The sequence below is a fragment of the Corynebacterium sp. J010B-136 genome (genome assembly GCF_002967075.1).
GTDB lineage: Bacteria > Actinomycetota > Actinomycetes > Mycobacteriales > Mycobacteriaceae > Corynebacterium.
Map to the genome: position 1 here is coordinate 344,445 of NZ_PUGE01000002.1, position 57,671 is coordinate 402,115.

General features: G+C 55.9%; 50 protein-coding genes (1 of these 50 only partly in view). 34 read left to right on the top strand and 16 right to left on the bottom strand.

Annotation, left to right across the window (positions count from 1 at the left end; translation table 11 throughout):
• Positions 1 to 93 precede the first annotated feature (93 nt).
• The 6 genes from C5Y44_RS04935 (at position 94) to C5Y44_RS04960 (ending at position 3,634) form a co-directional block, all read left to right on the top strand.
• The gene (locus C5Y44_RS04935) at positions 94 to 609 is read left to right on the top strand and encodes a DUF2550 domain-containing protein (protein ID WP_066794679.1); all 516 of its coding nucleotides are present in this window, start codon (positions 94 to 96) and stop codon (positions 607 to 609) included.
• 82 nt (positions 610 to 691) lie between these two features.
• The gene (gene nucS / locus C5Y44_RS04940; RefSeq protein ID WP_066794676.1) at positions 692 to 1,384 is read left to right on the top strand and encodes an endonuclease NucS; all 693 of its coding nucleotides are present in this window, start codon (positions 692 to 694) and stop codon (positions 1,382 to 1,384) included.
• A gap of 29 nt (positions 1,385 to 1,413) precedes the next feature.
• Positions 1,414 to 1,725, top strand: coding sequence for a hypothetical protein (locus C5Y44_RS04945; protein ID WP_105323922.1), 312 nt, complete (start codon positions 1,414 to 1,416; stop codon positions 1,723 to 1,725).
• A 63-nt stretch (positions 1,726 to 1,788) separates the two neighbouring features.
• Positions 1,789 to 2,286, top strand: a complete 498-nt coding sequence (locus C5Y44_RS04950) for a hypothetical protein (RefSeq protein ID WP_105323923.1) — start codon at positions 1,789 to 1,791, stop codon at positions 2,284 to 2,286.
• 65 nt (positions 2,287 to 2,351) lie between these two features.
• Complete coding sequence (locus tag C5Y44_RS04955) at positions 2,352 to 2,666, top strand: thiamine-binding protein (protein ID WP_066794667.1); 315 nt, start codon at positions 2,352 to 2,354, stop codon at positions 2,664 to 2,666.
• 32 nt (positions 2,667 to 2,698) lie between these two features.
• Entirely contained in the window at positions 2,699 to 3,634 is a 936-nt protein-coding gene (locus C5Y44_RS04960; RefSeq protein ID WP_105323924.1) for a tetratricopeptide repeat protein, read from the top strand.
• A 58-nt stretch (positions 3,635 to 3,692) separates the two neighbouring features.
• Here the strand turns inward: C5Y44_RS04960 and glgB are convergent, their stop codons facing one another.
• Together glgB and C5Y44_RS04970 are read right to left on the bottom strand one after the other, a co-directional pair.
• On the bottom strand, positions 3,693 to 5,813 hold the full coding sequence (glgB, locus tag C5Y44_RS04965) for a 1,4-alpha-glucan branching protein GlgB (protein ID WP_105323925.1): 2,121 nt from the start codon (positions 5,811 to 5,813) through the stop codon (positions 3,693 to 3,695).
• 40 nt (positions 5,814 to 5,853) lie between these two features.
• Positions 5,854 to 7,881: a maltotransferase domain-containing protein gene (locus tag C5Y44_RS04970; RefSeq protein WP_105323926.1), complete on the bottom strand. Its 2,028-nt coding sequence runs from the start codon at positions 7,879 to 7,881 to the stop codon at positions 5,854 to 5,856.
• A 79-nt stretch (positions 7,882 to 7,960) separates the two neighbouring features.
• On the opposite strand from C5Y44_RS04970, the gene C5Y44_RS04975 reads away from it, so the two are divergent.
• From C5Y44_RS04975 to C5Y44_RS05005, 7 genes are all read left to right on the top strand, one after another.
• Positions 7,961 to 8,830, top strand: a complete 870-nt coding sequence (locus C5Y44_RS04975; protein ID WP_066837106.1) for an ABC transporter ATP-binding protein — start codon at positions 7,961 to 7,963, stop codon at positions 8,828 to 8,830.
• A gap of 119 nt (positions 8,831 to 8,949) precedes the next feature.
• Positions 8,950 to 9,834: an NUDIX domain-containing protein gene (locus C5Y44_RS04980; RefSeq protein ID WP_105323927.1), complete on the top strand. Its 885-nt coding sequence runs from the start codon at positions 8,950 to 8,952 to the stop codon at positions 9,832 to 9,834.
• Entirely contained in the window at positions 9,810 to 11,048 is a 1,239-nt protein-coding gene (locus C5Y44_RS04985) for an SAM-dependent methyltransferase (protein WP_105323928.1), read from the top strand. The genes C5Y44_RS04980 and C5Y44_RS04985 overlap by 25 nt, the downstream gene beginning before the upstream one ends.
• Positions 11,049 to 11,156: 108 nt before the next feature.
• Positions 11,157 to 11,960: an electron transfer flavoprotein subunit beta/FixA family protein gene (locus C5Y44_RS04990; protein WP_105323929.1), complete on the top strand. Its 804-nt coding sequence runs from the start codon at positions 11,157 to 11,159 to the stop codon at positions 11,958 to 11,960.
• 13 nt (positions 11,961 to 11,973) lie between these two features.
• Complete coding sequence (locus C5Y44_RS04995; protein WP_105323930.1) at positions 11,974 to 12,915, top strand: electron transfer flavoprotein subunit alpha/FixB family protein; 942 nt, start codon at positions 11,974 to 11,976, stop codon at positions 12,913 to 12,915.
• A complete protein-coding gene (locus tag C5Y44_RS05000; protein WP_105323931.1) occupies positions 12,915 to 14,042 on the top strand; it encodes a cysteine desulfurase family protein in 1,128 nt (375 codons plus the stop codon). Before C5Y44_RS04995 ends, C5Y44_RS05000 begins: the two co-directional genes overlap by 1 nt.
• A 263-nt stretch (positions 14,043 to 14,305) precedes the next feature.
• Positions 14,306 to 15,478 (top strand): glycoside hydrolase family 25 protein, encoded by a 1,173-nt coding sequence (locus C5Y44_RS05005; RefSeq protein ID WP_233189834.1) that lies wholly within the window; start codon positions 14,306 to 14,308, stop codon positions 15,476 to 15,478.
• On the opposite strand, the gene C5Y44_RS05010 is transcribed toward C5Y44_RS05005, so the two are convergent.
• The gene (locus C5Y44_RS05010; protein ID WP_199185990.1) at positions 15,475 to 16,329 is read right to left on the bottom strand and encodes a spermidine synthase; all 855 of its coding nucleotides are present in this window, start codon (positions 16,327 to 16,329) and stop codon (positions 15,475 to 15,477) included. The genes C5Y44_RS05005 and C5Y44_RS05010 overlap by 4 nt on opposite strands.
• Positions 16,330 to 16,356: 27 nt before the next feature.
• Here C5Y44_RS05010 and mnmA point away from each other — a divergent pair, with 27 nt between their 5' ends.
• Both mnmA and C5Y44_RS05020 read left to right on the top strand, forming a co-directional pair.
• Complete coding sequence (gene mnmA, locus C5Y44_RS05015) at positions 16,357 to 17,442, top strand: tRNA 2-thiouridine(34) synthase MnmA (protein WP_105323933.1); 1,086 nt, start codon at positions 16,357 to 16,359, stop codon at positions 17,440 to 17,442.
• A gap of 10 nt (positions 17,443 to 17,452) precedes the next feature.
• Complete coding sequence (locus tag C5Y44_RS05020; RefSeq protein WP_105323934.1) at positions 17,453 to 18,403, top strand: methionine synthase; 951 nt, start codon at positions 17,453 to 17,455, stop codon at positions 18,401 to 18,403.
• On the opposite strand, the gene C5Y44_RS05025 is transcribed toward C5Y44_RS05020, so the two are convergent.
• From C5Y44_RS05025 to C5Y44_RS05040, 4 genes are all read right to left on the bottom strand, one after another.
• Positions 18,400 to 18,684 carry a hypothetical protein gene (locus tag C5Y44_RS05025; protein ID WP_105323935.1) on the bottom strand — a complete coding sequence of 95 codons (285 nt, stop codon included), beginning with the start codon at positions 18,682 to 18,684 and terminating at the stop codon, positions 18,400 to 18,402. The two genes, C5Y44_RS05020 and C5Y44_RS05025, sit on opposite strands and share 4 nt — an antisense overlap.
• Positions 18,684 to 19,673, bottom strand: a complete 990-nt coding sequence (locus tag C5Y44_RS05030; protein ID WP_105323936.1) for a serine hydrolase — start codon at positions 19,671 to 19,673, stop codon at positions 18,684 to 18,686. The genes C5Y44_RS05025 and C5Y44_RS05030 overlap by 1 nt, the downstream gene beginning before the upstream one ends.
• 22 nt (positions 19,674 to 19,695) lie before the next feature.
• Positions 19,696 to 20,238, bottom strand: coding sequence for a helix-turn-helix transcriptional regulator (locus C5Y44_RS05035; protein WP_105323937.1), 543 nt, complete (start codon positions 20,236 to 20,238; stop codon positions 19,696 to 19,698).
• Positions 20,239 to 20,353: 115 nt separating this feature from the next.
• Entirely contained in the window at positions 20,354 to 21,025 is a 672-nt protein-coding gene (locus tag C5Y44_RS05040) for a 3'-5' exonuclease (RefSeq protein WP_105323938.1), read from the bottom strand.
• An 88-nt stretch (positions 21,026 to 21,113) separates the two neighbouring features.
• Here C5Y44_RS05040 and ligA point away from each other — a divergent pair, with 88 nt between their 5' ends.
• The gene (gene ligA, locus C5Y44_RS05045) at positions 21,114 to 23,183 is read left to right on the top strand and encodes an NAD-dependent DNA ligase LigA (RefSeq protein WP_105323939.1); all 2,070 of its coding nucleotides are present in this window, start codon (positions 21,114 to 21,116) and stop codon (positions 23,181 to 23,183) included.
• Between the two features lie 82 nt (positions 23,184 to 23,265).
• On the opposite strand, the gene C5Y44_RS05050 is transcribed toward ligA, so the two are convergent.
• Both C5Y44_RS05050 and C5Y44_RS05055 read right to left on the bottom strand, forming a co-directional pair.
• Positions 23,266 to 24,702: a DHA2 family efflux MFS transporter permease subunit gene (locus C5Y44_RS05050; RefSeq protein ID WP_105323940.1), complete on the bottom strand. Its 1,437-nt coding sequence runs from the start codon at positions 24,700 to 24,702 to the stop codon at positions 23,266 to 23,268.
• A 197-nt stretch (positions 24,703 to 24,899) separates the two neighbouring features.
• Positions 24,900 to 25,565 (bottom strand): amino acid-binding ACT domain protein, encoded by a 666-nt coding sequence (locus C5Y44_RS05055; protein ID WP_066797677.1) that lies wholly within the window; start codon positions 25,563 to 25,565, stop codon positions 24,900 to 24,902.
• A gap of 199 nt (positions 25,566 to 25,764) precedes the next feature.
• Between C5Y44_RS05055 and gatC the strand changes: the two genes are divergently transcribed.
• The 3 genes from gatC (at position 25,765) to C5Y44_RS05070 (ending at position 28,598) form a co-directional block, all read left to right on the top strand.
• Complete coding sequence (gatC, locus tag C5Y44_RS05060) at positions 25,765 to 26,061, top strand: Asp-tRNA(Asn)/Glu-tRNA(Gln) amidotransferase subunit GatC (protein ID WP_105323941.1); 297 nt, start codon at positions 25,765 to 25,767, stop codon at positions 26,059 to 26,061.
• Positions 26,062 to 27,546 (top strand): Asp-tRNA(Asn)/Glu-tRNA(Gln) amidotransferase subunit GatA, encoded by a 1,485-nt coding sequence (gene gatA / locus C5Y44_RS05065; RefSeq protein ID WP_105323942.1) that lies wholly within the window; start codon positions 26,062 to 26,064, stop codon positions 27,544 to 27,546. It begins immediately after the preceding gene.
• Positions 27,547 to 27,737: 191 nt separating this feature from the next.
• Positions 27,738 to 28,598 carry a siderophore-interacting protein gene (locus tag C5Y44_RS05070; protein WP_105323943.1) on the top strand — a complete coding sequence of 287 codons (861 nt, stop codon included), beginning with the start codon at positions 27,738 to 27,740 and terminating at the stop codon, positions 28,596 to 28,598.
• 65 nt (positions 28,599 to 28,663) lie between these two features.
• On the opposite strand, the gene C5Y44_RS05075 is transcribed toward C5Y44_RS05070, so the two are convergent.
• Positions 28,664 to 28,987 carry a hypothetical protein gene (locus C5Y44_RS05075; RefSeq protein ID WP_105323944.1) on the bottom strand — a complete coding sequence of 108 codons (324 nt, stop codon included), beginning with the start codon at positions 28,985 to 28,987 and terminating at the stop codon, positions 28,664 to 28,666.
• Positions 28,988 to 29,024: 37 nt separating this feature from the next.
• On the opposite strand from C5Y44_RS05075, the gene C5Y44_RS05080 reads away from it, so the two are divergent.
• The 7 genes from C5Y44_RS05080 to C5Y44_RS05110 all read left to right on the top strand — a co-directional run bounded on the left by C5Y44_RS05080 (position 29,025) and on the right by C5Y44_RS05110 (position 38,725).
• A complete protein-coding gene (locus C5Y44_RS05080; protein WP_105323945.1) occupies positions 29,025 to 30,299 on the top strand; it encodes an MFS transporter in 1,275 nt (424 codons plus the stop codon).
• 10 nt (positions 30,300 to 30,309) lie between these two features.
• Complete coding sequence (locus tag C5Y44_RS05085) at positions 30,310 to 31,719, top strand: DHA2 family efflux MFS transporter permease subunit (RefSeq protein ID WP_369831070.1); 1,410 nt, start codon at positions 30,310 to 30,312, stop codon at positions 31,717 to 31,719.
• A 24-nt stretch (positions 31,720 to 31,743) separates the two neighbouring features.
• Positions 31,744 to 32,775: a 6-phosphofructokinase gene (locus tag C5Y44_RS05090; protein WP_105323947.1), complete on the top strand. Its 1,032-nt coding sequence runs from the start codon at positions 31,744 to 31,746 to the stop codon at positions 32,773 to 32,775.
• Positions 32,776 to 32,842: 67 nt separating this feature from the next.
• A complete protein-coding gene (locus C5Y44_RS05095; protein ID WP_105324080.1) occupies positions 32,843 to 33,892 on the top strand; it encodes a bile acid:sodium symporter family protein in 1,050 nt (349 codons plus the stop codon).
• A gap of 69 nt (positions 33,893 to 33,961) precedes the next feature.
• Entirely contained in the window at positions 33,962 to 35,467 is a 1,506-nt protein-coding gene (gene gatB / locus C5Y44_RS05100; RefSeq protein WP_105324081.1) for an Asp-tRNA(Asn)/Glu-tRNA(Gln) amidotransferase subunit GatB, read from the top strand.
• 271 nt (positions 35,468 to 35,738) lie between these two features.
• Complete coding sequence (locus tag C5Y44_RS05105; protein ID WP_233189835.1) at positions 35,739 to 37,118, top strand: hypothetical protein; 1,380 nt, start codon at positions 35,739 to 35,741, stop codon at positions 37,116 to 37,118.
• Positions 37,119 to 37,432: 314 nt separating this feature from the next.
• Positions 37,433 to 38,725 carry a benzoate/H(+) symporter BenE family transporter gene (locus C5Y44_RS05110; protein WP_105323948.1) on the top strand — a complete coding sequence of 431 codons (1,293 nt, stop codon included), beginning with the start codon at positions 37,433 to 37,435 and terminating at the stop codon, positions 38,723 to 38,725.
• On the opposite strand, the gene C5Y44_RS05115 is transcribed toward C5Y44_RS05110, so the two are convergent.
• Entirely contained in the window at positions 38,722 to 39,432 is a 711-nt protein-coding gene (locus C5Y44_RS05115; RefSeq protein WP_105324082.1) for a LysE/ArgO family amino acid transporter, read from the bottom strand. The two genes, C5Y44_RS05110 and C5Y44_RS05115, sit on opposite strands and share 4 nt — an antisense overlap.
• 78 nt (positions 39,433 to 39,510) lie before the next feature.
• Between C5Y44_RS05115 and C5Y44_RS05120 the strand changes: the two genes are divergently transcribed.
• Positions 39,511 to 40,392, top strand: coding sequence for an ArgP/LysG family DNA-binding transcriptional regulator (locus C5Y44_RS05120; protein WP_066837073.1), 882 nt, complete (start codon positions 39,511 to 39,513; stop codon positions 40,390 to 40,392).
• A gap of 12 nt (positions 40,393 to 40,404) precedes the next feature.
• Here C5Y44_RS05120 and C5Y44_RS05125 read toward each other — a convergent pair whose 3' ends face one another.
• The gene (locus C5Y44_RS05125) at positions 40,405 to 41,493 is read right to left on the bottom strand and encodes a glutathione S-transferase family protein (RefSeq protein ID WP_105323949.1); all 1,089 of its coding nucleotides are present in this window, start codon (positions 41,491 to 41,493) and stop codon (positions 40,405 to 40,407) included.
• A gap of 174 nt (positions 41,494 to 41,667) precedes the next feature.
• Here C5Y44_RS05125 and C5Y44_RS05130 point away from each other — a divergent pair, with 174 nt between their 5' ends.
• Entirely contained in the window at positions 41,668 to 43,224 is a 1,557-nt protein-coding gene (locus tag C5Y44_RS05130; protein WP_105323950.1) for a DoxX family protein, read from the top strand.
• 178 nt (positions 43,225 to 43,402) lie between these two features.
• Here C5Y44_RS05130 and C5Y44_RS05135 read toward each other — a convergent pair whose 3' ends face one another.
• The 4 genes from C5Y44_RS05135 to C5Y44_RS05150 form a co-directional block, all read right to left on the bottom strand.
• Positions 43,403 to 44,524, bottom strand: coding sequence for an HNH endonuclease (locus C5Y44_RS05135; RefSeq protein WP_105323951.1), 1,122 nt, complete (start codon positions 44,522 to 44,524; stop codon positions 43,403 to 43,405).
• Between the two features lie 200 nt (positions 44,525 to 44,724).
• Positions 44,725 to 46,077, bottom strand: coding sequence for a glycosyltransferase family 87 protein (locus tag C5Y44_RS05140; protein ID WP_233189836.1), 1,353 nt, complete (start codon positions 46,075 to 46,077; stop codon positions 44,725 to 44,727).
• Between the two features lie 82 nt (positions 46,078 to 46,159).
• Positions 46,160 to 48,013 carry a dihydroxy-acid dehydratase gene (gene ilvD, locus C5Y44_RS05145; protein WP_105323952.1) on the bottom strand — a complete coding sequence of 618 codons (1,854 nt, stop codon included), beginning with the start codon at positions 48,011 to 48,013 and terminating at the stop codon, positions 46,160 to 46,162.
• A gap of 150 nt (positions 48,014 to 48,163) precedes the next feature.
• Entirely contained in the window at positions 48,164 to 48,835 is a 672-nt protein-coding gene (locus tag C5Y44_RS05150) for a PH domain-containing protein (RefSeq protein ID WP_105323953.1), read from the bottom strand.
• A 420-nt stretch (positions 48,836 to 49,255) separates the two neighbouring features.
• On the opposite strand from C5Y44_RS05150, the gene C5Y44_RS05155 reads away from it, so the two are divergent.
• The 6 genes from C5Y44_RS05155 to serA form a co-directional block, all read left to right on the top strand.
• Positions 49,256 to 51,124, top strand: a complete 1,869-nt coding sequence (locus tag C5Y44_RS05155) for an acetolactate synthase large subunit (RefSeq protein WP_105323954.1) — start codon at positions 49,256 to 49,258, stop codon at positions 51,122 to 51,124.
• Entirely contained in the window at positions 51,124 to 51,645 is a 522-nt protein-coding gene (ilvN, locus tag C5Y44_RS05160; RefSeq protein ID WP_105323955.1) for an acetolactate synthase small subunit, read from the top strand. Before C5Y44_RS05155 ends, ilvN begins: the two co-directional genes overlap by 1 nt.
• Before the next feature lie 277 nt (positions 51,646 to 51,922).
• Positions 51,923 to 52,939 (top strand): ketol-acid reductoisomerase, encoded by a 1,017-nt coding sequence (gene ilvC / locus C5Y44_RS05165; protein ID WP_066838191.1) that lies wholly within the window; start codon positions 51,923 to 51,925, stop codon positions 52,937 to 52,939.
• Between the two features lie 189 nt (positions 52,940 to 53,128).
• The gene (locus tag C5Y44_RS05170; RefSeq protein WP_105323956.1) at positions 53,129 to 54,952 is read left to right on the top strand and encodes a DUF262 domain-containing protein; all 1,824 of its coding nucleotides are present in this window, start codon (positions 53,129 to 53,131) and stop codon (positions 54,950 to 54,952) included.
• A 109-nt stretch (positions 54,953 to 55,061) separates the two neighbouring features.
• Entirely contained in the window at positions 55,062 to 55,979 is a 918-nt protein-coding gene (locus C5Y44_RS05175) for a hypothetical protein (RefSeq protein WP_233189837.1), read from the top strand.
• Positions 55,980 to 56,128: 149 nt separating this feature from the next.
• On the top strand, positions 56,129 to 57,671 hold the 5' portion of the coding sequence (gene serA, locus C5Y44_RS05180) for a phosphoglycerate dehydrogenase (protein WP_105323957.1). The gene runs 44 nt beyond the window's last position; the window shows 1,543 of its 1,587 coding nt (coding positions 1–1,543); its start codon is at positions 56,129 to 56,131; the stop codon falls past the right edge of the window.

Here is a 57,671-nt window from a genome sequence, read left to right on the forward strand (position 1 = left end):
CTTCTAGGCAGTTTGGTTGAGGCAGTTCAGATAAGGTGTTCTGCCTCGCCCGTGCCATGAGTGGTTGTGACGGAGAAGGGAAGAGCGGGACTGATGAGCGTGGTTTCGGTAATCCTTTGGTTGCTCGCCATTATTGCCATACTATGTATTTTCTTCGCAGCGATGCGCTTTTTCACCTTGCGGTCACGCGGTGCTTCAGTGTTGATGCGCAAGCTCCCGGCCAAGGGCTACCACGGCTGGCGCCATGGTGTGCTGCGCTACAAGGGAGACACTGTAGATTTCTACAAGCTTCGCTCCGTGTGGCCAATGGCCGATCACTCATTTAGTCGCCTCGACATCGAGTTGCTGGATTCTCGTCCTGCAACTGATGGCGAGGCTGCTTTCATTTCCAAGGACTATTTGATCTTTTGCTTCAGCGCAGCTGGCAAGGGCTATGAGCTCGCGTGTACGCAGCACGCCATGATGGCCTTTGGCGCGTGGGTGGAAGCCTCGCCATCGCAGCGTAAGGAACAGATTGATTTTCGTCGTTTGCGCGAGCGTGCAACGCGTCCGCGGGGCAGCAATATGCCCTACGATCCATCGACATGGTCAAGCTATAACGGTAAGTAATTAAGGTACTAATCCTCCCACGAATTCTTTTCTGCGCGCGGCTAGTTTTTGTTCGCGCGCTTAAACGCTTAATGTAGTGGGCATGCGTTTAGTCATCGCCCGTTGTTCCGTCGACTATGTCGGCCGTTTGGATGCCCACCTTCCCATGGCAGATCGTCTGCTGTTGCTCAAGGCCGATGGTTCGGTTTCGGTGCACGCGGACGATAGGGCCTATAAGCCCTTGAACTGGATGACGCCACCGTGCACCTTAGAAGAATCAGAGATTAAAGATATCGATGGTGAGCCCACGGGGGAGTATCTGTGGCTGGTGGAAAATAAAAAGGGTGACCAGCTGCGCATCACCATTGAAGAGATCCACCAAGATATCCAAGCTGAGCTCGGTGAAGACCCAGGCTTGGTCAAAGATGGCGTGGAAGCCCATTTGCAGGAGCTCTTAGCTGAGCACATCACCACTTTGGGCAAGGGCTACACCTTGGTGCGCAGGGAGTATCCAACAGCCATTGGTCCCGTGGATTTGATGGCGCAGGATGCCTCGAAGGGATATGTAGCCGTTGAGATTAAGCGTCGCGGTGAAATTGATGGTGTAGAGCAGCTGACTCGCTATCTCGAATTGCTCAACCGCGATGACCTTCTAGCACCTGTGCAAGGTGTCTTCGCTGCCCAGGAGATTAAGCCACAGGCACGTACCTTGGCCGAAGATCGAGGCATTCGCTGCGTAATTTTGGACTATCAAGAACTGCGCGGTATTGAATCCAACGAACTTCGTCTATTCTAATCCGGCGAATGCTAAGGGACTAAAAGCTTATGGGTCGCAAAAGTCGTCGGGGGAAAGGTTCCTCCCGTCATGCACGTGCGCAGCAGACACCGCGTGCATTGCCGCGTGATGCAGCTGCCTTCTTTGGCGCTGAGACCGTTGAGGGACCTTCGTGGGACTTTGGCCGCCCTTATACTTTGCGTCGTGTGGGAGCAGCCGGCGCGCAGAAAAACTATGTTTGTCCAGGCTGCAATGGCACTATTTTCGCCGGCATGGCGCACATCGTGGCATGGCCCCAGGAAGGTGGCGGGCGTGTAGAAGAACGCCGACACTGGCATACTCGGTGTTGGGAACGGCGCTAGGCTTTCCCCTAAAGCGTGGGGAGGGACTGCAGTGTCTACAGTGTCCACTGTTACATGGGGCTCATGGTGGCTACACACCGCGACCTACGGCGGAATTGCCGTGTTATTAAGCGGGGTAGTGCTTCTAGCGGTGATATTTTTCTCGCCATATGCGCTATCGATGACTACCCAGCCGACATCCGCAACGCTGCGCCCGCCCCGACCACGGCGCAGAAACGCTCCGGCTTAATAAGCGGAATCATCTTCATTGTGGTCATATTCTTATCGCTCACCAGCGTGGTCTGGTTGTGGGCGGCGGACAACCCAGATGCGAGCTTTGTTGAGCTGGCGTTAATGGCAGGGGCACTGAGCGTCATGTTTGCGCTTTTTGACCTTGTCATCATCGATTGGCTAGTGATTTGTACCTGGTCACCTCAACAACTCATGCTGCCAGGTACGGAAGAATGCGCCGGTTGGAAAGACTATGGCTTCCACGTTAAAGAGCAGTTGCAGCCCAAGGCGCTATTCGTGCTTTTTGCCGCAAGCCTGGTGATGGGCTTCGTAGTGTGGTGGTTGGCTTAAACCACCTGCGTTCACACCGCTCTTTCAATCCCACGTAGATTGCCGCGAGCGGTAGAGTAGAAGCCATGATTGTTGCATTTTCTGTAGCTCCTACAAGCACCCCATCCGCTGATGCTGAGATGTCCGAGGCCGTCGCGGAGGCAGTTCGCGTAGTACGCGCATCGGGTCTTCCACATGAAACTAACGCCATGTTCACGCTCATTGAAGGTGAGTGGGATGAAGTCTTTGGCGTCATTAAACAAGCAACTGCTGCAGTTGAAGCTGTCTCCCCGCGGGTGTCTTTGGTGATCAAGGCGGATATTCGCCCGGGCTACACAGACCGGATTCGCGGCAAAGTTGAGGCCATTGACCGTCACCTCGGTCCAGATTCTGCACAGTAAAATTTAGCGACTTTTAAAGAGGTATTTTTCATATGACAAATCCGCAGTCCGGCTTTGTGGGTGGAGCCTTAGATTTAAGCCAGGTGAAGGCCCAAGCCGAAGCCCGCGAAGCTGCCAAGAATCAAGCCCAGTCCCAAGGACAAGGTGGGGGAATTGCCCCATTTTTTGAGGTCACAGACGCCAATTTTGAAAATGATGTGGTGCGCCGTTCCACGCAGGTGCCGGTTATTGCGATTATCGGCACCCAGCGCTCGCCCGCGTCGGAGCAACTCAAGGCAGATTTTCAAGAACTTGCTCACGCGGGTGGCTTAAAGTTTCTTGTCGGATACATTGACGCCGATACTTTCCCGCAGATTGCACAGGTCTTTGGCGTGCAGCAGCTGCCAACCGTGGTTGCCATTGGTGCGGGCCAGCCGTTGACGAACTTCGAGGGGGCACAGCCCAAAGAGGCTTTGCAGCAGTGGGTTGATGCCCTAGTCGAGCAGATTGGGCCGAAGCTCAAAGGCCTTGAGGCCCAAGATATGCCGCAGGAGGAAGAGCCGCAGCCAGCAGAAGACCCCCGCCTAGCGGAGGCCGAAAGCATGCTCAACAGCGGGGACTTTGACGGGGCACTCGGTGTGTATGACTCCATCCTCGCGCAGGAGCCAGATAACGCTGATATCAAGCAGGCGCGCAATACCACGATGTTGCTCAAGCGCTTGGACCCAGCCAATCGCACCACGGATCCGATTGCGGATGCGCAGCAGGCACCGGAGGACATCGATAAGCAATTTGCTGCTGCCGATGCCGAGATCGTTGCGGGCAATCCTGAGGCAGCTTTTGATCGCCTTATTGCGTTGATTGCCGGCAACGTCGGCGGAGAAAAGACCAAGGTACGCGATCGGTTGCTGGAGCTTTTTGCGCTTTTCGACGCCGCCGATCCGCGCGTTCTCACCGCCCGCACGAAGCTCGCTAGTTCCTTGTATTAGAGAGCACGCTGTCGCTTCTCGTACAAGTACGCGCTATCGTTTCTCGTACAAGTACGCGCTACTGCACGTACTTGTACCACTGCACGGAGTTAGCTGGAATGTGCAGCTGCAGGTTGTTATCACAGGATGTGAGGTTGCGGGCAAGCTCATTGCCGGCGCCTTCATAGACCGCGTCGTCCGTGTTTAAGATTAACTCCCACTCGCCGTCGAAGGGCACCCACATGCCATAGGCAGGCTGTGAGGTGCCGGCGAAGTTGCACACCGCCAAGATGGTGGAGCCATCTGCGCCGTAGCGTACGTAGCCGAGGATGGAGTTGTTGCCATCGTCAGCCTTGACCCATTGGAAGCCATCTTGGGTGAAATCCTGAGACCACAGTGCCGGGTGGGCTTTGTAGGTGTGGTTGAGGTCGCGAACAAGGCGCTTAATACCGTGGTGGTATTCATGGCCCCAGCCGTCCAAATTGGACCAGTCTACGGAATAGGCTTCGGCCCATTCGGTGGTCTGGCCAAATTCGCAGCCCATGAACATTAGTTTCTTGCCGGGGTGGCTAAACATATAACCAAACAGCGCGCGCACGCCAGCGGCCTTGTTCCAGTCATCGCCGGGCATCCGGGTCCACAATGTGCCCTTGCCGTGGACGACCTCATCGTGGCTAAAGGGCAGCATGTAGCGCTCTGAATAGGCATAGACCATGGAAAAGGTCAGCTCATTGTGGTGGTAGCTGCGATGGATGTGGTCATGGCGGAAATATTCCAAGGTGTCATTCATCCAGCCCATATTCCACTTCAAATTAAAGCCCAGGCCGTCGCTGTCGGTGGGGTTGGTAACTCCGGGCCAGGAAGTGGATTCTTCAGCGATTGTCAGCACGCCGGGGTGGCGGCGGTGCAAGGTGGCGTTGGTTTCTTGTAAAAACTGCACCGCTTCGAGGTTTTCGCGGCCGCCATGGACATTGGGGATCCAATCATCGCGGGAGTAGTCCAAATACAGCATGGAGGCGACTGCGTCGACGCGCAGGCCATCGACGTGGAATTCTTCTGCCCAGTACAAGGCATTGGCGACGAGGAAGTTGCGAACTTCATTACGACCAAAGTCAAAGACATAGGTGCCCCAGTCCTGTTGCTCGCCGCGGCGCGGGTCAGGGTGCTCGTAGCAGGCTTGCCCGTCGAAGCGGCCGAGGGAGAAGGAGTCTTTGGGAAAGTGTGCTGGCACCCAGTCGACGATGACGCCGATGCCGGCGTTGTGTAAAGCATCGATAAGCGAGCGAAGCTCATCCGGGTTGCCCCAGCGTGCACTCGGTGCATAGTAGCTCGATACTTGATAGCCCCAGGAGCCACCGAAGGGGTGCTCCGCCACGGGCATGAGCTCCACGTGGGTAAAGCCGTGCTCCAAAAGATAAGGAATGAGCTCTTTTTCTAGGGTTGCGTAGTTGGAGCCTTGCTTCCAGGAGCCGACGTGGACTTCATACACGCTCATTGGGACGTTCAAGTCCGAGTTACGCGATTGGAGCCACTGCTCGTCATTCCACTGGTAGGAAGACTCTTCAATGATAGAGGCTGTCTCCGGTGGCGCCAGGGTCTTGCGCGCCATCGGGTCTGCTTTATCAATGCGGTGGCCGTCCTTGGTCTGGATGGCGAACTTATACCGCTCGCCCGCGCCAATGCCGGGGATAAAGACTTCCCAAATGCCTGTCGAACCCAAAGAACGCATGGGGTATTGCGCAGCATTCCAGCCGCAGAAATCACCTACGACAGAAACACCTTCGGCATTGGGAGCCCACACGGCAAAAGCTGTGCCGGTAATGGAGCCGAGCTCAGAGTCGAAGGTCTTGATATTGGCACCAAGTACATCCCACAGGCGCTCATGACGCCCCTCGGAAATTAGGTGCAAGTCCAAAGAACCCAAAGTCGGCAGGAATCGGTAGCCATCGGCAACATCGCGCGGGGGCTGGGCCGGGTAGGTAATGCGCAGACGGTAATCTTCATTGTCTTTTAACTCGGCGAAGAAAATATCATCGCCAAGGTTGCGCATCGCTATGACATCGGTGGCGGTTACAAGTTCCACGCGCTGTGCCCCAGGGCGGCGAGTATGCACTGTGCCGTCGTGCCAGCCGTAGAGGCCATGTGGATTGTAGTGGCGGCACTGGTTTAAAAGATGCAGATCATCTGCGGGAATGCTCATGGTTTAACGCTACCTTGGAAAATGAAAATATGGGGCGGGATTAGGGACGGTAATCAGTGACATGGCGATACGCCAGTGCTTCTCGATGCTCCTGTGGCACCCGAGGCAGCAAGAAGATATGGGCGACATCGCGCAGTGGTTCAAGGCGTACGAAGTTTCGCCTCGACCACTCGTAGCTATTGCCCGAGATAAGATCATCGACTTGGTAGGACGCAGTTGGACTCTTACCTTCGGCATTGAGTCCAACTGCGTCGTAGTTAATAGTGACGGTGGCTTCTTGGGCATTGCGCGGATCGAGGTTGATGACCACCAAGATGACATTGCCGGTGGTGGCATCAGCCTTGGAATAGGCCATGACATTGGCGTTATCGACGTCGTGGAAATGCAGGTTGCGCAATTGCTGCAAGGCAGGGTTGTTGCGGCGCAGCATATTCAAGTGCCGGATGAAGCTTTCCAGCGAATCTCCGGAATTAACGGCTCCCTGGAAATCGCGCGGGCGCAGTTCATATTTTTCCGAGTTGAGGTATTCTTCGCTGCCTGGTTTGACCGGCACGTGTTCGTAGAGCTCATAGCCGGAGTACACACCCCACAGCGGCGAGAGGGTCGACGCTAGCACGGCGCGGATGGCAAACATCGCGCGACCGCCGGTTTGCAAAGACTCGTGCAAAATATCCGGGGTGTTGACAAAGAGGTTGGGGCGGCAGATATCTGCTTGCAGCGCGTGCTCCGTAGCGAACTCTGTGAGTTCTTCCTTGGTGGTCTTCCACGTGAAGTAGGTATAAGACTGAGAGAAGCCATTTTTAGCTAAACCGTACAAACGCGCGGGGCGGGTAAAAGCTTCGGCGAGAAAGATGACGCCGGGGTGGCTCGCGTGGACTTTAGTGATAAGCCACGACCAGAAATTCGTGGGCTTAGTGTGCGGGTTATCCACGCGGAAGGTGCTAACGCCAGCTTCGACCCACAGCATGACCACGCGATAGATTTCTTCATAAACCAAATCCGGTGCGTTATCGAAGTTGATGGGATAGATATCCTGGTACTTCTTCGGCGGATTCTCTGCATAGGCGATGGTGCCATCGGCTAAGACAGTGAAAAACTCCGGATGAGTTGTCGCCCACGGGTGATCGGGGGAGGCTTGCAGCGCTAAATCGAGTGCCACTTCAAGACCCAGTTGATTTGCGCGTTCAACAAGTGCTGTGAAATCTTCCATGGTGCCCAGCTCTGGGTGCGTGGCCGTGTGATCTTGAATGGCCCATGGTGATCCCACATCATCAGCTTCTGGGGTCAAGGTGTTATTTTTACCCTTGCGGTGTACTTGTCCGATGGGGTGGATCGGAGGGAAGTACACAGTGTCAAAGCCCATCGCAGCTACACGCTCGAGTGCTTTGGCAGTGGTGGCAAATGTGCCATGCACGGGTTTGCCGTTGTCATCCCAGCCACCGGTGGAGCGCGGGAAAAGCTCATACCAGGAATTAAATAATGCCTGGGGGCGCTCCACACGTACCTGCTGCGTTGGCCCTTCGGTCAGCAGCTCGCGAAAAGGGTGGTGCCACAAGATCTCGCGGACTTCATCGGAAAGCGCTAATTCCACACGCTCTTCGAGACTCGCCGTGCGGTCATCGAGTGCTACACCCGCTTTCAACAAGGTGCGTCCCTTATCGCCGTCAAGCTCGAGCCCGGCGCGCGCGTAGAGATTGGAGCCGTGGGCCAAGTCATTGGCTAATTCTTCAGCGTCTTGGCCAGCAGCGAGTTTCTTTTCGACGGCATCGCGCCAGGTTGATATCGGGTCTGACCAGGCGTCAACGCGGAAGTACCAAGTGCCTTCGGTGCCGGGGGTGAAAATGCCGTGCACACGGTCGGGAACAAAGCGATCTACGGTCATCGTGGAGGTAGCTACCGTGTCAGGATCCCTATCGGACCACACATTTAAAGTGGCGGCGATGGCAGCGTGGCCCTCGCGCCACACCAAAGCGGTAACGGGTACTACTTCACCCACAACTGCTTTGACGGCTAAGTTTCCATTATCTATCCGCGGGCGGACGTCATCTATCCCAAGGCGCTGAGTCATGATTGCTAGGTTAGTCGAGCTGTGTCACTTTCACCGGTCAACCAAAAATTAGGACACAATAGAGGGTGTGAATGTACCTATGTCTAACTCTTCAGCTCAATCTCCGTCGCAGGCTGCCGCCGAGACCTTAGAAACCCACGATGATTTGCTCGTTGACTTCCGGGGCGTGGAATTGCGCCGCGGTGGCAATACACTGGTTGGCCCAGTGGATTGGCAAGTGGAATTAGATGAACGGTGGGTCGTGATTGGCCCCAACGGCGCGGGTAAGACTTCGCTGGTGCGCATGGCAGCAGCAGAAGAATTCCCGTCTGCGGGTACGGCCTTTGTGATGGGGGAGCGTATCGGCAAGACCGATATGCGCGATCTGCGCGCGGCGATTGGTATGTCCTCGGCGGCAGTACAGCACCGTATCCCGGATGAGGAGGTTGTACAAGACTTAGTTATCTCCGCCGGTTATGCAGTCTTAGGACGCTGGCGCGAGGAGTACGACGATATGGACTTTGACCGCGTCGGCGAGATCCTCGACCAGGTCGGCGCGCACCACCTGGCGACGCGGAGGTGGGGCACTTTGTCCGAAGGTGAGCGCAAGCGCGTCATTTTAGCCCGCGCATTAATGTCTGACCCTGAACTTTTAATCCTGGATGAGCCAACCGCCGGCATGGACTTAGGCGGACGTGAAGACTTAGTCGGCTACTTAGGTGATTTGGCGTTGGATGCCGATGCCCCAGCAATCGTGATGATTACCCACCACGTAGAAGAAATTCCTTATGGCTTTACCCACGCGATGATTTTGGACGAGGGCAAAGTAGTCGCCAAGGGACTTATCAACTCGGTGATGACCTCGCAGAATCTTTCCCAGGCATTCCATCAGCCGATTCAGGTGGATCGCATCGGCGATCGCTATTTTGCCCGCCGTATCCGCTCGGCACGCACCAGCCACCGCAAGTAGTGCGAAGTGTCGAAGACACGGCAGCACTACTTGCCGCACCACTACTTGCCGCACCGTTGGGGGTAGAGGCTTTGAAGCAGTCTTAGCTTTGTGTAGGGAAGACGTACGATATAGGGGAAATGGGCGATACAGATAAGAATCTGAGTAGAGCTCAACATTTTGACCCGGCTCAGATTGATGCGATTGATCACGCCGATACCACGGGATTTAACGGCGGTAGGATGGCAGCGACCGTCCTTTTGATTCGTGATGGGCAAAATGGCCTCGAAGTCTGGGTACAAGAGCGCGTCTCCACCATGGTCAACTATCCCGGATACGTGGTCTTTCCCGGCGGCGGGGTAGATAGCCGTGACTTTCCACCGCGGTCCTGGGACTCGGGTGAATTTTGGGCAGGGCGCTCCGTGGTGTCGATGGCTAGGCGGATGGGCGTGACCAAATATAAAGCGCACGCCTTGGTCTTTGCCGCTGCCCGCGAGTTATTTGAAGAATCGGGCACACTGTTGGTTGTGGATGATGACGGCCCGATTCAAGACTCTTCGCCTTTTCATGACCAGCGCCAGTTGCTGGAGACCCATGAAGTCTCTTTTACCGACTTTTTGGCAGAGAACTCCATGAAGGTTGACTCAGACTTGCTCATTCCCTGGGCGCGCTGGGTCGGTTCGTCTGGTGCGAAAAACTGGTTTGATACCTTCTTTTTCGTAGCCTTATTGCCCAAGGGACAAACACCTGATGGCGAAACCGGGGAAGCGGCCGATGCTAACTGGTTTCCGCCGCGGTTATTGCTCGACGGCTGGAAAGCGGGACTGGTTCGCTTGGTCATCCCTACCTGGGCGCAGCTGCAACGCCTAGCGCAGTATGACTCGGTGGCAGAAGTCATCGACGCAGCATCCTTGTCTGATACCCGCCCGGTCATCGGAGACCCCGAAGATGACCCGCGCTACCATGACTTTTTCACCACCACTCCCATCGATCGGATTACATGGCGTTCTCATCAGCAGAAGTAGAGTATCTCACCGCGAATCAGCAAGCCATCGCGGCTACCGGGCACACACTCGAGTTGAGCAAAGCTTCCACCATGGCGGATATGACTGTGTTGCGCGCGCAGTTCGGGGAGTTCTCCCGCGCGGTCGCAGAGCTGATTTCCGCGCGCAGGGCAGGGGTGCGCACCCACAAATTCCCCGGAGACTCAGCAAGCTTCGTCTCATCTGAGCGGAGTGAAAAGGAAGCGAGCGACAGTGAGGCTGAAATTTTCACGTGGTTGGTGGATACCGATTCCATCCAGCAAGCAACCCCGGAACCCGTAGCGCGCTTTCGCGCCCAAGAGCTACAAAGTATTGGAGTTTCAACGGTGCATGACATTACGTGCTCCGTGGGCTTTGAAGGCGCGGCACTACGCAGGGCGGGTATCGGCTACTTCGGCAGCGATATCGATCGCATTCGCTTATCGATGGCCCGCCACAACGTTCCCACCGGTCACTTCTTTCAAGCAGATGCGCTGACGCAGACAACCAATGCCGAAGTGATTCTTGCCGATCCCGCGCGCCGCGCAGGCGGGCGAAGGATTACCTCCCCAGCAGACTTACTGCCGCCATTGCCGAATTTAGTATCCACCCACGCTGATAAAGCGCTCATGGTTAAATGCGCCCCCGGTTTGGATTTCTCCGACTGGGACGGCGGTATTACCGTGACCTCATTAGAGGGGGGAGTCAAAGAAGCGTGTTTATATAGCCCGCAGTTGAAGAAGACCCGCAGGGCGGTGCTTTTGGCATCGACAAGTAAAGGCGATAGCGAACCTGTCCCTTATGTCCTAGAAGAATATTCCGGCGACCGCGAGGACCTACCCGCTGCCGGGGAAATTTCTGACTTTCTCATCGACCCGGATGGAGCCATCGTACGCGCCGGGTTGGTCAAAGATTATGCGGCGCGCGAGGGCCTGTGGCAGATAGATGACCGCATCGCATATTTGACCGGACCGCGAATTCCGACCGGGCGCTCAGGGTTTCGATTCATCGAAGAAGTGCCGATTAAGAAATTAAAATCTGCGCTCGCAGCCCTTGACTGCGGACGTGTAGAAATTTTAGTGCGCGGCGTCGATACCGACCCTGACCTGCTGCGAAAGAAGCTTAAATTGCGCGGAACTAAAGAATATGCCGTGATTATTACCCGCATTGGCACCCGCGGCGTGGCTCTAATTTGCTCCGCGCGGGAGTGGGCTTAGGCACCTTTGGAGACTTTAAAGTAGTTCTAAAGTAGGTATGCCTACTACTATGGGCAGTTGAATGAATTACGCAACATTTAACTGAGCTAAAGAAAAGGTGAATGCCTAATGCCCACGATCGTGGCACTGGTCAAGCACGTTCCTGACACGTGGTCGACCAAGACCTTAGACTCCGACCACACGCTAAACCGCGAAGCGGTTGACAACATGTTGGACGAAATCAACGAATACTCCGTTGAGCAAGCCCTGCGGCTCAAAGACGCCAATCCAGAATTCCAGGTCGTGGCGCTGACCGTTGGACCAGCAGATGCGGATGAAGCGTTGCGCAAGGTCCTGGCCATGGGCGCTGATGATGCCGTGCACGTACAAGATGATGCACTCGCTGGCTCTGATGCCTTGGCAACCACCTGGGTCATCCACAATGCACTCAACGCTATCGCCGCAAAGCACGGCAGCGTTGACTTGGTGGTTTTGGGCAATACCTCCACCGATGGTGAAACCGGCCTGCTCGCGGGCATGTTGGCGGAATACCGCCAGGCCCCAGCGCTGACCAATGTGCTCTCTGTGAACCTGGGCGATGGCAAAGTCACCGGCACCCGTGAAGACGCTGCTGGGCACTGGGAGCTTTCTGCCGCACTGCCAGCTATTGTCTCCGTCACTGACAAGGCTGACCAGCCACGCTTCCCGAACTTCAAGGGACTTATGGCTGCGAAGAAGCATGACGTCACCGTGTGGTCTATTGCTGATATCGGCGTGGATGCTGGCAACGTCGGCCTTGCAGCCTCTACCACCGTGGTGAACTCGTCGGCACAAAAGCCAGCGCGTACCGCAGGTGAAGTTATTGATTCCGGCAGCCCAGAGGAAAAGGCAGCGCAGGTCGCTGACTTCCTGGCCTCGAAGAACTTAATTTAGTAGGAGAATTAACGTGTCTCACGTCTATGTTTTGGTCGAGCACGATGCCGGCCAGCTAGCCCCAGTTACCGCCGAACTCATTACTGCAGCCCGTCCTTTAGGCGCTGTATCTGCCGTTGTCGTCGGTGGCCACGCTGAGGAACTTGCCCCGGAGCTGGAAAAGTTCGGAGCGGTGCAGGTTGTTAATGCCACCGCTGCTGACTATGACGCGCGCCTAATCACCCCAGAGGTCGATGCCCTGCACGCTTTGGGTCAGGCTAACCCAGCGCCGATCATCATCGCGGCAGACCGCAAGGGCAATGAGATTGCTGGCCGCTTGGGCGCACGCCTTGCCTCCGGTGTCTTGGCTAATGTCTCAGCGATTGCTGAAGACCGCTCGGCAACCTTATCGATTTTCGGTGGCTCCACTGAGGTCACCGCTTCTGCTCACGGTAATTGCCCGGTGTATACCGTGCAGCCAGGAGCAGTAGAGCCCTCTGAGGCACCGGCACAGGCGCAGGTTGTGCCAATGCCACTGCCAGCAGCAACCGAGCGCGATGTGCAGGTTGTAGGATTCACACCAGCAGTGAAGTCGGCGCGTCCGGAATTGGGCACTGCCAAGACCGTCGTCGCCGGTGGCCGCGGTGTGGGCAATGAGTTCGCCGGGGTAGTAGAACCGCTTGCCGATGCTCTCTCTGCTGCCGTGGGCGCAACGCGTGACGCCGTGGATGAAGGCTGGTACGACCCAGCGCTGCAAATCGGTCAGACCGGTGTAACCGTCTCTCCGGATCTCTACATTGGCCTGGGCATCTCCGGTGCTATCCAGCACACCTCCGGTATGCAGACTTCTGGCACCATCGTGGTGGTCAATCAAGACCAGGATGAGCCCTTCTTCCAGATCGCTGATCTCGGCGTAGTTGCTGACCTGCATGAATTTGCGCCAGCACTCGTTGAAGAATTGAAGAAGCGCGCCTAATGTCGTATTTCGATTACGCAGCAACTCAACCCATGCGTCAGTCTGCGATTGATGCGTGGGTGAACGCTTCTGGCATGTTAAATGCTGGGGCACAGTATGCCTCGGGCCGCAAAGCCCGGTCGGTATTAGATGATGCCCGGGAGACCGTGGCTGAGCTACTGGGCTGCGAGCCGATTGAGGTGGTTTTTACTGCCTCCGGCACCGAGGCTGACAATATCGCCGTGCAAGGTCTTTTCCACGCCTCTTCGAATGAAGCTGGCGCAGGTCGGATTATTTCCACGCCGATTGAGCACTCTGCGGTGCGCGATACTGTTGCGCGCTTGGAACAAGATCACGGCGCCGCAGTTGATCTCCTGCCGGTTGGCCGCGATGGGCACATCAGTGACCTTTCGGCGCTAGACACCCCTGCGGCTGTGGCTACTGCCATGTGGGCAAATAATGAGACCGGCGCGATTATGCCGGTGGCTGATATTGTTGCCCGCGCAGCGGCCGCGGGCACTCCCGTCCACGTGGATGCTGTGCAGGTCGTGGGCAAATTGCCGGTCAATTTCCACGAGCTAGGTGCTGCCACACTGGCCGCCAGCGCACATAAATTTGGTGGCCCGCGCGGTATTGGCCTCCTGCTGGCCAAGCGCACCCCAGCACCGCGGCCATTGATGTTCGGCGGCGGGCAAGAACGTGGCATTCGTCCAGGCACCAACGACGTTGCCGGTGCTTCGGGCTTGGCTGCAGCACTGAAAGAATCTGTTGAGCAGATGGAGCAGGAAACTGCGCATATTCTCGCGCTGCGCAACCAACTGCGCGAGGGAATTAGCTCAAGTATCGATGACGCAATCATCAACACCAATGAGCCCTCCTTGGATTCACACCTGCATGTCTCTTTCCCCGGCACCGATGGCGATAGTCTGATCATGTTGCTCGATCATCACGGGATTGAGGCCGCTACTGGCTCTGCCTGCCACGCAGGTGTTAACCGCATGTCGCATGTGCTTGAAGCCATGGGCGTTGACGATGAGCAGGGCAGAGGCTCTCTGCGCTTTACCCTGGGCCGGTTGAGCACCGAAGCCGACGTCAATGAATTGCTGGGTATTCTTCCAGAGGTCGTCGCACGAGCTCGCTCAGTCTAGGGTTGCGCTTTTTAGCGCGTCACGACAGCCACAATTAAATGAATCTTCAGCACCCGGTGAGCGCGAAATAATACTTCGCAACTCGCCGGGTGCTGAAGATTTTTCATTTTTATGCAAACTTTTTCTGAAGATTGCACTTAGCTTTCTGACCGGCACCGGAAATGCTCTAAAAGGGTGAGGAAAAGTTAAATGCTTGGAGAAATGTCGAAATTGTTACGTATGAAACGTATGTGACTGGAGTGAATTCAGTTATGCTGTGGTGCATGCGTAAACTCCGCTTGCTTACTGCCGTGACCGCCACCGCTGCCGTTGCCGGATCCTTATTGGTCCTTCCTGCCACGGCAATTCCTGGTCTCCCAGCGAATCTTCCGATCGAATTGCCGGAAGGCGTTGTACCGGGTTCTGTAAACCCCACGGCATCGACCGTGCCGGGTATCGCCTCCGGTGTGGATGTCTCCCGCTGGCAGCACCCTAATGGCCAAGCAATTGCGTGGGATCAGGTCCGCACCGATGGCCAATCCTTTGCTGTCATCAAGGCTTCGGAAGGTTCCACGTGGACTAATGAACACTTGGCAGAAGATGCCTCACAGGCTGCGGCAAGCGGCATGAAAGTCGGTACCTACCACTACGCGCGCCCCGCGGGTGACCCGCGTGCACAGGCACAGCACTATGCCGCGCAATATAACCAGGTGGGAAATCACTCTTTGCCACCTGTGCTGGACTTAGAAGTTGCCGAGGGCAAAAGCCCCGAGCAGCTCAGCGCCTGGACGCGTGAGTTCTTAAACGAGCTGCAGTCACTAACCGGCCGCACGCCAATGGTCTATACCTACCGCTATTTCTGGATTGAGCAGATGAATAACTCCCAGGAGTTTGCGAACTACCCACTGTGGCTGGCTGCTTATCAGTCCACCGCACCGCAGCCGGTTGGCGGTTGGGACAAGCTGGATATGTGGCAGCGCTCCGATGCCGGCCGCGTCAACGGCATTGCCGGAAATGTGGACTTGAACCTTTTCAATGGCGATGAAAATCAGCTAAATATGTTCTCCGCCGGTCAGCTGGAAGCCTCTGGCGGCAAGCTGGAAGGCTTGACCGTTGACGAAGGTATTGATTTAGGTGGCGACGCCGCAGCAATCATCGGGGTCATCTTAGCTCTGGCAGCAGGGGCCATTGCAGCGCCAGCGCTTGTCGATGCCGCCGAGAACGCCAACCTGGAAGGCCTTCCCGATGTCGTCAATGACCTGATTGCGCAGAACAACTTGCCAGTCGAACAACTTAAAGAGATGGCCAATGGCCATTACACCCTCGGTGATTTGGTGCTGCTGCTGGATAACGCCCAGCACGTTGCTGAAGAGAACGGCGTGGCGCCAGCCGGCGCTGCCGAATCCCCCGAGTATGAAGCCGCCGTCGGTGCGCTCACCGAGATGGCCCAGCACTAGTCTTCCGCATCGTGGCGGGCAGCAGCACCAGCCGCGAACTTTTCAGTCCAGGCTGGTCCCTTGTAGTGCGCGGGTACCGCGCCGCCCAGTAGGCGAGAGGTCATCTCTTGGTGCTGCGAAGGCAACTCCGTATCTGAAGCAATCAGAATGATGTTGCCGTAGCGCCGGCCTTTGAGCATGGGCGGATCCGCGATAACCGCAACGTGAGCAAAGACTTGCTTAAGCCCGGCGATTTCTGCTTTGGCACCGCGCAAATCAGAATGATCGCCGCAGTTGGCGACATAGAGCCCACCGTGCACCAGTGAGCGGTGCGCCGCTTGGAAAAACTCCACGGTGGTCAGGGGAGTAGGCGTGACAGCGCCGGCGAATACATCACGGATGATGACATCGCGGGAGGCCGGCAGAAATTTCTCGGTTTCCTCACGAGCTTCGCCCGCACGAATCTTCACCTTCGGTGCACGGGGGATATCGAATTTCTCGCGGACTAGTTCGCCGAGCTTGGCATCAAATTCCACGACAGTGTTCTTAGAGTCATCCCAGATATCGGCAAAATAGCGCGCCAGCGAACATGCACCGCCGCCTAAATGAGTCAGACGATGACCAGGTGCAAATGCCTCCACGGCGGCGGCAATCCAGCGCATGTATTCAAATTCGAGGTCCCGCGGCTGACCCGGAACAATATGGGAACTAGGGACACCATTGACGTGCAAGACATATGCACCATCGCGAAACGGGTCTGCTTCAATCTCCGCAGTGCCCGTGGAAATTTCATAAGTACCAATTGGTGAGGTCTGTGCTCCAACGCTGGAGGAAGAAGAACTGTGACCTCGTTTGCCGCGCTTTTTACCCATAGCTAATAAAGAGTACACTCCCATAACATGCGAGTTTTGGTTGCCATGTCAGGAGGCGTCGACTCATCTGTCGCAGCGGCTCGTGCCGTTGAAGCAGGACATGAGGTGGTCGGCGTCCACCTTGCCCTGCACAAAGATGCCCAACAAACCCGTGAGAAAGCACGTGGATGCTGCTCATTGGAAGATTCCGCAGATGCACGACGCATCTGCGATAAATTAGGCATCCCATTTTACGTCTGGGACTTTTCCGAAGAATTCAAAGAAGCAGTGATCACTGACTTCGTGGATTCCTATGCCCGTGGTGAAACCCCAAACCCGTGCTTGCGCTGCAATGAAAAGATTAAGTTTGCAGCGCTCTTGCGCAAGGGCATGGCGCTCGGCTTTGATGCCGTCGCCACCGGCCACTACGCCACCTTGGACAAGGACGGCTACATGCGCCGTTCCTTGGATGAGAACAAGGACCAGTCCTACGTACTGGGTGTTATCACCGCAGAAGAGCTCAATTACTGCTACTTCCCAATCGGCGATACTCCGAAGCCGCTGATTCGTGAGGAAGCCAAGCGTCACGGTTTCTCCACGGCATCCAAGCCAGATTCTTACGACATCTGCTTTATCCCTGATGGCAACACTCAGGCTTTCTTAGGCGCGCGCATCGGCATGCGCCCAGGCATGATTGTGGACCAGGACGGTACTGAGCTGCGTGAGCACGATGGTGCGTGGAACTACACCATCGGCCAGCGCAAGGGTTTGGACATTAAGGCACCGGCTGCCGATGGTCGCCCACGCTATGTCACTGGTATCGATGCTCAAACTGGCACCGTAACCGTTGGATCCCGTGAGGACCTCAAGGTCACCGAAATTACCGCGGACCGCTTGAAGTATCTGCACCCTGCGATGGACGGCGAATTTGATTGCGACGTGCAGGTACGTGCGCACGGCTCCGTCGTGGCATGCCATGCGCAGGTAGATCGGGATGCCGACACCATGGTTTTGAAACTCACCGAGCCGCTGTCTGGTGTCGCTCCAGGACAGGCTGCCGTGCTGTACTTCCCATCTCCGGATGAGCTGGGCGATATTGTCATCGGCTCCGGCACGATTATTGAAACGGCTTAGCACGAGATAGATGACGGCGTTTGGATTAGGCCCGGTGCCTGGCACCGATATTGCTCTTGCTGCGGATATTGTCGCCGGGGAGACCGGCGATAGTTTGCACCTGCCGCAACTTCCCACCCGTGGTTTGGGATCCGATGCTATCGGTCGTACCGCAGGGCTTCTGGAAGCTGTGTCTGTCGATCTCGGCCCGCGCAGCTGGCGCTTGACCGACCGTCCACAGTTGGCATCACGCGCCATGTGGGATCGCATGGACCGTGACCTCGATATCCTGCAGGAGTTGTGGGGCGATGACCTCGACAGCCTCAAGGTGCAAGTTATTGGCCCGTGGACCCTTGCTGCCTCATTGGAGCTGTCTAACGGGCATCGCGCCATTACTGATTCTGGTGCCCTGCGTGATCTCACCGCTGCTTTACATGCTGGGTTGGATGAGCATATCCGGGATCTGAAAAACCGTTTCCACTGCGATATTTCCGTGCAGATTGATGAACCTCTCTACGGCGATGTCCTAGCAGGCCTCAAAGGCACCACGGATTTCGATCCCGTGCGCCCAGTTCCATCTGAAGTAGCAGCGGATGCCATAGAACAATTTGATGCAGACTTACTGAACTTCACCGGGCAACACCCCAACTGGGAAGCAGCACGGGTGGCAAAGACTGCCGTAATCGACGTCAACCTGTTAACGACTGACCAAGATGGCATCGGCGAGCACATCGAAGAAGGCCACCGCCTCGCTTTGGCGATCAATCCTTTCTTTGATGACGGCAGCCTGAAAGACTCACGCCAAGTCTCCATCAGCATTGCCAAAGCCTGGGACCGTATCGGACATTCCCGAATCCGCCTGACTACTGACCTTGACATTGTCCCTGCCACCGCAGGAGAAAGCCTTAAAGACATGGCAGCGGCTTACCGCTTTGTAGCGGAAATCGCCGGCATCCTCGAGCGTGACGCCGGCGATCTTTAAGCCTGCTTGACTTCGCTATTGCGCAGTACGCGCCAGATAGCTACGCCCGCATAGGCCGCGGTGGTTATTGCTATTAGCCACCACATGAATATGGAGATCAGGACATTCCATTGCATGGTGTAGGCAATAAACACAATGATGGCCAGGGTAAAGACCAAGTGGCTTAAAACCTTGGCCGTGGACTTTGCAGGTTGCACAGGGCGAGTGAGTTTCCACATCTGGTAGAAATTGTCGCCAACGATAAGCGCCAGTATTAGGTAGAGCACGTAGGGGATAAGCATTAGGAATTACCTCCTGGGCGGATAGCAACGGCGAGTTCTTCGACACCCTGCGGAGTGTTACCGCTGGCAAAGAAGGCTTCATTCTTTTCTGGGTCCACAATTAGCATGGTGGAAAAGCCGTAGGTGCCACCGTTATGCCAGTAGCCGCCGGAATCCTCGGGGAACCAACCGAATTCGAACTCGCTATTTTCCAGCAAGAAGGTGGCGTATTTGGACATGTCCGCCGCCGTGGAGCGAATTGAACCAGCAGGTGCGTAGCCATCCATGCCCCAAGGCGCAGTCTCTTTTCCATTAGCTGCCAACCCACGGGGAGCATCCTCAGCAATATTGGATTCGCCACCCACGTAGGTGTCGTTCATATCAGCGGGGGCGAGGATATTTTGCTCGACCAAGGCCGCGTAGTCGGCATTGGCGTTAACCGCTAGCAATTGGCCGAGTAGTGCGGCGCCAAAATTGGAATAGTTCTCTTCACCTCGGTTACTCAAACTCGCATTGCGAGCAGCATCGAAGATGTCCTCTTGCGTAATGCCGAGGTAAGGGTTTGCCGCAAAAAGATTCCCGAAGATCTTAAAATTGTCCTTGTCCAAGCGCGGAAGACCGGAAGTATGTTCAGCCAATTCCAGCATGGTGACATCTGCGACGTCACTCCCTTCGACATCAATGATGTCTCCAACCGTGGTGTCTAATTTAAGGTCTCCGCTTTCGACTTGCTGGCGTAAAAGCTCAGTGGTGAAAGTCTTAGTCACAGAGCCAATTTCTACCTCAGTGTTTTCATCGGCGCCGACACCCGCGAAGGTAGTTTCTCCATTGTGGAAAGTAAATGCAGTGATCTGGTTTTGGGCTTTGCCTGCGTTTTCTCGCAGCTTGTGTGCTAATTCCTCATCGCCCGTGTTGTTCTTTGCCAACGCGATGCGCTGTGGGCCGACGATTAAAAGTCCGATGAGTACGACGACGGTTGCCAGGATGCCGAAAAGAACCGATCTTTTCATGGCGCTTACCCCTTTGCTTAAGCTAGTGGTCCTCACCAGCTGAAATGATGGTCAGAAGCGGAATTACCCGCGCTGGCGCAATCTCATAAGTGCCGCTGCCAGATTTTTTAATCCAACCAGCATGAGAAAGCGCAGATAGATGGTGATATGCCGTCGACGTGGATGTGACGATCTCTTCATCGACAAGCTCTGCGACCTGGGCCGGAGCTTGCAGTAATCGGCGCAGAATCTCCCCGCGTACCGGATGTGCCAGTGCGGAAAGGCGTTCAAAGCTTTCGCTCCACATTGAAGGTTCAGTAAGGGTTGAGAGAGGACGTTGCCACTGGTAGCTATAGCTGCCACCGGCTGCGTCGATATCGCCGCCGAAAATAACTGAGCCTTCAGGAATCTGGTCACGTTGAGCATGAAGAGCATCCACAACCCAAAACCCTTGTGCCGCAGAAGATTTCGCAGCGGCGTTCTCCAGCGCCTCAACACGAGCTTCCAGCGCAGCCAAGCGCTCTTCGGCGCTGGCGGGCTGCGTGGCATCGCTCATGTTGCGTTGCGGTTTTGGGGTCGAAGACATAAACCCATCTTCCATCATTCAGGGATTTATTTCAATATAATTAAAATAATTCTTCGCGATTCCAATTATATTGGAATTTTTGTAAAAGGTGTAAAGGGGATTTCTACCTAAGTATTTAGCCCTGCAGCGGCCAGGACATGTTGAAGTCGGAGACATCGCGCCCGATACCTTCGAAGTATTTCTTTTGATCAACAGCGAGGTCGTAGAAATTCACCGCTTGAAATTCCATGAGCTCATCAGAGTCCATGTCTTTAAGCTCAGGCCAACGTTGGTTGACTTGTTTCCACGCAATGCGCGCGGCAGCCAAAGCATCGGCAGTTGCTTCGTGGGCATTATCTAAAGTGACCTTGTACTCGCGGCACAAGTCGCCCAAGGTGCGCTTGCCCTTGCGGTAGCGGTCTTTAACGCGGTCGATGAGATAAGGGTCAAAGACCGGGCCTGTGACAGTAAAATCGCCAGTGAGGTTGCGCAGCACAGATAGGTCATAAGGCGCGTTGTAGACAATGAGGGTAAAGCCTTCGTCCCACGCAGCTTTAATGGCATTGACGGTCTCATGCAGGACTTCATCATGCGGGCGGCCTTCTGCACGAGCCTTTTCTGTGGTGATGCCGTGAATCTTGGCTGCTGCTTCGGGGATTTCTACGCCCGGGTCGGCGAGAGTTTCTTTCTTGACTACATCACGGCCGGCGATACGAATGACCGCAGAGGTAACGATTTTGGCTTCGCGAGTATTAATGGAGGTGGTTTCAAGGTCGAAGGAAAGCATCTTGGAGGCGTCGAAGTTCATGGCCCTTACTTTATAGGCAGGGGCAGACATTGGCGCCGAGTGGGGGAATATCCCGGTTGCATCCTCGATCCCACTAGAATTGGAAAGCGTGACTGCTACTGATTCATTTGACCAGCTAACCCCGGAAGAAGCACAGAAGCGTTGGGCCGAGCTTGCCCAAGAAGTGCGACGCCACCGTGAGCTTTACTACAACGAGCAGCCGTCGATCCCCGATGCTGATTTTGATGCCCTATTTCAAGAGCTTGTGGCGCTGGAATCCGCGCACCCGCAATTGGTGGTTCCAGAATCACCCACCCAAGAGGTAGGTTCAGCACCGGCGGCTGATTCAGCATTCGCAGATATTGAGCACCTCGAGCGAATGATGAGCTTGGACAACGTCTTCAATGCTTCCGAGCTACAAGACTGGTTAGACCGTACCCCGGCCAAGGCTTATTTAGCAGAGCTCAAAATCGACGGTGCATCAATTGACTTGGTCTACCGGGACGGAAAGCTTACTACCGCGGCAACGCGTGGCGATGGCCGCGTTGGCGAAGATATCACCGCCAACGCCAAGGTGATTGAGTCGATCCCGCATGAGCTTCAGGGAACGGATGAATACCCAGTGCCTGCTTTGGTGGAAATCCGCGGTGAGATTTACATGCGCCCAGAAGACTTCGACACGCTCAACGAGGAACGCGCTGCTGACGGGAAGCAGGCTTTTGCCAATCCTCGAAACTCAGCAGCCGGTGGTTTGCGTATGAAAAATCCTGAAGAGGTGAAAAAGCGTCGCCTGCGTTTAGTCGCACACGGCATTGGTGCCCGCGATGGGTTTACTCCGCAAAGCCAGCACGATGCCTATGCCGCGATCGCTGCTTGGGGCTTGCCGGTTTCGCCTTATACCGAGCGCGTGACAACGTCTAAGGAAGTCCAAGACAAGGTCAAGTATTGGGCGGATCACCGCCATGATGCTGAATTTGAGATGGATGGCGTGGTCATTAAGGTCGATGACCTAGCAACCCAGCGCAGCTTCGGTGCAACCTCTCGTGCGCCGCGTTGGGCCATTGCCTATAAGTATCCACCGGAAGAAGTCACCACCAAGCTGTTGAATATTGAAGTCGGCGTGGGACGTACCGGACGCGTTACTCCCTATGCAGTGATGAACCCTGTTTTCGTATCAGGCTCCACGGTTTCCATGGCAACTTTGCACAACCAATCTGAGGTCAAGCGCAAGGGCGTATTAATTGGCGATACCGTCATTATCCGCAAAGCCGGTGAGATCATTCCAGAAGTGCTGGGCCCAGTACTGGAAAAGCGTGATGGCAGTGAGGTCGAGTGGACTTTCCCTGAAGACTGTCCATCTTGTGGCACGAAACTTGCGCCGCAAAAAGAAGGCGATGCCGACTGGCGCTGCCCCAATACCCGTACCTGCCCAGCGCAGCTATCGGCGCGCCTGGAATACCTTGCCGGGCGAGGTGCCTTCGATATCGAAGCACTGGGGGAGAAGGGCGCTATCGATCTCATTGAACGTGGTGTTCTGGAAGATGAGTCGGAACTCTTTGACCTGACGGAGGAGCTATTAAAGAAGTCTGATGTCTACACCACCAAGGCTGGCAATGTGAATGCTTCGGGCAAGAAGCTTCTCAGTAACCTGGAAACCGCACGCCACACAGATTTGTGGCGCGTGCTGGTGGCGTTGTCTATCCGCCATGTTGGCCCAACGGCTGCGCGTGCGATCGCTTCACGTTACGGCTCTTTAGAGGCCGCGCGCGACGCTGATGTAGAAGATATCGCGCAAACAGATGGCGTGGGACAAATTATTGCCGAAAGCTTCAAAGAATGGTTTGAGGTAGATTGGCACCGCACCATCGTTGAGAAGTGGTCTGCCGCTGGGGTCACCATGGCTATCGATGAATCCGATAAGCCAGAGCAGACCTTGGAAGGATTGACCATCGTGGTCACTGGCACCTTGGAAAATTTCTCCCGCGATAGCGCCAAGGAAGCAATTATTTCGCGTGGCGGCAAAGCATCCGGCTCAGTATCGAAAAAGACTGACTTCGTGGTGGCAGGAGAAAATGCTGGCTCGAAGGAAACTAAAGCCCGCGACCTCGGCGTGACCATTCTTAATGAAGCAGGCTTTGAAACTCTGCTTGCCACGGGCGCTGGCCCAGAAGAAGGCTAGTACCTGTAGTCGTCTCGCCAATGAAACAGAATTTGGGGCTGGTTGGGAGATAATCCCATCCAGCCCCATTTTTCAATCGGTACTAGGGCTGTGATGTGCTGACAACCCGAGGATTGGCCTGAAAATTGGCAACCGCGATGAGGCCACAGACTAGGAAGAGTACTGGGAATAACATCGCGGCGCCCATCGCACCATGGAAAGAGAAATGCTGACCGGCAATCTGCATCACCGCGCCCAGGCTGGCTGCGCCTAATACCGCGCCCACTTGGCGGGCGGTGTTATACACACCCGATGCAGCACCAACGAGATGCGGCGGCAGATCACGCATTGAGATCGTAGAATTCGGCGACCAACATAAACCATTAGCTGCACCCAACAAGATAATCGGCACCAGCATCCAGGCGGCGGGAACTTCTAAGAACATGAAGATTCCAAAAAGCACCATGGATGAAATCAACGAAGAAAACCCGAGGATGGATACACCACCTGGGCTGACCCGGTCAGTAATGCGGCCAATTACTGGGGCGATGAACATGGAGATTACTGCCATCGGAACCAGCACTAGACCTGCAGCTTGCGAGGTTAGACCAGCGCTTTCTTGCAGGTACAACATGATGGGCAAGTTCACGGCATAGACTGTAAACCCGAGCATCGAAACAGCGAAAAGGCCTAAAGAGAAATTGCGGTGCTGGAATAAATCTAAGGGGACAAGCGGCTCAGCGCCGCGCCGGGAAGCGGTCCTTTGTAAACGGATAAACACCACCGCGGCTCCGAGCCCTAGTACCAGCAGAGCCCACAGCCATAGCGGCCAACCCAAATCGGGCCCCTGCTGGACAGAGAAGACCACAGCGAGTACCGCGATGAGAGAAACCAGAGCGCTTAGGAAATCGATGCGGCCGGTCATCGTTGGCAGCTTCGGCACCCACAGCGCAACTAGTGTTAGGCACACCAGTCCTAGTGGCAAGTAGAGGAAGAATGTCCAGCGCCAGCCGACAAAACCTACCAAGACGCCACCGACGACGGGACCGAAAAGTCCAGCAGAACCGGCAACAGCGCTCCACACGCCCATGGCAGAACCGCGACGCTCACGTGGGAAGATTTTGTTGATTACGCTCAGTGGCTGCGGGTTGGCCAGTGATGCGCCGAGGCCCTGTACGGCACGCAAAGCAATAAGGATTTCAATCGTTGGGGCAAAAGCACAGGCGACGGCGCCTAAAGTAAACAGGCTAATACCGACCAAGTACACATTGCGTTGACCAAAGCGATCGCCCAAGCGACCGGCGATAAGCAGTGGCACTGCGAAAGTCAGGAGATAGACCGCTGATACCCACACTGCTTGGTTGATGCTAGCGCCCAAGTCTTCGCGGATGCGGGGAAGTGCAACGGCCACCAGGGTCTGGTCCATCATGGTGATAAATAACCCGGTGCACAGCGCTGCTAAAGCACGCCAGGATTGTTGCGGAGGGATTTCTGTGGATTTTTGGGCCGCAGAGGGGGATTGAGAAAGGCGGGAATGCACTAGAACCTTTTTCTATCTATAGCAAAAGTGGAAAAAATTCGGCCAAATTATAGCCTAAGCGTTCTAGTCTAACTCAGGGTGCGCATTGAGGCAGAATAAGATTTTGGCTATGCACGCAGCAAAACACCGGCCCACCTGGCCAGTGAGCTGGAACAGCTTACTGGCGGCAAGAGGGGCCGGTGAAAACTAAGGCGCGGTTACTTATTTAAGAAAGCGCCCAAGATGGTGCCGAGGTTTCCAAGGTGCTCAACCTCAGAAGCCAAGAAGTCTGGTCCGCCAACGCGGCCGATGATAAGAACTAAACCGGTAGAGCCGATGGGCGTTGCCGCAAGGGATGAGTCCAACAGCGCCCAAGAAGTTGGGATCCAATCCTCTGTGTCAGGATTGAGGTGGCGCGCGGTATCAACTTCTAGGTCAGAGGGGACAGTGCCATCATCTTCGGGAGCAGCAGAAGAACCCGCGACACGTTTGATCGTTCCTGAAGTATCAGCAACAATTGCCCAGCTAGAAGTCAGTGCCTGCGGCATAGCCTGGACGAGTTGTTCCATGGCGGCTTGAATATTGTGCGTCTTTTTTGCGATAGAGGACAGCAAGTTAATCTGCCCGCGCCGATCCACACGCCCAGAGAATGGGCGGATGGAATCTACTTCGGCACCTTTCACGGTGCTGGCTGCAGTAATAAGTGTATCGGCCAAGGTGCCAACGGGTAGTTCGACCACGATGTCATCGGTTACCGTTCCATCAGGGGCCGTATCTACAATATCGACGGATTTAATATTGCCGTCGACGGCGCCGATAGCTTCGGCTAATTCACCAAGGCTGCCGGGAGTATCGGGAAGTTGGACACGGATTAAAAAAGACATTGGTTGATGAAAGGCTTTCTCTAAATAAACTAAACCAAAGGCAAGGCTATTGTGTTCCATGCTACAACCTCCACCTTCACTTTTGCACCTAAAGGTGGCATTAAATAAGGGCACGGGGGATAGTTATCTCGAAACAGGCTGTGCAGTAGCATGGGTAGGCAGGAAAATAATTAACGTTGTGGAAAAGGATGGGTAACTCGTGTCTGAGATTTCGCGGGAACAAATCAGCCATCTAGCCAAGCTGTCACGTTTGGCTTTGAGCGAAGAAGAGCTTGACCAGTTTGCCAATCAAATCGATGAGATTGTGGATGCAGTCTCAGCCGTAGGCAAGGTCAATACCGAAGGGGTGGAGCCGATGAGCCACCCGCATTCGATTACCACTTCGATGCGTGAAGATGTCATTGTGCGTACCTTGAACGCGGAGCAGGCACTAGACCAGGCGCCAGCGGTTGAAGATGATCGTTTTGTAGTTCCTCAGATTTTGGGAGGCGAATAAATGTCCTATGTAGTTCCTGCTGAGGGGCTTACATCGTTAAGCGCTGCTGAACTAGCGGAAAAAATCCACTCCCGTGAGGTTACCTCCCGCGAGGTTGTGCAAGCGCACCTTGATCGCATCGCTGAGACCAACGATGCTTTGAATTCTTTCCTGCACGTTGGTGCAGAAGAAGCTTTGGCTACTGCCGATGCCGTTGATAAGGCATTGGATGCAGGTGAGAAGCCGGCATCGGCCTTGGCTGGCGTGCCTTTGGCATTGAAGGACTTGCTGACGACGACGGATGCGCCAACCACTGCAGCATCCAAGATGCTAGAAGGCTGGATTTCGCCTTACGATGCCACGGTGACCAAGAAACTGCGCGAGGCCGGCATTCCGATCTTGGGCAAGACCAACTTGGATGAATTTGCCATGGGTTCTTCGAATGAGAACTCTGCCTATGGTCCCGTGCACAACCCACACGATCTGGAGCGCACCCCAGGTGGTTCCGGTGGCGGAACTTCCGCTGCCTTGGCATCTGGCCAGGCACCTTTGGGTATCGGTACCGATACCGGTGGTTCGATCCGCCAGCCAGCGGCGTTGACCAACACTGTTGGTGTGAAGCCGACCTATGGCACGGTGTCGCGCTACGGACTTATCGCTGCTGCTTCTTCTTTGGACCAGGCCGGTCCAACCGCGCGTACTGTCCTTGATACCGCGCTATTGCACGAGGTTATCGCAGGCCACGATGAATTTGATGCGACTTCTGTGAACCGTCCGGTGGCAGATGTTGTTGCTGCGGCGCGCGAAGGCGCAAAGGGTGACTTGTCAGGTGTTAAGGTTGGCCTGATTAAGCAGTTTGAGCGCGATGGCTGGCAGCCAGGCGTGATGGAAGCGTACCGCGCAGCTGTTGACCAGCTGGTAGCGCAAGGCGCTGAGACCGTTGAGGTTGACTGCCCGCACTTTGACGATGCCCTTGCTGCGTACTACTTGATTATGCCGTGTGAGGTGTCTTCGAACCTCGCGCGTTTCGACGGCATGCGCTACGGCCTGCGCTCTGGCGATGACGGCTCGCACTCTGCTGATGACGTCATGAGCATCTCCCGTGCTGAAGGCTTTGGCCCTGAGGTCAAGCGTCGCATCATGCTGGGTACCTATGCGCTGTCGGTGGGCTACTACGATGCCTACTACCTGCAGGCACAGCGTGTACGTACCCTGATTGCAGAAGATTTCGCCCGCGCCTTTGAGCAGGTTGACGTGTTGGTTTCCCCAACCACGCCAACCACTGCCTTTAAGCTCGGTGAAAAGACCGAGGATCCAATGGAGATGTACAACTTCGACTTGTGCACCTTGCCATTGAACCTTGCTGGTCTGTGCGGCATGTCTGTACCGTCCGGAATGGCTTCCGATACCGGCCTGCCTACCGGTCTGCAGATCATGGCACCGGCATTCCAGGATGACCGCCTGTACAAGGTCGGCGCAGCTTATGAGGCTGGCCGCAACAAGTAAACGCTGATTTCACCCCTAGACCCGTTGGTCCAAGCGCCCGTAATGGCGCTGTGGCCAGCGGGTTTAGTTTTGTGTCATGAAGGTCTCAACAACTCGTTGGCAGTTAATGTGTTAGCCTTGCCTAAGTGTGCGGCGTGCAGATTTCCGCCGGTACGAAGCAACCCCAGAATTATTTAAGGATAGTGATCACTATGGCTGACCAAGCTAATCCAGCACCCAAGCGCAAGGCACGGAAGGCACACGAGGCAACCGTTACTGGTCGCCGTCAGCTTTCTCCGGACCTGGTTCGTCTCAGCTTGAACTCACCAGACTTTGTGGGCCAGGAATTAGAATTTACCGACCACTACATCAAGCTGCTGTTTGTTCCAGAGGGCGCAGATTACGCATGGCCTTTCGATGCCGCACAGATCCGCGAGGAACAGCCACGCGATAAGCAGCCCATTACCCGTACCTACACCATTTTTAACCTCAACTCCGAGACCGGCGATTTCGAGGCAGACTTTGTCACCCACGGTGATTCCGGTCTGGCAGGCCCATGGGGCCGCGATGTGGAAGTAGGAGCAAAGATCGGTTTCTTCGGTCCAGGCGGCAAGTGGGAGCCAGAAGCATCCTATGACCACTTCGTCTTCGCCGGCGATGAGTCAGCCGCGCCAGCGATTAGCGCTGGTTTGGCACGCTTGCCAGAAGGTGCCACCGCAACGGCCTATATCGAGATTGAATCCGAAGACCGCACCTTTGAGGTCCCAACGGGTGAAGGTATCGACATCCAGTGGGTCTACCGCAATGGCGCAACGCATGGCACGGAACTTTCCCGCATCGTCCGCGGTGCCGGCGTGCCAGAAGGTAAGAAAACCAGCTGGTTCGTACACGGCGTTGCCGAAATGATTAAAGAGATGCGTCGCTTCCTCTTTGTCGAATCCGAAATCCCACGTGAGGACGTCTCCATCTCTGGTTACTGGCGCATCGGCATGACCGAAGACCAGTGGCAATCGTCCAAGCAGGAATTCAATGCGGAGATTGAGGCAGAAGAAGAGCGCCTCAGCACGCGTTAATTAACTGAAGTTAATTAACGCAGGAGTACAGCAGCAGAATGCGGGCTCTTCGCCTTTATTGAAGCCTACTTGCTGTCAGAAAGCAGGTACGCCGCGCCTGCCGATGCTCCAGTGACCGCAAAGACCGCTGGCCAAGCACCAATCTTTTTCGCCAGTGGGTGAGAAGCACCGAAACCGCCGATATACAGCGCGGTCAGGCCCACGGTGGTTGGAATATCAGTTTTAGCCAACCACGAACGCACTGCCCAGCCACCCGCAGCCGCGAGCACAACACCGCCAAGCGGACGGATTCCAGATTCCCGAGCGGTGATGAAACCACCGAGCAGACCTGCACTCACAACAGTCGCAGTCTTTACTTTTTTCGCATTTTTAATATCAATTGCAGACATGTTTTTATGATAGCCGTTTTGCCGTACAGTACCGGTAGTGAATATCTGGATATATTTGGGCTCAGCGGGCATGTCTGCGCTGGGCAACTCGATTGCGGGCATCGTATGGCCGTGGATCGTTTTAGAGCGCACCGGTGACCCCGCCGCCGCGGGCCTGGTCGCTGCAGCAGTGGCAGTACCCTCTGTCATCTTCGCTTTCCTCGGCGGCTACCTCATCGATACCGTCGGTAGAAAACCCATGTCGGTTATCTCCGATATTATTTCCGGCGCATCTGTCGCAGGTGTCGTCCTCGTCGATCAGACCTTAGGGCTGACCATCGCCTGGTTTATTGCTTTAGGCATCATCGGCGGCGTGGGAGATATCCCCGGCATGGCAGCGCGCTCCGCGTTGGTAGGCGATGTCTCGCAGGCCTCAGGCAAGACCGTGGACTATATCGCAGGTCTTAACCAGGCGATCTTAGGCGTGGCATTTTTGGTCGGCCCCGCTGTTGCGGGCGTCTTATTAGCCGCGCTCGATTCCAGCTTGGTACTCATCATCACCGCAGCCTGTTCCTTCCTCGCAGCATTGCTGACTACCTTCTTGCGCTTGGCCAAGCGCGAACTTACAGAAGAAGAAAAGCAGGCCGCGGCAACAGATAATGCGTTGAACCTGCAAGCACTCAAGAGCTGGGGACAGGTTATCAGTCCCGCTCCGATTAGGTTGCTAGCCATTTTCCTTTTCGGCGGAGTGGCACTTGTTGCGCCATTTTTAGGCGTGCTGATGCCCGCGCATTTCCAAAAGGCAGATCAGCCCTTCCTGCTGGGCTTGGCATTTTCTTTCTACGCCATCGGCATGATGATCTCGGGCGCAGGCATTGCCAAAGTCGGTACCTCGCGTCGTCGTTTAGTGTGGGCCGTTGCCGTTGGGGTTGAAGCCATAGGCTTTGCGATGATGGCCGCCCTCGGCGTGTCCTGGCTCGTCGTCATCGGCTGCGGAATCGCAGGTTTTGCCGGTGGCATGCTCTCACCTTTGCAGATGGTGCTGGTTACTGAAGAAACCCCCGAACACATGCGTGGGCGCGCATTTTCTCTGTTCACCGCCATCATGCAATTCGGCGGGCCAATCGGCTTGGTTATCGCATCGGGACTGTTGACCACCTTGTCGATCTACCAGCTGGCTGTCCTACTCGTTGGTGCCTACATGTTAGTCGCCATTTGGGCGATGATTCGCGGGCTGAAGGTACTACCGAGCTTTGTCGCATCAGAAGCAACAACGACACCCGTCGACACCATATCGGGTCAGGGTTCACCGGAAGGTGAAACATCCAGTTAGGATAGCCTGCGTGTCTACTACTAAACCTACCCCGATGCCCTCAGTGTCGAAGCCCCAAGCCTGGCGCGCTTTAGCTGCGCTGTGCCTGGGCTTTTTCATGGTGCTGATGGATCAAACCATCGTCGCGGTAGCAACGCCTGAAATCATGGCCAACTTCGATACGGAGTTTGACCAAGTTGTGTGGGTAACCTCCATCTACCTGTTGTGCATGGTCGTACCACTTCTGTTTACGGGCCGTTTGGGCGACCGATTTGGTCAAGCGCGGATGTTCCAATTGGGCATTACTGTCTTTGTGATCGCCGCACTCGCTGCATCATTGGCGCCCAACCTGGCGGTGCTCCTAGTCGCCCGCGCGGTCCAAGGTTTAGGCGCAGCCATCTTGACCCCGCAGACGATGGCCGTAATCAACCGTATCTTTCCCCAAGATGCGCGCGGACCAGCGCTTGGTGTGTGGGGTGCAGTCGGATCCGTTGCCTCACTAGTAGGACCTGTACTGGGCGGATTTATCATCAGCACCTTTGGCTGGCGCGGCGTCTTCGTCCTGCACCTGCCATTAGGCATTGCTGCATTGGTGCTATCTGCGCTGTGGGTGCCGAAGCTGCCGACGTATGCACGGAGCATCGACAAGCTAAGCGTCGTGGTGACCTTAGTCGGTATGACCTCTGCGGTTATCGCCATCCAGCAAGGCCCGGGCTTGGGCTGGCCGTGGTGGACTTTTGTCCTACTTATCGGCGGCATTGGCTTGATTGCCTGGTTCGTGCGACTGCAAGCCACAGCGAGCAAACGCGGTACCGAACCACTGGTGCCGCTGACTTTGTTTAAAAACCGCAACTACTCACTCGGTGCTTTTTCTATCTCCACCATGGGCTTTGCTGTGGCATCGCAGATGCTGCCGATCATGATGTGGTTTCAAACCGGCCGGGGATTAACCTCCGCCGAAGCAGGCCTGATGATGGTGCCCATGGCCGTGGCCGCAGGTCTCGGCTCGCCTTTGGTGGGACCTTTGGCTGACCGGATTAAGCCGCGGCTGCTGTCGGTGTTTGGCTTCGGCTCTGTCATCGTGGCGCTGCTGTGGATTGCCGGGATTATGTACACCGATGCTGCACTGTTCTGGTTTATCGGTGCCTCAGCGCTGCTTGGTGTGGGCAATGCTTTTGTGTGGGCACCGAACTCGGTTACCGCCATGCGCACCGTGGACCTGCGCTATATGGGCGCGGCTTCGGGTGTGTACAACACCACCCGCCAAGTTGGCGCTGTGGTGGGTGCTGCTGCCGTAGGTGCTGCGATGCAGGTCGGCTCCGCCAGCCTCGGGCTGCACCAAGGCATGGCGATTGCGCTCGTGCTGCCGGCAGCCGTGATGGTCGCAGGTCTTATTGCCGTGGCCTGTTTTGAAAATACCTTGACGCCCAAGCGCGCTTAGAGATTCCAAACTAGTGTGGTGGTTATGCGACTAGCCACATTGACTTCCGGCGGCGATTGCCCCGGCCTAAATGCCGTAATTCGCGCTATTGTGCGCACCGCGTCTAATGAGTTCGGCGACACCGTTGTAGGTTATGAAGACGGCTGGGTGGGGCTGATGGAAGACCGCCGCCGCGACCTATATGACGACGCCACCATCGACCGCATCCTATTGCGCGGCGGCACTATCTTAGGCACCGGCCGTTTGCACCCGGATAAATTCAAAGCCGGATTAGACATCATCAAATCCAATCTGGAAGACGCCGGCGTGGACGCACTCATCGCCATTGGCGGCGAAGGCACGCTCAAGGGCGCGAAGTGGCTGGCAGACAACGGCGTGCCCGTCATTGGCGTTCCCAAGACCATTGACAATGACGTCAATGCGACTGACTACACCTTCGGTTTTGATACCGCCGTATCTGTTGCCACCGATGCCATTGACCGGCTGCACACCACCGCGGAATCTCACAACCGCATTTTGATTGTTGAAGTCATGGGCCGCCACGTCGGCTGGATTGCGCTGCACGCCGGCATGGCTGGCGGTGCGCACTACACCGTGATTCCCGAAGTGCCTTTCGATGTCGCCGATATCTGCAAGGCCATGGAACGCCGCTTCCAGATGGGGGAGAAGTACGGCATTATCTGCGTCGCCGAAGGCGCTCTGCCCAAGGAAGGCACCATGAACTTTGGCGAAGGCGAAGAAGACGAATTCGGGCACAAAACCTTCAACGGCATTGGGCAAGTTATCGGCGATGAGATTAAATCCCGCACCGGATACGACGTGCGCACCACTGTGTTGGGCCATATCCAGCGCGGCGGCACCCCGACTGCCTATGACCGCGTCCTGGCAACCCGCTACGGTGTTTCCGCCGCCCGCGCTGCCCACGAAGGCCTGTCCAATAAGTGCGTTGCACTCCGCGGCGAAGACATCAAACTCGTTGACCTTGCCGACGCCGTCGATGAACTAAAGACCGTGCCGATTCACCGCTACGAAAACGCCCAAGCGCTGTTTGGCTAATATCTCAGTTCATGAAGTTGCTCACCTAATGGGATAGGTATCCCAAATGGTGGACTACTATGAGGGGATGAATAATTCCCTTGATTCACAATCCGGTGGCGCAGGCGCTGCCGGGCATTCGACTCCTACACAATCTGACGCTGATAAAGCGGCGACCGCTCGCGAAGATCGCGCTGCGTTTATCGCGGCGCTTGGATTTCCAGTTCTGGTTATCATTGGTGGTCTATTAGGCTTTTTCTTCCCCGACGTTGCTACGGGCTTTGCGCCGCAGGTAACCCCATTGCTGGGCATCATCATGTTCGGCATGGGTTTGACGTTGCGGCCGGTAGACTTTGGGCTCATTGCTAAGCGGCCTTTGCCCGTGCTCATTGGTGTTGTCGCGCAGTTTGTCATCATGCCGCTGCTCGCGGTACTGACTGTATGGATTTTGCAGCTGCCTGCAGAAATTGCAGTTGGTGTCATCCTGGTTGGTTGTGCACCGGGTGGTACGTCCTCCAACGTGGTCAGCTACCTCGCACGCGGCGACGTTGCCTTGTCCGTGACCATGACCTCTGTGTCCACGCTGCTGGCGCCGCTTTTGACCCCGATGCTGACGTTGTGGCTGGCAGGGCAGTACATGCCGCTCGATGCTGGTGCGATGGCGTGGGACATCGTCAAGGTTGTTCTCATCCCTGTGGTCGGCGGTCTGGTTGTCCGCCTGCTGTTGCCAAAGGTGGTCGCATTTATTACCCCGGCGCTGCCATGGATTTCTGTGATCGCAATTTCGTCGATTGTGGCCATCGTCGTTGGCGGCAACCGCGACAACATCGTCACCGCTGGCGGCGTCGTGCTGGTTGCGGTCATCATCCACAACGGCCTGGGCTACGCGTTGGGCTACCTCACCGGTAAATTCACCCGCCAGCCAGAACCTGTCGCACGCACCATGGCGATTGAGGTGGGCATGCAAAACTCCGGCATGGCAACAACGTTGGCTTCGACTTACTTCAGCCCACTTTCGGCGCTGCCGGGCGCGGTGTTCTCTGTCTGGCACAACCTCTCCGGTGCCGTGGTGGCAGCCGTCTGCCGCTACGTGGATGGCCGTGCTGCAAAGGTCGAGCAGAGCGTGGAAGCTAAGTAGTTCACTTAAAGGCCTGTGAGGGCTGGGTGGTGTCTGACGCTTCAGGGTAGAAGTATTAAGATGGCACGCATGACTGCTGCGATGTATGACCTGATGGACTTTGATGAAGTCCTTGAAAAGTATGACCCAGTTATGGGCTTGGAAGTCCACGTCGAATTAGGCACGGACACCAAGATGTTTTCCACCTCGGCAACCAATTTTGATGCTCCTGCCAACTCCAACGTAGACCCTGTGTCCTTGGGTCTGCCTGGCGCATTGCCAGTGGTTAATGCCAAGGGCGTGGAATGGGCTATCAAGATTGGTCTGGCGCTTAATTGCTCCATTGCGGAATCATCGCGCTTTGCCCGCAAGAACTACTTCTACCCGGATCAGCCAAAGAACTACCAGATCTCCCAGTACGATGAGCCAATTGCTTACGATGGCTACCTAGACGTTGTTCTGGAAGACGGCACCGAGTGGCGCGTGGAGATTGAGCGCGCACACATGGAAGAAGACACCGGCAAGCTGACCCACTTGGGCGGTACCTCGGGCCGTATTCACGGCGCAACCGCGTCTTTGGTTGACTGCAACCGCGCTGGTATTCCTCTGATTGAGATTGTCACCAAGCCAATTGAAGGCGCCGGCGAGCGTGCGCCAGAGATTGCGCGTGCTTATGTCACCGCTTTGCGCGAGCTGGTCGCGGCACTCGGCGTTTCCGATGCCCGCATGGACCAGGGGTCTATGCGCGTGGACTCCAACGTGTCCCTGCGCCCGGTCGGCACCACTGAGTTTGGTACCCGTACCGAGACCAAGAACATCAACTCTTTGCGTTCTGTGGAGCAGGCAGTGCGCTTTGAGATGATGCGTCAGGCGCAAGTGCTTGACGATGGCGGCGTGATCGACCAAGAAACCCGCCACTACCAAGAGACCGACGGTTCTACTTCCAAGGGGCGCCCGAAGGAAACCGCGGATGATTACCGCTACTTCAATGATCCTGATTTGCCGCCAGTTTTGGCACCACGCGAGTGGGTTGAAGAAATCCGTCAGACTCTGCCAGAGATGCCATGGATTCGCCGCGCGCGCATCCAGGAAGAGTGGGGCTTGAAAGACGCAGAGATGCGTGACCTGGTCAACGCTGGCGCACTTGATCTGATCATCGCGACCACTGAAGAGGGTACGACCCCAGATGAGGCGCGTTCTTGGTGGGTTTCTTACCTGTCCGCGAAGGCAAATGAGCAGGGTGTTGACCTGCCAGCTTTGAGCATCACCCCGGCACAGGTTGCCCGCGTGGCCGCTTTGGTCAAGGAAGGCAAGCTGACTAATAAGTTGGCACGCCAGGCTGTCGATGGTGTTCTCGCCGGCGAAGGCGATGTCGATGAGGTTGTTAAGGCACGCGGTCTGGAAGTCGTTCGCGATGATGCAGCGATTGAAAAGGCTGTCGATGACGCCTTGGCCGCAAACCCAGACATCGTGGAGAAGTACCGCGCTGGCAACAAGAAGGTCACCGGCGCTATCGTCGGTGCCGTCATGAAGGCTACCCAGGGCAAGGCTGACCCAGGTCAGGTCAACCAGCTGATTGCTAAAAAGCTTAGCTAATAAGCGCTAGCTCTCGCTCGCCACATACCCGCATGTTAAGTGTTTGGATTCCCAAGCTTCTGACGTGCGGGTTCCGCGTTTTATGGGTCAAAATGCCGGGCGCGTGCGCTGCAGCATTGATTGATTCACACAATCATTAAGGCTGTGAGATAACACATGGTAATCAAAACTATATAAAGCCAGGCAGGGGCATATTTTCGCATTGTTTTAACAGTGAACAACACCGCAAAAAATTCGCATCGGTGCAGGTCAGTAGTTAACCTAGATAAATGTGTCTTTTAGAAACATAATCGGTATTGCTCTCGCATTCATTGGCCTATTGGTGGGGGCGGGCTTTGCAACCGGACAAGAAGTAGTCCAGTACTTCACGGCGTTTGGTATCAACGGCGTGTGGGGAATGATTATCGCCGGTGTCATCATGACACTTGCCGGCACCGTATTTTTACAACTCGGTTCTTATTTCCACGCCTCTGAGCACAACGCGGTGTTCCGGAAGGTATCGCACCCAGTGGTCTCGAAGATGCTCGATGTCGCTGTCATCTTCACACTTTTTGCTGTCGGCTTTGTCATGCTGGCCGGTGCAGGCTCAAACATGGCGCAGCAATTTGGCTGGCCCACCTGGGTGGGCTCGACGCTTATGATGGTGCTCGTTCTAGCAACTGGCCTGTTGGATGTCGACAAGGTCTCCAACGTCATTGGCCTGTTGACGCCAACCATCATTATCGCAGTGGTCGTCGTGCTGGTCTACACCTTGATGAATATGCCAGCTGCCCCCGCTGCCGTCATCGATACCGCCTCGCAAACCGATGCACCGATTGGCAACTGGCTGGTATCTGCCCTCAATTACAACGGTCTAGCCTTGATTCTGGCAGTATCTATGTCTTTGGTCATCGGCGGCGACCACATCAGCCCGCGTGAGGCCGGCTGGGGTGGCATCGTCGGCGGCTTCGGCTACGCGATTTTGCTCGGCATTGCTGGTTTCGTGTTGCTCATGGGCGCTGACAAGATTGTTGGTTCCGATGTTCCGATGCTTGTGCTTGTCAACGAAATGGGCGATACCGCTGGCATCTTGATGGCAGTGGTTATCTTCCTCATGATTTTCAATACCGCCATCGGCATGTTCTACGCGCTTGGCAAGCGCCTGTCTGCGGGACGCGAAAACCGCACCTATCCAATCTTTGCCGCAGGTACCATCGCCGGCTACGGCATGAGCTTCTTCGGCTTTAAGACGTTGATGAACTACGTCTACCCAATCCTGGGATACTTGGGCATGTTCATGGTTATTGTTCTTGTCATCGCCTGGTTCCGTGGCCTGTCTAAGATTCGTGATGAATCCACCCGCCGCGAGCGCATCAAGTCCTTGCTGCGTCTTAAGCTGCACCCCGATGCAAAATACGATGAAAGGCTCGATGAAACCATCGGCCGCGAACTCGTAGAATCCAACCTAGATCACGAAGTACTCTTTGAAGACCTGATTGAAGAAGTCACTGAAGAGCTCGAATCCGACGACGCGGTCGAATTCACGGCCGAAGAAGTAGACGAAGAAGCAACCGATGTGCAGTACTACATCGACACCGATTCCGACAGCGCCGATGACACCGGTGACGAGAGTGACGACGATGCTAAGAAAGTAACCGACTCTGCACGCTAGCAGAAACCCCAGATAAACCCTTCGCAGGAAAAACCTCCCGCGGAGGGTATTTTTCTGCCTACTGTTCATCGGGGGTACAGCCGTGCGTTCTATGAACGCAAACCCCTTATTGACTGCGCTGGCAAGACTTCCTCAAAGTCCTCTGGCGCTGCCAGACGCGACTTTTCGGCAGGGGTACTTTCGCGCTCCATTCGGTGATGTGCGGCACAATATGGCAGGTAAGAATGCTGGATGGAAAATCCGCCCGAGGTGGCGTGGAGCGATGCCACTTAGGGCCTTGCGTTATCTTTTTAAAAGATTAGGAGCCTTAACCCATGGGCACATCATCTTTACTGGCGGTGGAAAAGCCACACTTGCCGCGGCCTACTTTCCGCGAAATCCTGCGTGATCTCGGACCTCATGAAATTGGCGATGGTCTAGTGGCCTTGATCTTCTCTGCCTCCGGACCCATCGCGGTCATCCTCGCGGCAGCAGCGGCGGGCAATCTCAGCCCGGATCAAACCTCCTCGTGGATCTTCGGTGCCTTCCTGGGCAACGGCATCCTTACGCTGTTGATGACATATCTTTACCGGAGCCCGCAAGCCTATTTCTGGACCATCCCCGGCACAGTACTCGCCGGCGATGCCTTGATGCACTTGAGCTTCGGCGAAGTTATCGGTGCGTATCTCGCCACTGGGCTTTTGGTATTTCTACTCGGCTGGACCGGACTCATCGGCAAGATTATGGCGCTCCTGCCACCGACGATTGTCATGGCGATGGTCGCCGGCATTTTCTTGCGCTTTGGGCTCGACCTCATCAGCGCCGCCACCGACGCTCCGCTGATTGCGCTGCCAATGATTCTCGTCTTCGTCGCCCTTAGCGCCATCCCGCGCTTAGCTGCGGTCGCTCCACCGGTGGCTGTCGCAGCGGTGATTGGCACCATCATCGCGATTGTCTCCGGGCAACTAGGCGGCGGAATCCTCGCCGATGGCGTCATCGCCTCACCCGTGTTCACCGCTCCGGAATTCTCCCTTGCAGCGATGGCGGAACTCGTTATCCCGCTGACTATTACCGTGGTCATCGTGCAAAACGGCCAGGGCATCGCAGTGCTCCAAGCAGCAGGGCATAAGCCCGGCGTCAATGTCGCCGCGGCTGTCAGCGGACTGGTCTCCATGCCCATGGCGCTGATTGGAAATATCTCTACCTGTTTAACCGGCCCGACAAATGCCTTGATTGTCTCCGGCCCGCACAAGGACCGGCACTATGCCGCAGCCATGGTCACCGCCGTCGGCGCGATTGCCGTAGGACTATTCTCTCCAGTATTCGTGGGCTTCATGCTAGCCATGCCTGCGGCATTTATCGCAGCCCTTGCTGGCATCGCCATGCTCACCCCGCTGAAGAATGCCTTCATCGCCGGATTTTCCGGTGCCTATTCCACCGGCGCGCTGGTCTGTTTCCTGATTACAGTCTCAGAAATTTCACTGCTGGGTATCTCCGCACCGTTTTGGGGCATCGTCTTTGGCTGCCTCGTTGCATGGCTTATGGATGCCTGCGCGCAGAAAACCTCCGTGGTCGAAGAATCCCCAGCAGAAGAAACCACCGAGGAACTTCAGCCCACAAGGTCCTAGGTCAACAGCAACTTGATGGTCAGCAGCGCCATGATGCAGCCAATGCCGAAGTTGATGCCGCGCCACACCGCAGGGCGTGAAAGTACGTGCGAGAACTTGGCCGCAGCAAGGCCAACGGTGGGAAACCACAGCATGCTTGCTGCGATGGCGCCGGCAGCAAAGAACCATCGGCCGGTTTCGCCGTATTGGTTGGCAAGCCCGCCAATCATTACCAGCACATCAACATAGGCCGCTGGGTTGAGCCAGCAAATCGCCAGGGTCGCGAGAGCCGGCTTCACCCAGGTCGATTGGCGTACTTGCTGGCGCAGACGCGTGGTGCGCCGCCGAGTATCAACCGGGGAGGAACCGCCCAAGCTGCCACCATCAAAAGCATCGATTTGCTGTGTCTTATTCGGCTCGACCTGCGCAGGGGAGAGGGTTTCAACCTTGTCGCGCAAAGCATCGCGGAAGCACAGGTAAGTAAAGTACGCCAGATAAATCGCACCCAGATACTTCAGCACCACAAGCGCGGTCGGGAAAGTTTCCACCAAATAGCCCACGCCCGCGGTGCCACCGCTGATTAAAATGATGTCGGAGACCGCGCAAATCGCAATGACTATCCACACGTGCTCGCGCTTAATGCCCTGTTTGATCAGCAGGGCATTTTGCGGGCCAATCGCTACGATCAGTGAGAGCCCTAGTGCGAAACCGGCGATGAGGATAGACAGCGTTGACATATCTCTACTGTGCAGTCGCTTGTCGATGAAGTCCAGTTATTGAATTTCACCTTAGGTTAGAATGGCTTCATGAATCCGGTACATTTGGAAACCTTGCTGGCCATCGTGGATGAAGGCAGCTTTGAATATGCTGCGACGGTGCTGGGAATCACACCGTCGGCGGTTAGCCAAAGAATCAAATCACTTGAAGCCTCCACGGGTCGTGTTTTGCTGCGCCGTGCTAACCCTGTCACGGCGACTGACGCCGGGGAGATTTTGGTGCAATCTGCCAGGCGCATGGCGCTGGTACAGGCAGAAACGGATGCGCGCTTAGGGCAACGCTTGCAACGCGTGCCGTTGTCGGTGGCGGTTAATAATGACACCCTAGCCACGTGGTTTAAGGCCGTGATGGCAGAGATGGCGCAATACGGCGAGGCAGCGCTGCGGCTGCGCGTCGAAGATGAAACCCGCACCTTGGCTATGCTGCGCCGTGGTGACGTGCTGGGCGCCATTACCCATGAGCAAGCTCCAGTCTCGGGTTGTGTTTCCGAATATTTAGGCACCATGCGCTATGTTGCGGTCAGTACCCCGGATATTAAAACTCGCTTTAACACGGAGTTGGGCCTGGCGTGGCGGCAAATGCCGCTGGTGATCTATGGCCCGCAAGATGCGATCTTGGACCGCGCGATGCGCGACCGTGACGTGGAATTGCATGTCATCCGCGGCCGGGTATCCCAGATCCCGACGTCCGAGGCCTATCTCGAAGCCGTACGTATCGGTTTAGGTTGGGGAGTGCTGGCAGAAATCCAGGTCCAGCAATATCTCGATTCAGGCGAACTAGTGGCTCTGGACGGCGAGGATATTGAAGTGGACCTGTACTGGCAGCGCTGGCGATTAGAATCTGAAGTTCTAGAAAAGCTCACCAGCAGTGTTATCAGCGCCGCGCGGGCGGCGCTGCCACAACGTAAATAACCTGCGGAATTTCTAGCGGTCAAACAGTGGAAGTTGGAAATCCTCTGGGTTTTTCACTTCCTCACCAGCAGGCAACGCCCCTGGCAGGGTGGTGCCATCTGCAAATGGCTGACCGCCAAAGCGATCGCGGTCATGTGGTTCCATCAACCACGCCATGTCTGGGCCGACTGGCACGATCTTGGTGGGGTTAATCTCGGTGTGCACCATGAAGTAGTGCTGCTTGATCTCGGTGAAGTCCGTGGTGTCACCAAAGCCTGGAATCTGGAAGAGCTCTTGGAGGTAGCCGCGGATATTAGGCAGCTCAGCCATCTTGTGACGAGAGCACTTAAAATGGCTGTAATACACTGGGTCGAAACGAATCAAGGTGACAAAGAGGCGGATATCGGTCTCGGTGATGTGGTCACCCACCATGTAGCGCTGCTTGCCTAGGCGGTCTTCTACCCAGTCCAGTGCTTCCCACATGAACTCATATGCCGATTCATAAGCTTCTTGTGAACCTGCAAAGCCGCAGCGGTAGACACCGTTGTTGATCGATTTGAAGATGTAGTAGTTAATCTCTTCTATCTCTTCGGCGTGCTGTGCTGGGTAGAGGTCTGGCGCGCCCTCGCGCTGGAAATCTTTCCAGTTGGTGATGAAATCACGAACGATAGAAGGGTAGTCATTGGTGACTACGCGACCGGTGGATTCCTCCACGATGGCTGGAACCGTAATTCCACGGGGGTAATCGGGGAAGCGCTTAAAGTAAGCATCTTGCAAACGCGGAATCTGCAGGACTGGGTCAACTCCGCCTTCATCAAGGTCGAATTGCCAAGAGCGAACGTCGTGCGTCGGGCCAGCCAGTGCCAGCGAGATGGTGTCTTCCAACCCCATCAAGCGGCGTGCAATAACGGTGCGATGCGCCCACGGGCAGGCACGAGCTACTGCCAAGCGGTAGCGGCCAGCTTCTTGTGGCCAGTGGAATGTGCCATCTTCCTGCTCTGTTGGCTCGCTGATGTCGGGGACGATGCGATCCTCGATGTAATTGGTATCGCGAATAAACTCTCCATCGGGAGAGGCGTTGCGTGCTTCTTGGACTGGTTCCTGCGTGTTCTCGGTTGCCATGTCACTCCTTTATTCCATTGTGTTGACGTATCAACAACTCTAGTTCATTTGTTGCGCAAAATCTAGACCGAACCCACGCGCGAGAGATAAAGGTTTGGCAACAGCTGGCAAAATGGTGGGGCGCGCCGACTTAGCTGGCTGTCAGCAGCGACGATTTCGCATAGTGTTTAGGTTATGAGCACGAATACACCGTCCCACGATCAACCTGATAAGGCATCAGACTTTGATGACGAGTTGGGTGTTCCTGCATACAAACCGTCCACCGACTCGACTCCTGCCGCGGCATCGCCAGCTTCCGCCTCGCCGGCCTCTGCTGCTGATCAGACCGCTGAGTCCACCAGCCCATCGGATCAGCCCACGACGTCTTTCGAGCGCCCCTCCGATGCGGAGATTAAAGCTAGCGAGCAGCGCAAAGCATCCGCCAAGAAACCAAGCGGTGTACGCATCGTGGAAAGTGTCGACCCAGTAGCGTCCATGCCTTCGACACCAGCCGCGACATCGGAACCAGCTGCGGCCGCCTCCGAGCCAAATCCGGTAGACACTCCATCAACTTCGGAGCCTGCGAAAGACACCGCAGCACCTAAGGCGCCCGCAAACTCTGACTCTTCAGACACCGACTCCTCGGGTTCCGCTTCCGGTGGTGCTGCAGCTGCTGGTGCTGGCGCAGCTGCGGGAGCCGGCGCTGCAGGAGCAGGCTTTGCCGCTGCACATGCGTCGGGTGCTAAGGATGCCGAGCCGGAGGCTGCGAAGCCTGAAACCACCCAAGAAGTTCCGCGCTCGAGCGTCTTCGACCGCCCCGGACGTGCTCAACCACAAGAAATTACGCCCAATACCACCCAGGCTCCTCAGTCCGCTGTTGAGTCCCAACCTACGGAGACGATGAACATGGGCCCTACAACTGGTTCACAGAACAATCCTTACGATGACCGTGATTTCGCTAGCCGCGATACCTCCTTCGACCAATCGCCGACGTCGGTAAACTCATCCGCTGATTACGGCAATGAACCAACTACCGTGCAGCCGGCTGCAGTACCAGCAGGTGGCGCAGCGGCTGGTGCGGGCGCAGCAGGATACTCGGCGACGCAGCACTTTGATTCACCATCGCAGTACTCGGATGACACGGCCTTGGCTCTCGATGCCGATACCGCCGCAGCAGCCCAGGCTGAGGAAGAACAAGCACTGCGTCGTCAGTATGGCAAGCGCGGCACCATTGACTTTGGTTTGCTCTTCATCCGTATCGCGCTGGGTGGCTTCCTCATCGTTGAGGGCGTGCGCACACTCTTTAGCATCGGGGAGTCCGCTGGAATCTCCGGACTGGAGTCTGAATATGCTAGCTACTCGATGGCCAATATCCTGGCCATGGGTATTCCAGTAGGACAGCTCGTTGCAGGTGTATTCCTGGTGCTGGGCCTTCTGACCCCATTTGCATCCATGCTGGCACTCGTTGTTACCGGCTTCATGGCTATCCACGAGTTGGCTGTTTCCGGTGCAGGTTTGGACGTCTTTGGCTGGCCTGAGTCCCTGTGGCTGGCACTAGTCTTGTTCGTAGTTAACGTTGGCGTACAGTTCACCGGCCCAGGATTTATCTCTGTTGACTCCGCACTTGGTGTGAAGGCACTCTCGAGCCCGGCTCGTCGTCCATTGGCTTCGTCGTGGGTTTTCTTTATCCTCGGTGCAGCGGCACTGGTAGCTGTGTGGTGGTTCGGCGCCGGTATCAACCCGCTGAACTAATACGCATTAAGCGCAAGAAAGCGCGCCAGTCAGAATCCTTTGTGGAAACTCTGACTGGCGCGTTTTTTAATGTGTATCTGGTTTCGCTAGCACTGCTTTCGGCAAAAGGGATCGCCGAATTAGCTAACCAGCCTGGTTGACTAGTTAGCTCTTGCTAGCGGTGGGGATCGCCCTGGTTTTAGATGAGGCTCATCGCTCCCATGCTGCTTACGTGGTGCGTATTGCCCACAAGTTTTCCGCCTGGGGTGTGCAGGCGGACTTTGCCGCGGTGGCGTCGCATTCTCCCGCGACTCGGTTTGCCTCGTTTCTTCCGGCTCGGCGAAGATGGACCGCCATCATCATTCACGCCGTTGTGGTACTTGCACAGCATCGTCAGATTCGACGGTTTGGTATGGCCGCCGTTCTTGTGGGCGTCGATGTGGTGGACCTGGCACCTATCAGCGGGCACGTTGCAGTCTGGCCACGGGCAGACAAGGTTTTCTGCCATTGCCAAGGTGCGTAGCTTGTCGGATGCGAAGCGGGCTTCGTAGAGGTTGACCGGTCCGGCGGTGGGGTGGAAGAGTCCAACGTAGAGCTTGTCGCCAAGGGCGCCTTCCATCGCGGCGTTGATGAACTCGGCGCCGGTCATGGTGGTGCCATCAGAAAGACCGATGATGACCTCGTCGCCGCGACCGCAGGAGACTTTGGCGAAATCATCGAGGCCGATAGCGATAACGGTGCGGTATTCCGGTTTGGTGAGGCCGGTGCCGTTTCCTTCGACGAGGTCCCAGAATGGTTCGAGCAATGCTTCGGAGCGTGGCTGGTCGTCGTTGGTGATTTCGGCGTCGAGGGTTTTCTCGAGGTCGGTAATACGGCGTTGGGTATCGGTAATGCTAATGGTGCGTAGGCCGTCGATAGCCCGGCCGACGCGTACGCCCGGTTTCTTCTTGGTGTCGCCGCCTTCTTCGGTGACGCGTTTCTTGGCGTGGGCTTCGACTTCTTCGAAGGTGCCTTCGTAAGCGATAAGTTCTGCACGCAGTTTCCACGCTGCGCCGCGGGTGTTGAGTTTTTTGGCGTGTTTGTTGACCATGTCTAAGTATTCGAGGCTTAATTGCCTCGCTTCGGCAAGCGCTACTGAATCGCGCTGCGCCTTGGGCGAGTCAGCGGGCCCGAAGAATACTGTGGCAAGCCTGGTGTATTTGCGTGCCGTGTTCAGTGGCATCAGGTCACCGGCAAGGTCATAAGGGGAGCACTGATAAACGTCGCGGAGGATAGTTATTCCGCTTGTGTAGAAGAGTTTTATTATTTGTTGTCCGTTCATAACTTCGACACTAAAACGCCTTTGCAAGCCCTGGCTAGTGCAAGCTCAAAAACCTGTGGATAACTACGTTGACACGTCACGCAACTGGCAAAGTTATCCACAGGCGCGCCTCTGAGTCGGCATAAATACGCCGAAAAAGTACCTGAGATCGCGAAAAGGCCGGTGGTTAACCGGCCTAGGGGAGAATCTAGCGCGTGATACTAGATGCTTTGCGCAGTGTCGTGAGCGGTGGAATCATTAATCGGTACGAAGCGAAGCATGATTGCGGTGACGATCATGGTTGCGATGGCGAACCAGATGAAGTCGCTCATGACAATTTTGAAGACTAGTTCTTGTTCCCACACGTTGATGCTATCGCCCCAGTACCACTTCGGCGGGATGGTCAAGATTAGCAGTGACCACAGACCGAGGATGGAGACCATGATACCGGATACCCAGCTGAGGTGACGCCAGGTAGTCGCGCGGTAGAGCAGGACTGGGATGGCGATGGTGAGCCAGATCCAGTGGTGCGACCAGCTGACTGGGGAAATCAGCAGCATGATGAAAGCGTTGATCATGAAGGCTTCGATGTTGAGTCCGCGCTTATTCAGCGCGATCATCAACCAGCCACCGAGCACGACGGTGATAATGGCCAGGCAGAACCAGATGATCGTGGTGATCATGCTGGAAGTGTCCATGGCCTCTTGGGAGGTGTAGAGACGCTCGAGAAAGCCCTTGAGGGAGCTATTGGATTGGTAGGCGGTTTGGACGCCGATTTCGCCGCCGGAGCCCATCGATAAGAGATTGACAGTGAAGTATTCCCACGCCACATCCCAGCGCACGGACGCGGCAATAGCGGTGGCTACGATGGCAGAGATGCCTGCGGTGATAATCGGCTTGATTTCTTTGCGGACCAAGAAATACAGCAGCATGGCCAAAGGTGTGATTTTGATGGCTGCGGCAACACCGATGAGCCAGCCTTGCGGGAGCCACTTGAGACGCTTGCGGGGGATTAAGTCCAAAGCAACGAGCGCCATGAGGATGATGTTGATCTGCGCGAAACCGTTATTCAAACGCACGGGCTCAAAGATTAAAACGATGCCCCACACCAAGGTGGCGACAGCGATGATATCGGAGCTGGCAAAACGATTGGCACGTTGCTTATTTAAGGCAAAAGCCAGCATGAGCAGCACGAGGCCGATGAGCAGATTGGATAGGATAATGACGATGTCGCCGGCCATAGCATCGCTAAACCAATCACCAGCCAGTGGCACCATCACTAGCGCGCCAAAAGGTGGGTAAAGAAACGGCAGCGCAATATCCCCGGCCATCATGGGCACGGAGTAGACCTCGTTGCCGGCCATGAAAGCTTTAACGCCTTCGCGGTAGATGATCATGTCGATAGGAAAATCCGTCAACATCACCTGAATCGCCGTGGTTACCGTGGCGATGATAACCCCAAGTAAGCCAATTAACCCCGCGATAGCGGGGGAGAAGAAGGCTGTGGGAGCAGCGACGTTCGTAGCCGCTGTCGGCACCGGCGGGTCTTGGTCAATATTTGGCGAAGTAGTCACAGGCCATAATGTTAGGCGGTGGGCCAGTACTTCGGTAAATACTGACCCACCGCCTAGGTGAAAATGTGGTGAACGTCGTTGATTAAGCGATATGCCCATCAACGATGCGGACTGCGCCCATGTCGGCAGAAGTCGCCATGTTTGCGTATGCGCGCAAAGCCTTGGTGACAGGGCGGTCGCGGTTGACCGGGGTCCATGGCTTTTCGCGGCGTTCTTGCTCAGCGCGACGACGCTCCAGCTCGTCTTCGTCGATGTCCAGGGTCAGTGCGCGCTTGCGCACGTCGATGGTGATCGGGTCGCCATTTTGGACCAGACCGATTACACCGCCGTGAGCAGCCTCAGGGGAGATGTGGCCAATGGACAGGCCAGAGGTACCACCGGAGAAGCGGCCGTCGGTGATCAAGGCACATGCCTTGCCCAAACCGGAGCCCTTGAGGAAGGAGGTCGGGTGCAGCATCTCCTGCATGCCCGGGCCGCCAGCAGGTCCCTCGTAGCGGATGACGATGACATCGCCAGCTTGGACTTCACGCTTGAGAATGATGGAGACTGCTTCTTCCTGGGACTCGACAACGCGAGCAGGCCCCTGGAAGTGCCACAGTTCTTCCTCGACACCGGCGGCCTTGATGATGGCGCCATTAGGTGCGAGGTTGCCGCGCAGGACAACCAGACCACCTTGGTCGGAGTAGGAGAATTCTGAGGAGTGGATGCAGCCGTTTTCCTGGTCGGTGTCCAGGGTTTCCCAGACATTGTCGGTGGAAAATGGCTCAGTGGTGCGTACGCCACCTGGGGCAGCCAGGAAGAGATCGCGGGCCTTGTCCAGTTCCTTGCCGCCGCGGATATCCCAGTCATCCAGCCATTCGCCGGCGTCCTTGTACAGCGCGGTGTGGACATTCATCTTCAGGTGACCGGAGCGGCGCAGCTCGCCCAAGATGGCAGGGATGCCGCCGGCGCGGTGGACGTCTTCGATGTGCCAGACACCGTTGGGGGCAACCTTGGACAGACAAGGAACGGCGTCAGAGACAGCCTCGATGTCGTTCAGGGTGAAGTCGATGGCACCTTCTTGTGCTGCAGCCAAGGTGTGCAAGATGGTGTTGGTGGAGCCACCCATGGCCATATCCAGCGCCATGGCGTTGTAGAAAGCGTCCTTGTTCGCGATATTGCGCGGCAGGACGGATTCATCTTCTTCGCCGTAGTAGCGGCGGCACAGGTCCACGATGGTGGTGCCGGCTTGCTCGAAGAGACGACGACGGAAAGAGTGGGTTGCCAAGGTGGTGCCGTTGCCAGGCAGGGCCAGACCCAAAGCTTCAGTCAGGCAGTTCATGGAGTTCGCGGTGAACATACCGGAGCAAGAACCACAGGTTGGGCAGGCAGATTCTTCGACCATGGCCAGACCGGCATCATCGACATCATCGCTAGCCGATGCGGTGATCGCCGTGATCAGGTCAGTTGGAGCCTTCGCAACGCCATCGACGACAACTGCCTTACCAGCCTCCATAGGGCCACCGGAGACGAAGATGGTGGGGATGTTCAAACGCAAAGCCGCGTTGAGCATGCCTGGGGTGATCTTGTCACAGTTGGAGATGCAGACCAGCGCGTCGGCGGTGTGTGCATTGACCATGTATTCCACGGAGTCGGAAATGATCTCACGTGATGGCAGGGAGTAGAGCATGCCGCTGTGGCCCATGGCGATGCCGTCATCGACCGCGATGGTGTTAAATTCCTTCGGCACGCCGCCAGCTTCACGAATGGCATCAGCGACGATGTCACCGACGTTTTTCAAGTGGACGTGGCCAGGAACGAACTGGGTATAGGAGTTGGCGATAGCGACAATTGGCTTGCCGAACTCATTTTCCTTGGTGCCGGTCGCGCGCCAGAGAGCGCGCGCACCCGCAGCTTGCCGGCCGACGGTGGTTACTTTAGAGCGCAGAGGAAACATGAAAATAGATCCTAAAAATCAAAGATGGGGATTATAAGGCGTATAGCGTGGTCAACGCTTTGTGATAAGAAAGTATTCCCTCACTGCCTTGGGCCTTCGGCGAGTGCTGCGGGTGAAGGGGGTGTGCTCGCCGCAGCATCGGTAGGTTACTTACTCTACTCCGTTGCGACGCTGATTCTGAGTCTGGCCATCCGATGGGGGTGTCTCACGGGGTGGATTAGTGTTTCCATTCTGTGGGACACCTTTATTGGCTTCGGGGACGGCGCTTTCGGCGCCGTCCTGGGCGGCCTGGTATTGCGCGTACTCTTCTTTGTCCATCAAGATCTGCTGGCCGTCGCGGTGGACAATGACGACCTTTTCATCAGCTGCGGCTTTGCCCTCGCTGAGTGCGTCGGGGATGCGGCCGCGGGATGCATCGTAAAGCCCCGGCAAAGAGTTAAAGGTAACGCCGGGCAAATTGTGCTTGGTGCCGGTAGTGGTTTCAGCGAAAGCCTTGGAGCCTTGGAAGCCAATGCCTTCGAAGTTGTCCCAAGAAATAGTTTTGCGGCCTTTGAACGCGTAGCGAATGGCAATACCTTTTTCGCCGACGGTGGTCTTGCCGCGCAATACCCAATAGATCCACAGGGCAGGAATTAATACGGTCCAGCCCAAAAGTAGTGGGTTCCAGCCGGCCATGATGATGCACACCATGGCCATCAAGGCAATGGCGAAGACGTGGGTGCGCTCGGGCACGAACTCCTTGGTCTCGCCGGTGGGCGCCGGAATAGTAGAACTAGTTGCGTTGTTGTCGGCTAAGTTGTCAGCAGGCACAGGATCGGTCATGTAAACCTATGCTAATTAGTTTTATTCCCAGGGGTTAATCATGAGATGTGGAGTCGGGCAAAGATACAGGTAAATTCCGCACACTGAGATAGGTTTCTCACGCAATGGGGGTGTTAACTGGACTGAGGAAAATCAGTGTGTATGATGTAGGCCATGATCAATATTCGACTTCAGGTGGTAGTAGTAGCAGCGCGGCGCTTGCCGTAGCGGCCATTTTGAAGTCGTTAAAAGCAAGTGCCCTCGCCAACTCCCACCCGAGTTGAGTCGGGGGCATTGTTTATTTATAGCTCGGCCCACCCACAGCCGATGTTTGATCTGCGCTTTACCGCCTGCCCGCCACCCGCACGGTGCCAGGATGAGCAAAGTGTCTAATTGAATAATTACTTTGAAAAAGTCCATGACCTAAGGAGCATTACCACCGTGGCAGCTTCCACAACGCCCTCTCCGGCTTCGGTGGCCTCTTCGACTGGCGCAAAGCCAGGACCAAAAGGCCCAGAGCGCATGACTGGTGCACAAGCTATTGTCCGCACCCTTGAAGATTTAGGCACCGACCTAGTCTTCGGCATCCCAGGCGGCGCCGTGCTGCCTTTGTATGATGCACTAAACCGTTCCGAAACTCTTCGCCACGTGCTCACCCGCCATGAGCAGGGTGCTGGCCACGCTGCTGAAGGCTATGCAGTGGCAACCGGCAAGGTGGGCGTGTGTATTGCCACGTCCGGTCCTGGTGCAACCAACTTGGTAACCCCAATTGCGGATGCCAACTTGGACTCTGTGCCAATCGTGGCCATTACCGGCCAGGTGGGCTCTAACCTCTTGGGCACTGATGCCTTCCAGGAAGCAGATATTCGCGGTGTGACGATGCCGATTACTAAGCACAACTTCATCGTCACGGATCCGAATAAGATTCCAGAGGCGATTGCGTCTGCGTTCCACTTGGCATCGACTGGCCGTCCTGGCCCTGTCTTGGTGGATATCCCGAAGGATATCCAAAATGCCACGATGGAATACACCTTCCCGCCGAAGTTCTACATGCCGGGGTATAAGCCAACGACCAATCCTCACAACCGCCAAATCTCGGCAGCAGTGAAGATGATTTCGGAAGCTACCCGCCCTGTTCTCTACGTCGGTGGCGGTGTCATCAAGGCTGACGCTCACCGCGAGCTGCTGGAATTTGCCGAATTTACCGGCATCCCAGTAGTTACCACCTTGATGGCTTTGGGTGCATTCCCAGATTCTCACCCACAGCACATGGGTATGCCGGGCATGCACGGCACGGTTCCAGCGGTTGCCGCCATGCAGCGCGCAGACTTGCTCATTGCTATCGGTGCGCGTTTCGATGACCGCGTCACCGGTGACGTTGACACCTTCGCACCACACGCGCAGGTTATCCATGCGGATGTGGACCCAGCGGAAATCGGCAAGATTCGCGAAGTTGCCATCCCAATCGTCGGTGATGCTCGCGAGGTGCTGTTGGCGCTGACCAAGACCTATCAGAACTCCACCAAGTATCCGAAGCCGGAAATCAATGAGTGGACTGGCTACCTTAATGATCTGCAGGACCGCTTCCCACGAGGCTGGGAGCCAACTGAAGATGGCAAGCTCAACCCGCAGTTGATTTTGGAGCACCTCTCGCGTGAAATTGGCCCAGAGGCCATCTACGTGGCAGGCGTTGGCCAGCACCAGATGTGGGCTGCACAGTTCATCGACTTTGAAAACCCACGCACCTGGATCAACTCCGGTGGTGCCGGCACCATGGGCTACGCAGTTCCTGCAGCGCTCGGTGCCAAGGCTGGCTTGCCGGACAAGGAAGTCTGGGCAATCGATGGCGATGGCTGTTTCCAGATGACTAACCAGGAGCTGACCACCGCAGCTTTGGAAGGTTTCCCCATCAAGATCGCTGTTATTAATAACGGCAACCTGGGCATGGTGCGCCAGTGGCAGACCCTGTTCTATGAGCGCAACTACTCCAACACCAAGCTGCGTGAGGAAGAAAACTACATCCCGGACTTCGTCAAGCTTGGCGATGCCATGGGCTGCGAATCCATTCGCGTGACCACCGAAGAAGAAATCGTGCCTGCTATCCAGCGCGCGCGTGAAATCAATGACCGCCCAGTAGTTATTGACTTCATCGTCGGCGAAGACGCACAGGTTTGGCCAATGATTTCCGGCGGTGCTTCAAACGAAGAAATCCAGTACGCCGTTGGCCTGCGCCCACTGTTTGATGAAAATGAATCAGCTGCTGAAGAACCGGCGACCATTCACGAAACCGTAGAGGAGATCGAAGACTAATGCCTGCTCCGCACGAAGTCACCCGCCATACTTTGTCCGTCTTGGTCGAAGACGTAGAAGGTATCACCTCCCGCGTCGCCGGCATGTTCACCCGCCGTGGCTACAACCTCGTATCCATTGTCTCCGCACGCACGGAAACTCCCGGCATTAACCGCTTTACCATCGTGGTCGATGCCAGCGAGGTAGTTATCGAACAGGTAACCAAGCAGCTCAACAAGATCATTCCAGTCATCAAGGTCGTCGAACTGGATGAAGACACCTCGGTCGCACGTGGCATCATGCTGGTCAAAGTTACCGCTGATAACACCAATCGCCCGCAGGTTGTCGACGCCGTCAACATCTTCCGTGCCCGCGTAGTAGACGTGGCTCAAGAATCCGTCATTGTGGAAGCTACGGGTTCGCCAGGAAAGCTGCGCGCACTGCTAGATGTTTTAGAGCCATTCGGCATTCGCGAACTCATCCAGTCCGGGCACGTGGCACTGAGCCGCGGTCCAAAGGCCATGGCGCCCAGCAAGCTCTGATTGACTCAATCGAATCAACCACATCAATCGCATAACTCGATTGACCCCTCTCGGTGCTTTGGTCGGGAGGGGAACCCTCCGACAAAACACCCCCGGCGCAGCCCACAAGGTTCGCGTCGGTTAGTAGGGGGAGTCCTCACAAGGGAAGCCCTCTCAAAAAATTCATAATAAATTCCTGAAATATCTCATAATGTGAACACTTCATCCCGCACTGTGGTACGGTAGATGGAGTGCACCCACACTAGTACCGAACTTTCCAACGAAAGGGTTAACTCTCATGGCAATTGAGACTTTTTACGACGACGATGCTGATCTGTCGATCATCCAGGGCCGCAAGGTCGCTGTTATTGGTTACGGCTCCCAGGGCCACGCGCACTCTCAGAACCTGCGCGACTCCGGCGTTGAGGTAGTCATTGGTCTGCGCGACGGATCCAAGTCCGCAGCCAAGGCAGAAGAAGCTGGCTTTGAAGTAAAGTCTGTTGCAGACGCCACCAAGTGGGCAGACGTTATCATGATCCTGGCTCCAGATACTTCCCAGGCTTCGATCTTTACCAATGACGTCGAGCCAAACCTAGAAGAGGGCAACGCGTTGCTCTTCGGCCACGGCCTGAACATTCACTTCGACCTGATCAAGCCAGCTGACAACATCACGGTCGGCATGGTTGCGCCAAAGGGCCCAGGCCACTTGGTTCGTCGTCAGTTCGTTGACGGCAAGGGTGTTCCTTGCTTGATCGCAATTGATCAGGACCCCAAGGAAGAAGGCCACGACCTCCTGCTGTCTTACGCTGCCGCAATTGGCGGCGCACGCGCGGGCGTTATCCCAACCACCTTCGAGGCGGAGACCGTTACTGACCTCTTCGGTGAGCAGGCAGTTCTATGTGGTGGCACCGAAGAACTGGTCAAGACCGGTTTCGAGGTTCTGACCGAAGCTGGCTACGAGCCAGAAATGGCTTACTTCGAAGTTCTGCACGAGCTGAAGCTGATTGTTGACCTCATGTTCGAGGGCGGCATCAGCAACATGAACTACTCGGTATCTGATACCGCTGAGTTCGGTGGCTACGTCTCCGGCCCACGCGTTATCGACGCTGGCACCAAGGAGCGCATGAAGGACATCCTAGCCGATATCCAGGACGGCACCTTCACCAAGCGTCTGCTGGCTAACGTTGAAGGCGGCAACAAGGAGCTCGAAGGCCTGCGTGCATCTTACAACGATCACCCAATCGAGCAGACCGGTAAGAAGCTGCGCGATCTGATGAGCTGGGTCAAGGTTGACGCTCGCGCTGAAACTGCTTAAATCGTAAATACGATTTAAAGACAGCTATTTCGCTAGTTCGAATTAGCTTCTTCAAGCGGCTAGCCCTTTAAGGTTGAGATACCTTTTGGGGCTAGCCGCTTTTGCGATCGCCAAACAAAAGCACTCCCACGGTAAAAATGTCCGATCGGACACGCGCGGGAAGTTGATTTGGGGTATAAGCTCAAAGGTATGGGTTTTATTACGCCAAGCTATGACCTTTTGGACCTTTTCAAACGCATTGACCGCGGTGATATCCAAGTTCCCGATTTCCAGCAAGACTACACCTGGGACGAAGACCATATTCGCTCCCTATTAGTCACTGTCCTGCGCGGCTACCCAGTCGGTGCGGTGACGGTCTTAGATACACGCGATGAAAAGATGCGCTTTAAGCCGCGTCCACTTGCTGGCGCACCGGCAACCGACAATAACCCCGGCATGCTGTTATTAGATGGCGAGCAGCGCCTGACCACCTTGTATCACTGCCTGCGCGGATCGGGAAATATCCGCACCACCAATTTCCGCGACGAAACTGTCATGCGCCGCTACTTTGTAGACCTACGCCGGGCAGTATCTGAAGAGCTACTTCCCGATGAGTCCGTCTTCGCCGTTGATGATGACGGCTATGTGTGTTCGCACTTTGGCCCTAGCTTGGACTACCCACTAGATAGGGAAGATGCCTATCTGCGCAGCGGCTGCGTCCCCGTATCCATGCTGTTGTCTGACGAAGGCACGCGCATCATCTTATCCATGGCCGCCCACGTCGCTGGCAGCGTAAACGCAGCCGCCGACGAAGCAAGCAGCAAGAGCACGTCTACTGACAGTACAGCGAGCGAACAGCAGCTTAATTACGCGGAGCTCGCCGAGTTTCACAACCGCGTGCTTTTCCCACTGGCAGGCTATGACGTGCCGATGATTCGGCTGTCGCGCGAAACCGCGAGTGCTGGTGTGGGAACGATTTTCGCCCACGCCAATCGGTCTGGCAATGACATGGACGTCTTTGATTTGGTCACGGCGGTCTTTGCCTCCGAGGATGAGAACTTCCGGCTGGCCGATGATTGGGCCAAGCGTGAAAAAGCCCTGCGGAAATACCCGGCGCTCGATGGCATCAAGCGCACGCAATTCCTGTCCGCAGTCTCCTTGTATTCCACGGCAGATACCGGCCATGCAGGCGGTCAGCGCGAAGATATCTTGAATTTAAATCTATCGGAGTACTTGGCAGCAGCCGACAAGCTGCAGATTACTTTCCAGGAAGTCGCAGAGTTCTTGCGCCAACGCTGCATCTTCAACCAGGAACAAGTCCCGTATACTGCACAGATTATTCCGCTCGCGGTCATTTTGGCGCGCCTTGCGCCGATTACCGGGTGTCTCTCATCGCAGCAAGCCTGGGATAAGCTCAATCGCTGGTTCTGGTCAGGCGTCTTTGGTGAGCTCTATGGCTCGGAAGCCGTCAAGCTTCGTGCTGCACGCGATGTGGAAGAGGTCTGCGCCTGGATTTTAGGCACCCGTGAAGAAGAGCCGAAGTCCGTGCGCGAAGCGGAGTTCAAAGAATCCCGGCTTAATACCGCGGATGAATCCAGCGGTATCTACCATGCGCTCTATGCGCTTTTGATGGCCAGCGGCGCACGGGATTGGCGCAGCGCGAAAGTCTTTGACAAGACTTCATTCTTCGAGTTGAGCACGGGCTTTCACCAAATCTTCCCTGATACTTGGTGCGCAAAGTTCCAGGTGGATCCCGCCTTGGCCAGCTCAGTGCTCAACCACACCCCGATGGGTAAACGCACTGAGGTCGTCATCGATGGGCAATCGCCGGCACGCTACCTTTCTCGCGTGCAGTCGAAGTCGATTATGGAAGATGCAGAATTCGACACCGTATTAGCCTCCCACGAACTCAACGCGGAGCTTTTACACGACGCTGACTTTGACGGGTTCATCCGGGATCGACGTGAGCGCTTTGTCGGAATGGTCGAACACGCCATGGGCAAAACCATCATCCGGGATCTCAGCACTGTTTAGGCGCCCAAGTTGCTAGGCAATTTGGCCTTCAACTGGGTGTTTCCCAAACTGCAGTAGTGGTGAGATACTTACTGCCAGTAGTGGAAAAATAAGGCGGGGAAAGTTGCGCGTGGCAAAAATACCGAAGGCAGTCGCAGCGCTTGTAGCTATGAGCTTGGCGCTGAGTTTGTCATCGTGTTTTCGCCAAAGCGAGCCAGTGGTAACCCCGCAGCTTTTTGATCTGGATGAAGCCCAGATCAACTTAGAGCAGGCTGCGACCGAAAACCGCAGCCAGCTAGTGCGCGAAGAATTCCGCGATAAAGTCCAGGTGCTCCCAGACCCCTGGGGTCTGCAATCTGTGGAGCTGTTTTTCCAGGGTTCTGGTTCAAATTCGATCATCATCGCGGAGAATACAGACTCCTCGCAGTTGCGGGCGGCATCGATAGCCGTGGCACAACGCGTCCCCATGGTCACCTACGATGACTCCATGCGCAGTGAACTCATCGCGCAAATAGAAGCATTGGGCATTACCCGCATTTTATTGGTCGGAGACCTGCCTTTTGCGTCCACGCACGGGGACCTAGAGATTTTGCATGACCCGGGCACTACCCAAGCATTGGGGGAGATGACGGCATTTCAATTCACCAGCCAAGTCGTCGGTAGCCCAGAGGGGATGGTCAAAGCCGTAGCAGATTTAGAGTCGGCCAACTTCACCGAATTGAAGGCCGCATGGGAGCCTTTATACCGCGAAGAGCGGTGGGAGACAGAGCCGATTCCAGCGCAGTCACGCAGGGATTCGGGCATGTCACCGGTGATTATTGTGACCCCGGAATCATCGGTGGCATCGGTAGCTAATGCCAAAGCTTGGGGCGGGGAAGTGTGGGTTATGCCCACCGGCGATCCGCGCGATTCCAAGCATCAAATGGCCTTGGTGAATGGTTTAGAAGATGGTCCGCTAGTCGCACTCGGCCCCCAGTTTGGGGATAACAACCTGTTAACCGATAGGATTAGGCACGGTTGGAATTCTTCGACGCACGCAAACTCATAAAATCACCTCAAGTAATCTGTGAGGGGGCTTTAAAAGCATGAGCGCGCCGCCCAATTCCTGCTGCCTGGTCACCTTTGGTGACTTGACTTGATGAACCGCCACTGATCACGAGCCACTGATCACTCCAATTTCCATAAGGATCGAAGAACATGTCGAAGCCGGTCGTTTTAATTGCCGACAAACTTGCCCCATCCACCGTTGAAGCTCTGGGGGATGGAGTTGAGGTCCGCTGGGTTGATGGACCAAACCGCGATGAACTGCTTGGGGCAGTAGGAGAGGCTGATGCTCTCCTGGTTCGTTCTGCAACCACCGTTGATGAGGAAGTCCTCGAAGCTGCTAACAACCTCAAGATTGTAGGCCGCGCGGGCGTTGGCCTCGATAACGTTGACGTTCCCGCAGCTACTGCTCGCGGCGTCATGGTTGTCAACGCACCAACCTCCAATATTCACTCCGCGTGTGAGCACGCTATTTCCTTGCTGCTCTCTACGGCACGTCAGATTCCACAGGCAGATGCGACCTTGCGTGATGCAGAGTGGAAGCGTTCTTCTTTCAAGGGCGTGGAAATCTTCGGCAAGACCGTCGGCATTGTCGGCTTTGGCCACATCGGTCAGCTGTTCGCACAGCGCTTGGCAGCGTTTGAAACTGAAATCATCGCTTATGACCCATACGCTAACCCAGCGCGTGCGGCATCCTTGGGCGTGGAGCTGGTGGAGCTCGAAGAGCTGATGAGCCGCTCGGACTTTGTCACCATTCACTTGCCAAAGACCCCAGAGACCGCTGGCATGTTCTCCTCTGAGCTTTTGGGCAAGGCTAAGAAGGGCCAGATCATCATCAACGCGGCTCGCGGCGGGCTTGTCGATGAACAAGCGTTGGCCGATTCGATTAAGGCCGGCCACCACTGGGGCGCAGGCTTTGACGTCTATGCCACCGAGCCTTGCACCGATTCGCCGCTATTTGGCCTGCCACAGGTTGTTGTGACCCCACACCTGGGTGCATCGACTGTTGAGGCGCAAGACCGCGCTGGTACCGACGTGGCTGAGTCCGTGCTTAAGGCACTGGCTGGCGAGTTCGTTCCAGACGCAGTCAACGTCTCCGGTGGACGCGTGGGCGAAGAAGTGGCAGGTTGGCTCGACCTGGCACGCAAGCTGGGTCTGGCATCCGGCAAGCTGCTGCGCTCTGCACCAGTGGCCATCGAGGTCACCGCGTGTGGCCAGTTGTCTACCGAGGACGTTGAGGTTCTTGGCCTGTCTGCAGTGCGCGGTTTGTTCTCCGGTGTCACCAGCGAGGTTGTTACCTTCGTGAACGCCATGTCCATTGCTGAATCCCGCGGCGTGACAGTCAAGGTCTCCACCAAGGATGAGGCAAAGGGCCACAACTCCACGGTGCGCGTGAAGGTCATTTCCGCAGAGGGCAACACCTCTGTTCTGGAAGGTGCACTTACCGGCATCGATGGTGTGGAAAAGATTGTGCGCATCGATGGCCGCGGCGTGGATATGCGCGCGACCGGCCGCAACATCTTCTTCTCCTACAGCGACCGCCCAGGCGCACTGGGTGTCGTTGGCTCCGTGTTGGGCAACGCTGGCATCAACATCCAGGCAGCAGCTTTGACCCAGGGCAAGCAGGACGATGCCGCCGTGCTTATCCTGCGCGTTGAGCGCGAGGTCCCAGAAGAGCTCATCTCTGAGATTCAGG

What these genes read in the sequence shown, in the direction of transcription:
- C5Y44_RS05130 (WP_105323950.1), top strand. Translation starts at nt 41,668, where the DNA reads ATGAGCACGAATACACCGTCCCACGATCAACCTGATAAGGCATCAGAC.
- C5Y44_RS05070 (WP_105323943.1), top strand. Translation starts at nt 27,738, where the DNA reads ATGGCTGACCAAGCTAATCCAGCACCCAAGCGCAAGGCACGGAAGGCA.
- C5Y44_RS04950 (WP_105323923.1), top strand. Translation starts at nt 1,789, where the DNA reads ATGGTGGCTACACACCGCGACCTACGGCGGAATTGCCGTGTTATTAAG.
- C5Y44_RS05010 (WP_199185990.1), bottom strand. Translation starts at nt 16,329, where the DNA reads ATGGGTAAAAAGCGCGGCAAACGAGGTCACAGTTCTTCTTCCTCCAGC.
- C5Y44_RS05150 (WP_105323953.1), bottom strand. Translation starts at nt 48,835, where the DNA reads ATGACCGATCCTGTGCCTGCTGACAACTTAGCCGACAACAACGCAACT.
- C5Y44_RS05090 (WP_105323947.1), top strand. Translation starts at nt 31,744, where the DNA reads ATGCGACTAGCCACATTGACTTCCGGCGGCGATTGCCCCGGCCTAAAT.
- C5Y44_RS05035 (WP_105323937.1), bottom strand. Translation starts at nt 20,238, where the DNA reads ATGTCTTCGACCCCAAAACCGCAACGCAACATGAGCGATGCCACGCAG.
- C5Y44_RS04970 (WP_105323926.1), bottom strand. Translation starts at nt 7,881, where the DNA reads ATGACTCAGCGCCTTGGGATAGATGACGTCCGCCCGCGGATAGATAAT.
- C5Y44_RS05110 (WP_105323948.1), top strand. Translation starts at nt 37,433, where the DNA reads ATGGGCACATCATCTTTACTGGCGGTGGAAAAGCCACACTTGCCGCGG.
- C5Y44_RS05135 (WP_105323951.1), bottom strand. Translation starts at nt 44,524, where the DNA reads ATGAACGGACAACAAATAATAAAACTCTTCTACACAAGCGGAATAACT.
- C5Y44_RS04985 (WP_105323928.1), top strand. Translation starts at nt 9,810, where the DNA reads ATGGCGTTCTCATCAGCAGAAGTAGAGTATCTCACCGCGAATCAGCAA.
- C5Y44_RS05030 (WP_105323936.1), bottom strand. Translation starts at nt 19,673, where the DNA reads ATGAAAAGATCGGTTCTTTTCGGCATCCTGGCAACCGTCGTCGTACTC.
- ilvD (WP_105323952.1), bottom strand. Translation starts at nt 48,013, where the DNA reads ATGTTTCCTCTGCGCTCTAAAGTAACCACCGTCGGCCGGCAAGCTGCG.
- gatA (WP_105323942.1), top strand. Translation starts at nt 26,062, where the DNA reads ATGTCCTATGTAGTTCCTGCTGAGGGGCTTACATCGTTAAGCGCTGCT.
- C5Y44_RS05095 (WP_105324080.1), top strand. Translation starts at nt 32,843, where the DNA reads ATGAATAATTCCCTTGATTCACAATCCGGTGGCGCAGGCGCTGCCGGG.
- C5Y44_RS04955 (WP_066794667.1), top strand. Translation starts at nt 2,352, where the DNA reads ATGATTGTTGCATTTTCTGTAGCTCCTACAAGCACCCCATCCGCTGAT.
- C5Y44_RS05005 (WP_233189834.1), top strand. Translation starts at nt 14,306, where the DNA reads ATGCGTAAACTCCGCTTGCTTACTGCCGTGACCGCCACCGCTGCCGTT.
- C5Y44_RS05025 (WP_105323935.1), bottom strand. Translation starts at nt 18,684, where the DNA reads ATGCTTATCCCCTACGTGCTCTACCTAATACTGGCGCTTATCGTTGGC.
- nucS (WP_066794676.1), top strand. Translation starts at nt 692, where the DNA reads ATGCGTTTAGTCATCGCCCGTTGTTCCGTCGACTATGTCGGCCGTTTG.
- mnmA (WP_105323933.1), top strand. Translation starts at nt 16,357, where the DNA reads ATGCGAGTTTTGGTTGCCATGTCAGGAGGCGTCGACTCATCTGTCGCA.
- ilvN (WP_105323955.1), top strand. Translation starts at nt 51,124, where the DNA reads ATGCCTGCTCCGCACGAAGTCACCCGCCATACTTTGTCCGTCTTGGTC.
- C5Y44_RS05170 (WP_105323956.1), top strand. Translation starts at nt 53,129, where the DNA reads ATGGGTTTTATTACGCCAAGCTATGACCTTTTGGACCTTTTCAAACGC.
- ilvC (WP_066838191.1), top strand. Translation starts at nt 51,923, where the DNA reads ATGGCAATTGAGACTTTTTACGACGACGATGCTGATCTGTCGATCATC.
- C5Y44_RS05040 (WP_105323938.1), bottom strand. Translation starts at nt 21,025, where the DNA reads ATGAACTTCGACGCCTCCAAGATGCTTTCCTTCGACCTTGAAACCACC.
- gatB (WP_105324081.1), top strand. Translation starts at nt 33,962, where the DNA reads ATGACTGCTGCGATGTATGACCTGATGGACTTTGATGAAGTCCTTGAA.
- C5Y44_RS04975 (WP_066837106.1), top strand. Translation starts at nt 7,961, where the DNA reads ATGTCTAACTCTTCAGCTCAATCTCCGTCGCAGGCTGCCGCCGAGACC.
- C5Y44_RS05075 (WP_105323944.1), bottom strand. Translation starts at nt 28,987, where the DNA reads ATGTCTGCAATTGATATTAAAAATGCGAAAAAAGTAAAGACTGCGACT.
- glgB (WP_105323925.1), bottom strand. Translation starts at nt 5,813, where the DNA reads ATGAGCATTCCCGCAGATGATCTGCATCTTTTAAACCAGTGCCGCCAC.
- C5Y44_RS04945 (WP_105323922.1), top strand. Translation starts at nt 1,414, where the DNA reads ATGGGTCGCAAAAGTCGTCGGGGGAAAGGTTCCTCCCGTCATGCACGT.
- C5Y44_RS05120 (WP_066837073.1), top strand. Translation starts at nt 39,511, where the DNA reads ATGAATCCGGTACATTTGGAAACCTTGCTGGCCATCGTGGATGAAGGC.
- C5Y44_RS04960 (WP_105323924.1), top strand. Translation starts at nt 2,699, where the DNA reads ATGACAAATCCGCAGTCCGGCTTTGTGGGTGGAGCCTTAGATTTAAGC.
- C5Y44_RS05055 (WP_066797677.1), bottom strand. Translation starts at nt 25,565, where the DNA reads ATGTCTTTTTTAATCCGTGTCCAACTTCCCGATACTCCCGGCAGCCTT.
- C5Y44_RS04980 (WP_105323927.1), top strand. Translation starts at nt 8,950, where the DNA reads ATGGGCGATACAGATAAGAATCTGAGTAGAGCTCAACATTTTGACCCG.
- C5Y44_RS04990 (WP_105323929.1), top strand. Translation starts at nt 11,157, where the DNA reads ATGCCCACGATCGTGGCACTGGTCAAGCACGTTCCTGACACGTGGTCG.
- C5Y44_RS05000 (WP_105323931.1), top strand. Translation starts at nt 12,915, where the DNA reads ATGTCGTATTTCGATTACGCAGCAACTCAACCCATGCGTCAGTCTGCG.
- C5Y44_RS05125 (WP_105323949.1), bottom strand. Translation starts at nt 41,493, where the DNA reads ATGGCAACCGAGAACACGCAGGAACCAGTCCAAGAAGCACGCAACGCC.
- C5Y44_RS05020 (WP_105323934.1), top strand. Translation starts at nt 17,453, where the DNA reads ATGACGGCGTTTGGATTAGGCCCGGTGCCTGGCACCGATATTGCTCTT.
- C5Y44_RS04935 (WP_066794679.1), top strand. Translation starts at nt 94, where the DNA reads ATGAGCGTGGTTTCGGTAATCCTTTGGTTGCTCGCCATTATTGCCATA.